Below are 57671 nucleotides of genomic sequence, written 5' to 3'. Positions count from 1 at the left end.
CCTACTAGCCAGTCCTGCTCGGCAAGGTTGGGTCGGCCCTTGCAGGGATTAGCGCAGCGTCTTGAGGTACCAGGTTGTGGCGTTCGAGTTGTCGTTGTAGGGCTCGCACGGCTCGAAGCCGCTTGAACGGTAGAGCCCACCAGCCGCGGCGAGGCTTTCGTTGGTGTCGAGTACGAGTTCCGTAGCGCCCCAGGCGCGTGCGCGTCGTTCGAGTTCGCTGAGAAGCTGGCGGCCAAGACCCTTACCGCGACCATCAGGGCGCACCCACAGGTGCTTCACCTCGAACCTGCCGGGCTCAAGTTGGCGGATGCCGCCACAGCCGAGTGCGGTCGCCTTCGACTGAGCATCAACGGCAGATGCTTCCGATGCAACGGTGGGCTTCGCATCACGTCCGGGGCCAGCAGCAGGCTCGGGGGCCGTCTCGATGACCAGGAAAACCCCGCGCGGCTCAGTGAACTGTTCCGGCGTGGGAAACGTAGTGACATAGCCAGAGGGCGTCGGGAAGGTCTCAGCACGGTAGCTGAAGTATTCCGTCAGAAGTTCGTGGGCGAGGGCATCCGTCACGGGAAGAGAGCGAAACTGTGGCACAGCACCAGAGTACTCGCGGCGCAGCGGGGGAGTAGTCGGTGAGCCCGCTCAGGATTGGTAGATTTGAACAATGACAACGAAAGTAGCGGTAGTCGGCGCAACCGGTCGCATGGGCAAATACATCAGTGGCGTCGTAGAGGCTGCTGCTGATTTCTCGCTCGTCGCCGCCCTCAACTCACGGTCTGAACTCAGCGAGATGCTCGCGGCAGACATCGTGGTGGATGTCACGGAGCCGAGTGTCTCACCCTCGGTTGTCGATTTCGCGATCAGCAATGGCAAGAGCGTGCTCGTTGGCACGTCGGGCTGGAGTGAGGACCGCGTTCAGGGCTTGCGCTCAACCTTGACGGAGACTCCCGAGGTTGGCGTCGTTATCATTCCCAACTTTTCTGTCGGATCGGCCCTCGCGACGTCCTTTGCGACCGCTGCCGCTCGCTATTTCGACTCGATCGAAATCATCGAGAGCCATCACGCCGCCAAGGTCGATTCTCCGTCGGGAACCGCAGTGCGCACCGCCGAGCTCATGGCGGATGCTCGCTCAGAGCGTGGCCCGGCGTTGGCCCCGCACGTCGATCAGCGCGCCCGGGGCGAGCAGGTGGCTGGCATTCCCGTGCACAGCCTGCGGATGACGGGAGTGATCGCGCACCAGCAGGTCATTTTCGGTGGTCCCGGCGAAGTGCTCACCATCGACCACCGCACAATGTCGCAAGATTCCTACGAGGCTGGAATCCTGTTGGGGCTCCGTGCCGTGGTCAGCGCTACCGGCGTGACGGTTGGTCTCGACCAACTCATAGACCTCTCACCAGCATCGGGCGCACCCTCCGCATGAAAACACGCATAGCCGCACTGGTCATGGTGGCGCTTCTCGCGCTCTACATGATCTTCGTGATCAACTATTCGATCGTGCTCATCCGCATCGATCAGCCCATTGCCAACGTCATGGGCTGGGCTTTGCTCGTGCTGCCGCTGATCGGTTTTTGGGCGCTCGCCGCAGAACTGTTTTTCATTTTCCGGGCCGAGCGACTGCTCACCACTCTTGAGGAGGAAGGTGCGCTGCCGGATGAGGTGGTTGAGCTCTTGCCGAGCGGCCGCCCCGATCCCGCGACGGCAGATCGCGCCTTCGACCGCTATCGTACCGAGGCTGAGGCCGCACCAGAATCATGGCGTGCCTGGCTGCGCTTGGGGCTCGCGTATGACGCCAGCGGCGACCGCAAGCGGGCTCGTTGGGCTACCCGACGGGCAATCGCGCTCTCGCGCGCGAAGCCGACGCCCACCGCCTAGCTAGCTTCGTTGGTCGGCGAGAGTACCTCTACTCGACGAACGCGTCGATGGCCTGTTCGATGGTGGTGTGGCGGAACGTGAATCCCGTGTTGGCTAGCGTGGGCGATTGAACGTTCTCATCGACCAAAATGAGGTCCTTACCGGCGTCGCCCAGCATCCGGAATGCGAAACTCGGAACCACAAACCAGTGTGGCCGTTTCATTTTCTGGGCCAGTGTTTTTGTGATGGTTTCAGCGGTTGCTGGAGTGGGGCCGACGAGCGAAACGGCGCCGGCAAAATCGCTGCGTAGAAGATGGACGATAGCCGCGGCTTCATCGTGCAGGCTGATCCATGGCCAGTATTGGGCACCGCTGCCGAGCCGGCTTCCGACCCCAAACCGCGTCAAGAGGTTGAGCGGCGTGAATGCTCCGCCCCGGCCGACCACAATTCCGGTGCGGAACATGACGAGCCGAGTGGTGCTCGGCGTTAGTCGCGCCGCTTGCTCCCACGCGTAGACGACATCGCTCAGAAATCCTGTTCCCTTGCTTGACTCATCAGTGAGCACTTCACCGGGGCGGCTGCCAAAGTAACCAACGGCCGACCCGCTGAGAAACACGACGGGCGGATTCGAGGCGCGCCGAATCGCTTCGGCCAGCGCGCGTGTGCCGTCTACGCGCGACCGCAAAATCTCGCGCTTATAGCTGGGCGTCCACGGGAGCTTGCCTGTGGACGCACCAGCGAGGTTGATGACGGCGTCAGCGCGCTCGATGGCCCGTTCATCCACCGTGCCCGATCGTGGATCCCACTCGTATTCGCCCTCGGCGGTCGGTTCGCGACGCACAAGCTGCATCACTTCGAATCCCGCAGCGGTAAGTTGGGCTACCAGCTCTGTTCCGATGTAGCCAGACGCGCCGGCAACAAGGACTCGTGAAATCGGGGGACGGGGAGCGGACTCGTTCATGGCTAGGCCAAGCTCGCTTCGAGGGTGATGGGGATGCCGGTCAGCGCTCGTGAGACGGGGCAGCCTTCTTTGGCTTCGGTTGCCAGTCGCTGAAAGTCGTCATCGCTGAGGTCCGCCACTTTGGCGCTCACGAGCAGGTGGCTCCCGGTGATGCCCTCGGCGGGATCGAACGTCACGGCGGCAGTGACTTGAAGACTTTCTGCCGGGGTGCCGTTCTCGGCTAGACCGTTCGAGAATGCCATTGCAAAGCATGCGGAGTGGGCGGCACCCAAAAGTTCTTCGGGGTTTGTCGTCGCTTCTTGACCTTCGGATCGTGCGGCCCACGTCACGGGGAATTCTGCGGCATCAGAGGAATCCAACGAGGTGGTTCCTTTGCCACTGAAGAGGTCGCCGAACCAGAGAGTTGTTGCTTCGCTCGTAACAGGCATTGCTGTCCTTTCGTCGATCTCAACACTATGCGTTGGCTATGTAGCGCGCATGAGAAAGCCGTGTGAAACCGATGCCGGTCGCCGCGCTGCTGAGCCGTGGCGCCGCGGGCGGTGCACTCAGTACTATTGGTTCGATGGCATCCACGATTGCAACCCCATATGAAGACTTGCTGCGCGACACTCTCGCGAACGGCGTAGCTAAGGGCGACCGCACCGGCACAGGCACCCGTAGTGTGTTCGGGCGCCAGTTGCGGTTCAATCTCGCCGAGGGGTTTCCCCTCATCACGACCAAACGGGTGCATTTCAAGTCGATCGCCTACGAACTCTTGTGGTTCTTGCGCGGCGAAAGCAACGTGTCGTGGTTGCGAGACAACGGTGTCAGCATTTGGAACGAATGGGCGGATGCCGACGGCGAGCTTGGCCCTGTCTACGGCGTTCAGTGGCGCTCCTGGCCGACACCGTCTGGTGAGCAGATCGACCAGATCTCCGAGGTCATCGAGCAGATCAAGACCAACCCCGATTCACGGCGTCTGATCGTGACGGCCTGGAATCCTGCAGACATCCCGAAGATGGCTCTCGCGCCGTGTCACGCGTTCTTCCAGTTTTATGTCGCCGACGGCAAGCTGTCTTGCCAGCTCTACCAGCGCAGTGCTGACCTGTTCTTGGGCGTGCCCTTCAACATTGCGAGCTACGCGCTGCTCACCCACCTCGTAGCAGAGCAGACCGGCCTCGAGGTCGGTGACTTCGTCTGGACGGGCGGCGACTGCCACATCTACGACAACCACGTTGAGCAAGTGACAGAACAGTTGTCTCGCGAGCCGTTTGCGGCACCGCAGCTGGCGATCACTGCGAAGCCAGCGAGCATCTTCGACTACAACTTTGAAGACTTTGAGATTGTCGGCTACGAGCACCACCCGGCCATCAAAGCCCCGGTCGCCGTGTGAGCGGCAACGGTCGCACCTTCTCCGTCGCCCTGATCTGGGCACAATCCGCCGGCGGAATCATCGGTCACGACGGCTCGATGCCGTGGCATTTGCCCGAAGACCTCAAACACTTCAAAGAACTCACCCTCGGCAGCCCCGTCATCATGGGGCGCAAGACGTGGGATTCCCTGAATCCACGGTTTCGCCCGCTGCCAGGGCGACGCAATATCGTTGTCACTCGCCAAGAAACGTGGGCCGCGAGCGGAGCCGAAGTCGCGCACAGCGTTGACGCGGCGATTGAGCTGGCTGCGGCATCCGCTGAACAGGGCGAAGCTGAGCAACCCGACACCGTGTGGGTTATTGGCGGAGCGGAAATTTTCGCTGCGGTTCTCAGTCACGCTAGTCGGGTAGAAGTCACCGAGATCGCGGCGACCTACGCTGGCGACACCGTGGCGCCAGAATTCGGTGACGAGTGGATGCTCGCCGCCTCCGATCCGGTCGACGGCTGGCACACGTCAGCCACTGATCTTCGCTACCGATTTCTGCGTTACGAGAACCAAGAGCCTCAGCAGCGGTAGCCTAGAGGGGTGACTAAAGAGAATCCCTTCGGCCAAGTCCTTGTTGCGCTCATTACGCCCTTCACCTCTGAGGGTGAAGTCGATTGGGCCGATGTAGAGAAGCACATCGATAGCGTGATCAGTTCTGGCGCCGACGGCATCGTCGTCACGGGCACCACGGGGGAGACGAGCACGCTCACTGACCCCGAGAAGATCAAGCTCGTTGAGGTTGCTAAGTCGGTCTCTGGCGGTCGTGCCAAGATCATCACGGGCGGCGGATCTAACGAGACTGCGCACGCGATCGAACTCTACAAAGCGAGTGAGAAGGCGGGCGCTGACGGCGTCATGATCGTCACGCCGTACTACAACAAGCCGACTCAGTCCGGTGTGCTCACTCACTTCCGCATGATCGCGGACGCGACCGATTTGCCGGTGATCTTGTATGACATTCCCGGCCGCACAGGAATCCCGATTACCTACGAAACTATTCTTCGCGCCGCCAAGCACCCCAACATCCTGGCCGTCAAAGACGCGAAGGGCGACTTTAGTGAGGTAAGCCGTGTGCTCAACCAAACTGATCTCATGTACTTCTCGGGTGACGACTCCAACGTCTTGCCGCACTTGTCGATCGGTGCCTCTGGCCTCATCGGTGTGACCGTCAACATTGCGCCAGCGCCGTACCGCGTGATCGTGGATGCCGTCAATGCTGGCGACCTTGCAACCGCAACGGCCGCCCACCAAGCTCTCGAGCCGCTCGTGCGTGCAGCGATGGCTCACGTACCTGGCACGGTCGCCGCCAAGTACATCCTTCACGGTCTCGGCCGTATCTCGAGCCCGCGCGTGCGCTTGCCGCTCGTGGGCCCCGAAGATGCTGAGGCAGCCCTCATCGAAGACGAGTTGGCTCTCGTCTCGGGTATCGAGGGGCTCGATCTGTCCAACTTTCGCCCTGACCGCAATGCCGCGGCTGGGGGAGCCCTGCCCAAGATTGCCGGGGCAACCCGCTAGCTTCACCCACGCGGGGTAGGCTCTGCCACGGGCATGGCCCACATTTTTCGCACGGGGGCTGACGGCCCCACACATCTATCTGCAAGGTACTGAATGCCAGTTTCTATTTTTGATCCGCCCGCGCTTGAGTCGGGAACGCTCCGTGTCACCCCGATCGGTGGTCTTGGCGAAATCGGTCGCAACATGACCACCTTCGAAATTGATGGCAAGATTCTCATCGTCGACTGTGGCGTCCTGTTCCCTGAGGAGCACCAGCCCGGAGTCGACCTGATCCTGCCCGACTTCAGCTCGATTCGTGATCGTCTCGATGACATCCTCGGCATTGTGCTCACGCACGGCCACGAAGACCACATCGGTGCTGTTCCTTATCTCTTGCGTTTGCGCCAGGACATCCCGCTGATCGGATCGACTCTCACGCTCGCGTTGATTGAGGCGAAGCTCAAAGAGCACCGAATCAAGCCATACACGCTCAATGTCACCGAGGGCCAGAAAGAGAAGATCGGTCCCTTCGACCTCGAGTTCGTTGCCGTGAATCACTCGATTCCGGATGCACTCGCTGTCGCCATCACCACTGTGGCGGGCACCGTCCTGCACACGGGTGACTTCAAGATGGACCAGTTGCCTCTCGACAACCGCATCACCGACCTTCGTGCGTTCGCACGACTCGGCGAAGCGGGAATTGACCTCTTCCTCTCCGATTCCACGAACGCAGACGTTCCCGGTTTCACGCCCAACGAGCGTGACATCGGCCCAGTACTCGAAGCGGTCATCGCCAAGGCTCCGCGGCGCGTCATCGTGGCCAGCTTCTCGAGTCACGTCCATCGCGTGCAGCAGGTGTTGGATGCCGCGATCGCCAACAACCGCAAGGTTGTTCTGATGGGGCGTTCTATGGTGCGCAACATGGGCATCGCGTCAGACCTCGGATTCCTCAAGGTGCCCGACGGGGTTCTGTTAGACGCCAAGAAGGCCGTCAACTACCCCGACAACCAGCTCGTGTACATGTCCACCGGCAGTCAAGGCGAGCCGATGGCTGTTCTGGCTCGCATGGCCAACATGGAACACCAGATTGAGGTCGGTCAGGGTGACACGGTCATCCTCGCATCGAGCCTCATCCCCGGCAACGAGAACGCGGTTTACCGTGTCATCAATGGCCTCACCAAGTTGGGTGCCAATGTCGTGCACAAGGCCAACGCCAAGGTGCACGTCTCAGGTCACGCTGCTGCAGGCGAATTGCTCTACTGCTACAACATCTTGCGACCCAAGAACGTTCTTCCCGTTCACGGTGAGTACCGCCACCTGGTCGCCAACGCGAATCTCGCCATTCAGTCGGGCGTGCCCGCTGAGAACACGATCATTGCCGAGGATGGCACCGTCATCGACCTCAAGGACGGCCATGCGGCTGTCGTGGGCCAGCTTGATCTCGGTTTCGTCTACGTCGACGGGTCGAGTGTCGGAGAGATCACGGAGGCGGATCTCAAGGATCGCCGCATCCTCGCCGAAGAGGGATTCATCTCCATCTTCGTTGCGGTGGATGCTCAAACCGGCAAGGTCATCGTCGGGCCCGAGATTCAGTCGCGAGGCTTCGCAGAAGACGAGGGCGTCTTCGACGCCGTGCTTCCGCAGGTTGTCAAGGCACTGACGGATGCCGCCGAGAACGGAACGCGCGATACTCACGCGTTCGCTCAGGTGGTTCGTCGCACGGTGGGGCGTTGGGTGAATACTCAGCACCGTCGCCGTCCGATGATCGTTCCAGTCATCATCGAGGCGTAACTTTTATGAATGGCGCGGGGGCTTCGGCTTCCGCGCCATTTGTGTGCCCGGAGTCTTTCCTTTGTGATCTCGTCTCGTTGGGATTTTAGACGTCTGCGCGAGGGCACACGGTGGGCTTGTTTTTCTGTGCTCGAGATGGTGTGATGTGAAGATTGCTCGGCTGTGTCGGCTGAGCGTCTTCAGAGTCGGGATGTCACATGAGTGTTGCGCGCAGGTGGGTCTTTCCCATCATCTGGATGATCATTTTTGCCATTATCGCGGCGGCGCTCGTGAAGTTCGCCTTCTTTGGCGATGCACTCACCGCCGACAGCCTCGAATACCCGACGGTCGCGATCGAAGAACAGCACTACGAAGTGGTGACAGGCACCATCGCCAATGACGTCGAGCTGGCAGGAAGTATTGCCGCTGCGGCTGCGGTGCCTATTCCTGCAACCCTCTCGGGGGAAGTACGCGAAGTTGCCGTATCTGCCGGTCAATCAGTGAAGAAGGGGCAGGAGATCCTGAAGTTGCGGGCTGACGTTGTCAACCCCGACGGAACATCTGGAACACAATGGAAAATTGTTGAGGCGCCGGCAACAGGCAAGCTCACTGATTTCACCGCGCTTGTGGGGTCATCGTTTCAGGTGGGCTCCCCGGTCGGGAACGTTGCGCCACCCTCCTACATCGTGAGCGGAACCGTGCCGTCTGAGCAGTTGTATCGCCTCGTAGATCGTCCGAAAGAGGCGAGCGTTGCGATCAACGGTGGTCCAGCGCCTTTCACGTGCACGGGGCTCAGCATCACGTTCGCCTCGACGAGCGATGGGGGCGCGGAGGCAGCATCCGGGCCAATGGTGTCGTGCACAGTGCCGAGCGACGTCGTGGTCTTTCCCGGGCTCACCGCCGACATCACGATTGCGGGAGGGATTGCCGAAGACGTCATGGTCGTTCCGATCACGGCGGTGGAAGGCACTGCCCTTTCCGGCATCGTTCACCTCGTGATGCCCGATGGCACGACGGAGGAGCGGGAAGTCGTTCTGGGGCTCAACGACGGCATTAGCGTCGAAGTTGTCTCGGGGATTGAGGTTGGAGATACCATCTTGCAGTTCGTTCCTGGCGCTGAGGCCACCGGCGACGAAGCTTTGCCCGACAACTGTTTCTACGAAGGCACTGAAGTGGTGTGCTACTGATGCCATTGCTCTCGCTTGATGACGTCACGCGCTCGGTCGAGTTGCCTGATTTCTCGACGCTGGAGATTCTCAAGGGAATCACTCTCAATGTCGAGGTGGGTGACCACATCAGCATTGTGGGGCGTTCGGGTTCCGGAAAGTCCACTCTGCTCAATCTTCTCGGTCTCATCGACAACCCCACCACTGGTCGCATCGTGTTCGACGGTGAGCCGCTCGAGAAGCTCGCGGGCAGTAAACGCGACCGCAAGCGCGGCAGCGATGTGGGTTTCATCTTTCAGCAGTTCAATCTCTTGGCCGGTCGCACCGCTCTCGAAAATGTCATGACCCCTTTGCTCTATGCCTCGGGGCGCCAATTTTGGCGACGGAAAGCTATCGCCGCAGAGATGCTCGACCGCGTCGGGCTCGGCGACCGGATGGCTTCGATGCCGGAGAAGCTCTCGGGCGGTGAACAGCAACGTGTTGCTATCGCGCGTGCCCTTGTTCGCAGCCCCCGCTTGATCCTTGCCGACGAACCGACGGGTGCTCTGGATGTCGAAACGGGCAAAACGGTGATGGCCTTGCTGGATGACGTTGCTGAGCAATCAGGCGCGGCTCTCATCACCATCACCCACGACCCGAATGTCGCAGCACTGGCCCGCAGACACTACCGCCTCGACGGTGGTGTGTTGGAAGCTATTGATGTGCGCAAAATGCTTGCCGCGAGCCTGCCGGAGGCTGCGCTATGAGCTGGTGGCGCAAGAAAAAACCTGCGGATTCACCGGCTGAGCCTGTGGAGACACCGAGCGAGCCCGCGGAACCACCGAGCGAGCCTGCGGGCCCGTCGGCCGGGCCCGCGGCATCCGCTGAACTCGTTGCACGCCCGAATTCGGAGCTTGCCGTAATTCGTCAGGAGCCTCGCGGTGCCGTGGTCAGCGGTGTCGTCGGTGCCGTGGTTGAAGCGTGGGATGAGGTGCGCATCAATCGCACCCGTGTCTTGTTGAGCCTGATCGGGATCGGTGTTGCGGTGTGTGCGCTCGCCACTGTCGTGGGGGCGGGCACCGTGTTCGGCCAAGCCCAGACGGAACAGTTTGAGCGGGGCAGCGGTCGCCCCGCAACGCTTGCCGTGTATCCGCCGTACCAAGCAAGCGGAACGCAGAATCCTGACACGTCCACGTTCGTTGCCAGCATGGAAAGCATCATCGAGCGCTACCAGATCAGTCACGCGACCCCACTATTGCGGGGGAGCATCACCGCCAACCTCGTCAACGGCACCCAGTTCACGGCGGTGCAGGGAGTGAGTGCTGCCTATGGCGTTATGCATCGCGTTGAGCTGGGCGAGGGGCGTTGGCTCACTGAGGAGGATGGGAACCGCCTTGCTACTGCCGTTGTAATCAACGACGAGTTTTATGACGCGCTCGGCCGCCCCGATCTGCGCACGCATCCGACCATCGAGTTGGAAGGGGAAAGCACTACCACTGCCGTGGTGGTCGGAGTCTTTCTCCCCGAACCGTTTTCGACCGGGCTCACCCTATCGATGCTGGAGGAGCCATTCCGGGCTCTGCTCGGGTCCTCAGCAGGACAACAATCAGACGTCAGCTACGAGTTGTGGGTGCCCGAAGAACAATCCGCGCAACTGCAAGACATCATCACGCGTGACATGGCCGGCGACTTTGGGGAAGGGTGGACGGCGAACGTCACCCGAAATGACTATCTCGCCTGGGGTGGGCCCAGCCCGCTTGAGCCCCTGCAATGGGTCATCGGTGGCATCGCTGGCCTGATTCTGCTGCTTGGCGGTCTCGGCCTAGTCAATATCTCGCTCGTGACCGTCAAATACCGCGTACGGGAAATTGGCGTTCGCCGCGCTTTCGGGGCCACCGCCGGCCGCGTGTTCTTTGCGGTGATGATGGAGAGCGTCGTCGCGACGGTTGCCGCCGGTGTCATCGGCGTCGCCCTCGCGATTGTGATCGTTCAGAATCCGTCGGTGCAAGGACTCATCGCGCCCGGGGTTCAAGATCTTCCCCCGTTCCCGCTGGAGGCAGCGTTGATCGCGCTCGCGGCATCCGCGGCGGTCGGAGCGTTGGCAGGCCTCATGCCTGCTCTCGTCGCTGTTCGAGTGAAAGTTATCGACGCTATCCGCTATTAGGGCTGCTGGGGCAGAGCGGGCGCGATGAGTGTCGCTGCATTGCTCTGACAGAGGCCACCGGTAGCGTTGAATTATGGCTACGCGTACATCGTCGACCTCGCGCTCGGGTGCGTCGAAACCGCGCGCCAGAAACACCACGAATAAGACTCAAGCGACCAAACGGATGCCGCGAGGCACGAAGCCTCCGGTCGAGCCGGAGGGTCCTCTCACCAAGCTGTGGCTCGCGCTCGCGCACATGGTCGGTGGAGCGTTCCGCGTTTTCGGCCGTGAAGAGCTCACGAAAGATGAGCGTCGCGACGGTGTTCCTTTCCTCTTCTTCCTGCTGGCGATCGTCGGCGCCGTCGTCGAGTGGTTCAACCCCACCGACTCGGTAGCGATCGCCCTCGACGCGTACACCTTCGGCGGTCTCGTCGGCCGTGTGGCCTTCGCGCTTCCGGTCATTCTGCTGCTTCTTGCCGTGTGGATGTTCCGGCATCCGTCGAGCGTTCACGACAACGGCCGCATCGGTATCGGTCTCAGCATCCTGATCGTTACTGTCGCAGCGCTCTGCCACGTCTACAGCGGTCAGCCCCATCCCTCCGATGGTGCCGAGGTAATCGCTCGCGCCGGGGGAGTCTTCGGGTGGTTGCTAGCCAATCCGCTGCTGTGGCTTGGCGGCATGTGGCTTGCCGTGCCGTTGATCGTGATCTTGCTCGTCCTTTCGCTTTTCATCGTCACCAAAACCCCGCCCAATCGGCTCCCGTCGCGACTGCGCGAGCTCTACGCGTACCTCTTTGGGGCGCAATTGCAGAGCGATGAAGAACGTGCTGCGGCGAAGAATCAGACTGGTGCGCATAAGAACGATTCCGTTCAGTTCGGTTCGTTGACCGACATCGGGCTTGGTGATGTCAACGACACCGGCTCGTTGCCATGGTGGCGCCGCAACAAGTCACAACAGACTGAAGACAAGGCGTTCGATAGTCCTGTGATTTCGCGTGATCAGTCGACCGAGATTGTTGCTCCGGCTCCGACCTCGGCGCCGTCAGTGGCTCCGGTTAAACCGCCGGCGGCCAAAGATCTCACGAAGAAAGAAGATGAGTTCGGCGTCGAGCTGCTCGAGGATCTCCTCAAGGCAGAAGACGCCGTCAAGAAGTACGCGACCGGAGAAGTGGATGCCGCAGCCACCGGTGTGCGCGACGACGGCCCCGGCATCCTGCCCGGTTTCACCACCAAGGCCAGCGAAAAGGGCAATGCGGGAGAGTTCGATGGTCCGCACGAGACTACCCCGCAGTCCACCGCGGTGTATCGCCTTCCGCGGGCCGCCATGCTCTCGGCGGGAACGCCACCGAAGTCGCGCTCAGCCGCGAACGACGAAGTAGTCGCCGCGATTACCGAAGTGCTCAAGCAGTTCAGCGTGGATGCGACGGTCACTGGTTTCAGTCGCGGTCCTTCCGTTACGCGCTATGAACTCGAACTCGGCCCCGGCGTGAAGGTGGAACGCGTTACCGCGCTCGCCCGCAACATCAGCTACGCGGTCGCGAGCAACGAGGTCAACATCCTGTCGCCCATTCCGGGCAAGAGCGCTATCGGTGTCGAAATCCCCAACAAGGACCGCGAGATTGTGTCGCTCGGCGATGTGCTGCGCTCGAGCGCCAGCACAAAGAGCGAACACCCGATGACTATTGGGCTCGGCAAAGATGTCGAGGGTGGATTTGTCGTTGCTAACTTGGCGAAAATGCCCCACCTTTTGGTTGCCGGTTCGACCGGTTCGGGTAAGTCAAGCTTCGTGAACTCGATGATCACTTCAGTGCTGATGCGGGCCACGCCTGCCGAAGTGCGCATGGTTCTCATCGACCCTAAGCGGGTCGAGCTCTCGATCTACGCTGGCGTGCCTCACCTCATCACTCCCATCATCACGAACCCCAAGAAGGCTGCTGAAGCCCTCGCCTGGGTCGTGAAAGAGATGGACATGCGCTACGACGATCTTGCAAGTTTCGGGTTTCGTCACATCGATGACTTCAATCGCGCGGTGATTGCCGATGAGATCAAACTTCCTGAGGGTAGCCAGCGCAAGCTCAAGCCCTACCCGTACCTGCTTATCGTTGTCGATGAGCTCGCCGACCTCATGATGGTCGCGCCACGAGATGTCGAAGACTCCATCGTGCGCATCACCCAGCTGGCACGTGCCTCTGGAATCCACCTCGTGCTTGCGACCCAGCGACCCAGCGTCGATGTCGTCACCGGCCTCATCAAGGCCAACGTGCCGTCGCGACTCGCTTTCGCGGTGTCGAGCATGACGGACTCTCGCGTGATCCTCGACCAGCCGGGCGCAGACAAACTCATCGGTCAGGGAGACGCACTCTTCCTCCCGATGGGCGCTTCCAAAGCCATCCGCGTTCAAGGCGCGTGGGTTCCTGAGAGCGAAGTTGCCGAGATCGTGAAGCATGTTATTGCTCAAGCGCAGCCGGAGTACCGCAACGATGTCGCGGCTGTCGCCGAGAAGAAGCAGATTGATGCTGACATCGGGGATGACCTCGATGTGCTCCTCGCAGCTACCGAACTCATCGTTAGTACGCAATTTGGTTCCACTTCGATGCTTCAGCGCAAGTTGCGCGTCGGGTTCGCCAAGGCCGGCCGTCTCATGGACCTGCTTGAGTCGCGGGAAATCGTTGGTCCCTCCGAAGGGTCCAAGGCGCGCGACGTGCTGGTGTCCGCTGAACAGCTGCCTGCAGTGCTCGCTCGACTGCGGGGAGAAGACGAGCCGGGTCCGGTCGACGCGGTAGCTGAGTCTCTCAGCGGATACGATGAAGTAGAAAGCGCCTCAGATGAGGACGCCTGGAATTTGACCGATCGGGAGTGATCGCGTGGGCGACCAACCAGTTTCTGAATCCGCTCCGCCCCACCGCACGAGCTCATTTCGTGGTCGGATGGTTCGCAAGGGTGATACGCCGGCGTCGAATGCCAACATCGCCAACATCATTACAGTGGTGCGCATCTTCCTCGCTCCGCTCTTCATCTGGATGCTGCTCTTCGATGACGGCGAGATGGGGCTCATCCGTTACTTGGCGGCTGCGCTCTTCATCTTTGCGATCGTCACTGACACCGTTGATGGCCACCTAGCTCGGGGGCGAAACCTCATCACGAACGTCGGGATCATCCTTGATCCCATTGCCGACAAGATTCTGACCGGTGGCGCTCTCGTTGCCCTGTCGATTTTGGGTGAGCTTCCTTGGTGGATCACGATTCTTATTCTGGTGCGCGAGTTCGGCATCACGATCTACCGTTTTGCGGTGCTGTCGAAGGTCGTTGTCCCGGCCTCCCGCGGGGGCAAACTGAAGACCGTTCTGCAGGCCGTCGCCATTTCTCTCTTCCTGGTTCCGTTGTTTACCGTGCTCGGCCCGTGGGTCCTTTGGGTGAACTGGTTCGTGATGGCTATCGCTTTCATCTTGACGATGTACACCGGCATCGAATATCTGTGGCGTGCATGGCGTCACACCCGCAAATCCAACTCAGGAGCGTGACCCTTCACCAGTGACTACTGAAGAACTCGCCACGAAGATCGTGGCGATTCTCACCGAACAACGACAAACCCTTGCTCTAGCCGAGTCTTTGACGGGCGGTCTGTTGTGCGCGTCGCTCGTGGCAGTGCCTGGTGCCTCCGCTGTGCTCAATGGGGCAGTGGTGGCGTACAACACCGCCATCAAGCATCAGGTTCTGGGCGTCGATGCGAGTCTTCTCGCCATCCACGGCACGGTGCATCCTGATGTCGCAGCTCACATGGCCACGGGAGCGCGCGACGTTCTCGGCGTAGGCGAGCAACAGGCCTACTACGGCTTGGCGACGACGGGAGTCGCGGGGCCTGGCTCCCACGAGGGAAAGCCACCTGGAACGGTATTCATCGGTTTCGCTGCCACTGGCTTTGTCGAAACTCGTGATTTTGAGTTCTCGGGAGACCGTCACGAGATTCGCGCGCAGGCCGTTCACGAGGCGCTGCAGTGTTTGTACGACTATCTGACGTCGGAAGACTAGCTCTCGCGGGTGGTTCGTTTGTCCCCAAAACTGGTGTCAGTTCGTGGCAGGAGCCGGGAATATTCCATGTTTCGGCTCGGTTACAGTAAGCGAACTCACAAGGCTTCTCCAGTGTGGAGCGGTTAGAGTTCAGAACATAAATTGGCTGTAGTCTTAGCTATCCAGAATTGTCTGGTCGCACGATTCAGTCAGAAAGGGAGTGTCCAATGGTTCTAGTTCGTCAAGAAATCGGTGACGTTCTCCGCGACTTCCGCTTGCAAAAGGGACGCACCCTTCGACAGGTAGCAAGTAAGGCGAGCGTTGCTCTCGGATACCTCAGTGAGGTTGAACGTGGTCAGAAAGAGGCGAGTTCTGAAATTCTTGCCTCGGTAGCTGAAGCTCTCGATACGCCCATCTCCGTGATCATGCGCGAGGTCGGCGACCGTCTTGCGGTCATCGAAGGTGCAACCACGATTCCCGATACTCTGCCTGACGAGCTCGTCGCAGAGTTCGATTCGAACTTGGTTTCGCGCTAACCCCATCACGTCAGCCCCATCACGTCAGTGCCCCGTTCCGGTGTGGAGCGGGGCATTCGTGCGTTCGGGGTGCTGTTGTCGCGTTTAGGGTGGAGTAATGCGATTGAGTGAGTTCTGGATGGCTGTCTCCGATGAGTTCGGTGAGCCCTACGGCCGCGTTCTCGTCAACGATCAAGTGCTTGGTCCGGTCGGCGGCGTTACCGCCGCTCAAGCGCTGTCGCGTGGTGTTCCCGCGAAACAGGTGTGGGCTGCCCTGTGTGACGCCATGGATGTCCCTATGGATCGCCGCTATGGCGTTGGCCAGCGCGAGCCTAAGAAGTAATCTTTTCGATTCTGCGTGGCATGTTCGAACATCTATTCGATATTGGTAGTCTTCTCCCTAACATCCTTTCGAATATTGAGTTTGGATGAGTTGCGCACGTCGCTTCTCTGGAATGTCAGAGCATGCCCGTAGCGTGGCATTAGCAATACAGCCTTTGTCGGGAGGTTGCGGGCCTTGCATCATCGGTCCACGCCAATCACGACAGCCTATGGGCAGCAACCTACAACCACTGGAGAAGAAGTAATGCCATCAGTAGCAGACCGCGAGAAGTCCCTTGAGACCGCTCTAGCGCAAATTGACCGTCAGTTCGGCAAAGGCTCCGTCATGCGCCTCGGCAGCGATGAGCGCGCTCCGGTTGAGGTTATTCCCACCGGCTCGATCGCTTTGGATGTCGCACTCGGCATAGGCGGGCTTCCCCGCGGCCGTATCGTCGAGATCTACGGCCCGGAATCTTCGGGTAAGACCACGCTCACCTTGCACGCCATCGCCAATGCCCAGCGCAATGGCGGAATCGCAGCCTTCATCGACGCCGAGCACGCGCTCGACCCGGAATACGCAGCAAAGCTTGGCGTCGACATCGATGCGCTTCTCGTTTCCCAGCCCGACACCGGTGAGCAGGCGCTTGAAATCGCCGACATGCTGGTGCGAAGTGGTTCTATCGACCTGATCGTCATTGACTCGGTTGCTGCGCTGGTTCCGCGCGCAGAAATCGAAGGCGAGATGGGCGACACGCACGTTGGTCTGCAAGCTCGACTCATGTCGCAGGCGCTGCGCAAGCTCACCGGTGGCCTGAGCCAGACCAACACCACCATGATCTTTATTAACCAACTGCGCGAAAAGATTGGTGTCTTCTTCGGAAGCCCCGAAACCACCGCCGGTGGTAAGGCGCTTAAGTTCTACGCGTCAGTTCGCCTCGACATCCGTCGTATCGAAACGCTAAAAGACGGCACGGATGCGGTGGGAAACCGCACGCGCGTCAAGGTCGTGAAGAACAAGATGGCTCCGCCCTTCAAGCAGGCGGAGTTCGACATTCTCTACGGCATTGGCATCTCCCGCGAAGGTAGCCTCATCGACTTCGGGGTCGACCACGAAATCGTCCGTAAGTCGGGCGCGTGGTACACCTACGACGGCGACCAGCTCGGCCAGGGCAAGGAGAAGTCTCGTGCTTTCCTGCTCCAAAATCCTGCGATCGCGCTTGAGATTGAGCAAAAGATCATGCGCAAGCTCGGTGTCGGTGCAGAAGCTAAGGCCGCCAATGCCAGCGAAGCGAAAGCGCTTGCTGACGCTGAGGCCGTTGCGGAGAAGGCAGCTAAGGCCAGTGCTAAGGCTGAGGCCAAAGCTGACGGCCCTACGTTGCCCGTGGCGGCTAAGGCGCCTGCCGCGCCCCTCAAGAAGGCTTCTGGGCAGTAGGTAGTACTGGTGAATTCCTCCGACGACGATTACATCGCCCCCGTCATCAACCTCTTTGCTGACAGGTCTAGCGCTGCGCGCGCTGATGTGGTGGAGTCGTCGCCGGAGGAATCCTCCGCAGAAGAACAATGGGCCGCTGAGGCCGTTGAAGAACCGCAGGCGGTGCTCCGCGCACTGCCCACAATGCGTGACTTCAGTCCGGCCAGCGAAAAAGAAGAAGAATCGCAGCCAGCAACACGTCGTGAGCCACGATTCGTCCCTGAACCGGTTGCTTCAGAAGTAACGATTTCGGCCGATCATCCCACTAACGGATCAGCAACGGTGGAGCCGGAAGATGGTTCGTCGCGCAAAGCACGAAAGCAAGCCCGCGACGGCTTCTCCGAGATCAGCCGAGTCAGCATGCGGGCGCTTGCTCGCCGCGGGATGTCCTCGCACGAGATGACCCAGTTCCTCGCCACCCGTGAATTCGAGTCCGACGAGGTCGAGGCAGAGATCGAGCGTCTTGAAGGATCCGCGCTCCTCGACGATGCGGCCCTCGCCGAAACGCTCACCCGCACATTGCGCGAACGTAAAGGCCTCGGCTCCGGCGGAATCATTGCGGAACTTCGTCGTCGAAAGATCGACCAAGAGCACATTGACGCCGTCGTCGACTTCGAGCGTGATGAAGAACAAGAACGCGCAAATGAAGTCGCACTCAAACGCGCACCACAACTCCGCTCACTCGACAACGAAACGGCCAAGCGCCGCCTCAGCGGATTCCTGCTTCGCAGAGGATATTCGGGCTCTGTGGTGTCATCGGCAGTCAACACCGCGCTGGCGCCCGGTGTCGGCGGATCATCGCACGGTCCCCGCTTTCGCTAGAAGCTCGGCCAGCTTCGCGCCTGTCAACCCTCCTCAACGTTGAGGCTTAAGGTGGAACACATGATTGACGAAAAACTGGCGACCCCGCGCAGCTACGAAGTGCGCACCTACGGGTGCCAGATGAACGTGCACGATTCAGAACGACTGAGCGGCTCGCTCGAAGCCGCCGGCTACGTGCGAGCGACTGAAGGCCAAGCGGACGTCGTCGTCATCAACACGTGTGCCGTCCGCGAGAACGCCGACAACAAGCTGTACGGCAACCTCGGCATGTTGGCGAGCGTTAAGAAAGAGCACGACGGCATGCAAATTGCTGTCGGAGGCTGTCTCGCTCAAAAGGATCAGGGCGTCATCCTCGAGAAAGCTCCGTGGGTTGACGTCGTCTTCGGCACCCACAACATGGGCTCACTGCCCACGTTGCTCGAACGGGCCCGCCACAACGAAGAAGCCCAACTCGAGATCCTCGAATCGCTCGACGTTTTTCCCTCCACTCTGCCCACGCGCCGCGAATCAACCCACAGCGCCTGGGTGTCGATCTCTGTCGGCTGCAACAACACCTGCACTTTTTGCATCGTTCCCACGCTGCGCGGTAAAGAGAAAGACCGTCGCCCCGGCGAGATTCTTGCCGAAGTGCAAGCGGTGGTCGATGACGGCGCTACCGAAATCACGCTCCTGGGTCAAAACGTGAACTCCTACGGCGTCGAATTTGGCGACCGCCAAGCGTTCAGCAAACTGCTGCGCGCCATGGGCTCCATCGAAGGCCTTGAACGCGTCAGGTTCACTAGCCCCCACCCGGCCGCATTCACCGACGACGTTATCGACGCGATGGCGGAAACCCCGAATGTGATGCCGCAGCTTCACATGCCACTCCAATCAGGCTCCGACCGCATCCTCAAAGCCATGCGCCGCAGTTACCGTTCGACCAAATTCCTCGGCATCCTTGAGCGAGTCCGTGCGCAAATGCCTCACGCCGCGATCACGACCGACATCATTGTGGGATTCCCCGGTGAGACCGAAGAAGACTTCCAAGACACCCTGCGTGTGGTCGAAGAATCACGTTTCGCCTCGGCCTACACGTTCCAGTACTCCATCCGTCCCGGAACGCCGGCGGCCACCATGGAAGACCAGATTCCTAAAGAGGTCGTACAAGAGCGCTACGAGCGACTCGCGGCGCTTCAGGACCGCATCTCGCGAGAAGAGAATGATAAGCAAATCGGCCGCACTCTCGAGGTGATGGTGACAGCAACGGAAGGCCGCAAGCAGGCTGAAACCGCGCGACTCTCTGGCCGCGCCGAAGACTCTCGACTCGTGCACTTCAACATCCCCGAGGGCAGCGCTACGCCCCGCCCCGGTGACGTCGTGACTCTCACGATCACTGAAGCTGCGGCGTTCCATCTCGTTGCCGACACCCAACCCGGGGGAGTGCTCAACATCCGTCGCACCCGTGCGGGAGACGCCTGGGACCGTGCCGAGGCAGCATCGTGTGGAGTCCCCACGGGCACCGGCACAAGTACTGACGCTGGCGCAGCAGACGCGAGTTCACGCGTATCGCTCGGTCTGCCCACGATCCGTGTCGCCACGACACCGATCTATGACCCCAGCGATTCCCTGCGCTAAGTAAGAAATGGCACAACCACCGCATGCCCAGCGCGAGCAGTCTCAACTGACCACGTCGGTGCCCGTGTCTGCCCGCTCTGACCACCCCGGCCCCGAGCCCGACCCGACACTTGCCAGCGACAGCGCTGCTGCGTTTCCGCTGGTAGTGGTCGTCGGCGCGACCGGCACAGGTAAGTCTGAACTCTCGTTGAACACAGCGGATGGTCTTGCGCGTCAGGGCATCTCATCCGAGATCATCAACGCGGATGCCATGCAGCTGTATCGAGGCATGGATATTGGCACAGCCAAGCTGCCTCTCGACCAGCGCCGCGGCATCCCACACCATCTGCTTGATGCGCTCGACCCCACCGACGACGCCAGCGTTGCTCAGTACCAGACGGATGCGCGGCGAATCATTCGGCAAATTCAGAGCGCCGGGCGCGTGCCGATCATGGTTGGCGGCTCGGGACTCTACGTTTCGAGCGTGATCCACGACTTCCAATTTCCTGCCCGAGACCCGGATGTTCGCGCGCGTCTTGAAGCCGAACTCGACGAGCTGGGTGTTGGTCTTCTTTTTCAGCGCCTTCAACAGCTCGACGCGGCAGCCGCGCACTCGATCGGCGCGAGCAATGGGCGGCGTATCGTTCGGGCCCTCGAGGTGATTGAGATTACGGGCGAGCCGTTCGGCGCCGGGCTTCCCGAAGAGAAAAAACTATGGACTCCCGCGCATATTTTTGGTGTAGCTGCGCCTCGAGATGAACTTGTTCCAAGGCTCAACGCCCGCGTGCAGCAGATGTGGGACTCCGGGTTGCTCGATGAGGTTCGTGAGCTTCGTCCGCGCGGGCTGGGCGTCACCGCCGCTCGCGCTATCGGTTATGCCCAGGCGATCGAGCAGTTGGACGGCACGCTCACTGAGGCAGACGCGATCGAGCAGACGGCCGCCCTCACGCGCCGCTATGCGCGTCGTCAGGTGGGCTGGTTCAAGCGTTACGACCAATGTCATTGGCTGCAGTATGACGATCCCGAGCGGGCAGAGCGCGCTCTGTCGATCGTCATGGGGGAGAATGGAACGCATGGCAACGCTTAACTTCACTAAAGGTCAGGGAACTGGCAACGACTTCGTGCTGTTTTCTGATCCGGATGGTGAGATTGACCTCACCCCGAAGCAGGTTGCGGCCATTTGCGATCGTCACTTTGGTGTGGGCGCCGATGGAATCATCCGCGCTGTTCGGTCCCGCAGTCTTGACGCGGGCGCTGCGGCGCTTGCCGAAGATGCCGACGCGGAGTGGTTCATGGACTACCGCAATGCTGACGGCAGTATCTCCGAGATGTGTGGCAACGGCATCCGTGTCTACGCGGAGTACCTCGCTAATGAGGGTTTTGTTGACTTCGAGCCAGGCGACACCTTGCCGATCGGTACTCGTGGCGGCGTGCGCGATGTTCAGCGCAACATGGCCGGCTATCAAGTCGACATGGGGCGTTGGGCGCTCGACGGCGGAGAGCCGCTCGTGCGGGCGAAAGAACTTGAGGTCGCCCGTCCGGGCCTCGGTATCAATGTCGGAAACCCTCACGTGGTCGTAGCCCTCGCCGAAGAAGCAGAACTCGATGGTGTTGACCTCGGCTACATCCCCGTGATTGATCCGCTGCCCGAGCACGGCGCGAATGTTGAATTCGTGGTGCCGGCCGAGCCGCTCGTCAAAGATGGCGTTGGTTCGATTCGGATGCGCGTGCATGAGCGCGGCAGCGGCGAAACGTTGTCGTGTGGAACGGGTGCTGTCGCCGCAGCTTTAGCTATTCGTCATTACGCCGGAGCGAGCGCTCCCCACCAGTGGCGGGTCACCGTTCCCGGCGGAACCGTTGTCGTTCGCATGTTCCCGACCGAGGATGGCGAACACGTGTCGCTGAGCGGTCCGGCCGAACTCGTTTACACCGGCAGCCTCGAACTCGCGTAGCGCGCCTCTGAGGGCCGTTGACGGCCCTTCGCTGCCGCCTAGGCGTCAGCGTCGTCGAGCGTTGCAGCGTGGTGTCTCGCGCGCAGTAGCCGGTAGCCCTTGTTGGTTGCGGCGCGAGTGAAACTGAAGTCGTCGGGGAAGGTTGCTTCCATCCAGCGGTGGAGGGAATCCGATCCGAGGTTCTTTTGTACAACCAGCCAGGCGTCGGCGTCTTCTTCGAGACGGGGTAGCCAAGTCTGGAGAATGTTGTGCAGCTCGTTCTTGCCGACGCGGATGGGCGGGTTCGACCAAATAGACATAAACGTTATGTCTTCGGGAACATCTGCGGGCAAAACCGCGTTAATGTTGGGTATGGACAATTTTTCGGCGTTTGCGCGCACAAGATCCAGTGCGCGCTCGTTGACGTCCACCGCCCACACCGTTGCATGAGGTGACTCGAGGGCAAGGGTGAGCGCCATCGGTCCCCAGCCGCAACCGAGGTCAAGCAGGTTTCCTCCCGGGGGAGGAGCGGGCACGTTCGCCAGTAGAACCTTGGTTCCAGCGTCGATCCGTTCCGGACTGAAGATCCCATTTGACGTGACAAGTTCGCGTTCGAGACCAGCAATGGTCGCGTGAATCGTCCGCAATTTGAGATCACTCTCGGGTGATGACGAGAAGTAATGCTCGTTAGCCATGCACAGAACTTACCGAAAACTAGAGAAGTAGGGTTAACCCAATGACGCGAAACACGACAGAAACCAGTATCGAGGCCAATGATGGCGACGACGCCGAGCGTTCCGTCGACCGTGTTCTGGCCGCAGAAAGCTCTGACCATGCGGCAGTGACGCGCTTCGGTTCCGAGGGAGCAGGCAAATCCGGCGCTCAAGCGCTGCAATCGGATGCTCACTATGAATCTGATCGCGACGGTGATCAGTTCGATCGCGAGGATCGTCACGCCCTGAAGCGCGTGGCAGGTCTATCGACCGAACTTGATGACGTCACGGAGGTCGAGTACCGCCAGCTGCGCATCGAGAACGTGGTGCTCATCGGCATCTACGGCCAAGGAAACCTGCGCGAGGCCGAGAACTCGCTTCGAGAGCTTTCTGCGCTAGCCGAGACTGCGGGCGCCGTCGTGCTTGACGGCCTCCTGCAGCGCCGTAGCCACCCCGACCCGAGTACGTACCTGGGCAAGGGCAAGGCGCGTGAGCTGAAGGATGTGGTGGCGGCAACTGGTGCCGATACCGTGATTGCCGATACCGAACTTGCCCCAAGCCAGCGACGCGCTCTTGAAGACGTTGTGGGAGTCAAGGTCATCGACCGCACTGCGGTGATTCTTGATATCTTCAGCCAGCACGCGACGAGCCGCGAGGGCAAGGCCCAGGTTGAGCTCGCTCAAATGGAGTACTTGCTTCCCCGTCTGCGTGGTTGGGGTGAATCGATGTCCCGCCAGGCCGGTGGCCAGGTGGGCGGTGCGGGTGCCGGTATGGGTAGCCGTGGCCCCGGTGAGACCAAGATTGAGCTCGATCGTCGCCGTATTCATACACGGATGGCGCGCCTGCGTAAGCAGATCAAGGGCTTTGCGCCGGCGCGTGAAGCGAAGCGGGCAAACCGTGATCGCTTTGAGGTTCCGAGTGTTGCTATCGCGGGCTATACGAACGCGGGCAAGTCAAGCCTGTTGAACCGCCTGACGCGCGCTGGTGTGCTCGTGGAGAACGCCCTGTTCGCGACCCTCGACGCTACCGTGCGTAAGTCGGCAACTGCCGACGGTCGGCTGTACACGTTGAGTGACACGGTGGGTTTCGTGCGTAACCTGCCTCATCAGCTGGTGGAAGCTTTCCGTTCGACGCTCGAAGAGATCGGTCAGTCCGATGTCATCGTGCACGTTGTCGACGCGTCGCATCCTGACCCTGGAGCTCAGCTCGCCACGGTGCGCGATGTTATTGGCGAACTCGGTGCGCGTGACATTCCCGAGATCGTTGTCTTCAACAAGAGCGATCTTGCGGATGACGATCAGCGTCTACTAATTCGTGGTCTGGAGCCGACGGGCATTTTTGTCTCGGCGCGCTCCGGTGAGGGCATTGACGAGCTCAATGCGCGCATCGCAGAACTCTTGCCTTCTCCTGAGATTGAGGTGACTCTGCTCGTGCCGTACGACCGCGGCGAGGTCATTTCACGCCTCCACGTGCAGGGCCGAGTGATCTCTACCGATTACCGCGAAGAGGGCACGTTGGTTACCGCGTTAGTTCACCCGGCGCGAGTTCCCGAGATTGAAGAGTTCGTTTCGCAGCAGGCCTAGAAGATTTAGCTGCAGCGACGGTGTTGTGCGTGCTCTAGAGCGCGCGCAACACCGTTACTACTTTGCCGAGCACTTGGGCGTAGTCACCCAGGATCGGCTCGAAGTTTGAGTTACGCGGCAATAGCCACGTGTGGCCATCTCGTTGACGAAAGACCTTCACTGTTGCTTCTTCGTCGAGCATGGCGGCGACGATATCGCCGTTCTCAGCCGTCTGCTGTTGACGCACGACGACCCAGTCGCCGTCACAGATGGCGGCATCGATCATGGAATCTCCCACGACCTTCAGCATGAAGAGTTCACCCTTGCCCACGAGTTGACGGGGGAGCGGGAACACTTCTTCAACATGCTGCTCGGCGGTGATCGGGATTCCGGCGGCGATGCGACCGACAAGTGGCACCATTGCTGCGTCGCCCATTGACGGGCTGATCGTGCTGGATTCGTCGACGGCGTTGGGCAGGTCGATAAGAACTTCGATGGCGCGCGGGCGATTGGGGTCGCGGCGCAGGTAGCCACTGAGCTCGAGCTGGTTGAGCTGGTGGGTAACGCTTGACAGTGAGGAGAGGCCGACGGCATCGCCGATCTCGCGCATGCTCGGCGGGTACCCCTGGGTGGCGACTGCTCGCTGAATCATTTCGAGGATTGCCTGCTGCTTCGCACTCAGGCTGGTGCGCCGCCGTGTTCCGCGCTCAGAAGCGTCGTCTCGGGGTGCTGTTGCGTCAGTCACGGAGTCCTCTATTTCTGCCACTCACGATTCCAATGTCAGTGGCTCATTCGAAACTGTATCCGCAGAAGGGGTCAAAAACAAACATTTGTTCGAGTGTCGGGAGCAAATGTCAGTGGCTTCTTCGAATATGTACTTGATATTCGAACTATTCGAATGTATGTTCGGAACACAACTTCGCATCCGGTTCTCCCGGCCGAGAACCGGATGCGATACCACCCCATGAGGAGCGAATGATGTCTACTGCTGTGATTGCACCTAACGCGGCTGTCCGTGCACGGCAGTCCGCACCGCGTCTTCGCCTCACCACGCGTGGTCGCGTCGTCCTTATGACTCTCGCGGCCACGCCGTTGGTTATCGCGGCCCTTCTCATCTCGCTCAACAGCGGCGGCGCTGCTGCGACTCTTGAGTCCAACGAGAACGCCTTCGTCTATGTCGATGTGGCGGCGGGGCAGTCCCTGTGGAACATTGCCGAGCAGCACGCCCCGGGTCATGACCCGCGCGAGGTTGTTGCCCAGTTGATCGAAGTGAACCAGATGTCGTCAGCAGACATCTTCGCGGGTCAAGAGCTCGCGATCCCCGCCAGCTTTTCCAACTAGCCTGCCCCGCTCCGCCGGCGTCGTCACTGGCCCCGGCATCCGGTCACAGCCAGTTCCTCTACGATTGGTGGAGTGACTTCGCTATCAGATCTCCCTATTCGTGATGACCTCAGGGGCCTTACGCCCTACGGTGCACCAACCGATCCGGTTCGCATCCAGCTGAATGTCAACGAGAACACGCATCCGATTCCGGAGGCGGTTGCCACTGACATTGTCATGGCTCTCGCCGGCGCTGTTATGAATGCCAACCGCTACCCCGACCGCGAATTCACTGAACTCCGTGAATCACTTGCGGCCTACCTCGGTCACGGCCTTACTGCCGACAACATCTGGGCGGCCAATGGTTCCAACGAAGTGCTTCAGCAGACGCTGCAGGCGTTCGGCGGGCCAGGGCGCCGCGTGCTTGGCTTCCCGCCCACCTACTCGATGCACTCCATCATCGCCTCAGGCACCGGCACCGAGTGGGTCACGGCACCGCGCGATCCTGCCTACGACATCACGCCAGAGAGCGTCGTTGCCGCAATCGCTGAGCACACGCCCGATGTTGTTTTTCTCTGTTCCCCTAACAATCCCACCGGCACCCCCGTCAGCAACGACACGATCGTGGCCGCCTACGACGCTACCGACGGCATCGTGCTCGTCGACGAAGCGTATGCCGAGTTCTCTGATCGCGAATCGGCTCTGTCGCTCCTTGAGGGTCGCCCGAGACTTCTCGTGTCCCGCACGATGAGTAAGGCCTTCGCCTTCGCCGGCGCGCGAGTCGGTTACCTCGCCGCGGATCCGGCGATCGCGGACGCCTTGCGTTTGGTGCGACTCCCGTACCACCTATCGGCGCTCACGCAGGCGGCGGCCGTAGCGGCACTGGCCCACGCGCCGCAAATGCTTGCCATGGTCGACGAGATCAAGGCGCAGCGTGATCGCATGAGCGCTGGACTTGAAGCATTGGGATTCACCCCCGTACCCAGTGAGTCCAATTTCGTCTTGTTCGGCAACGTCGCTGACCCTCAAGAACTGTTCCACAAGCTCCTCATTCAGGACATCCTGATCCGCGACGTCGGCATCCCGCACCACTTGCGAGTCACTGCTGGCACCGAAGAGGAAACCACTGCGTTCTTGGATGCGATGGCCGACCTCCAGACGCTCGGTAGAGTTGAACAATGACCTCACAGCGCACCGCGACAATTACGCGCGAAACTAGCGAGTCGAGCATCGAACTTTCGATCAATCTCGACGGCACCGGCACCTCATCTATTGACACGAGCGTGCCCTTCTACGACCACATGCTTACGGCGTTCTCGAAGCACTCGCTCATCGATCTCACCGTCAAGGCCAGCGGAGATACGCACATTGATGTGCACCACACGGTCGAAGACATTGGCATTGCGCTCGGGATGGCCATCAGGCAAGCGCTCGGCACCAAGGCAGGCATCTCGCGCTACGGTGACGCGCTTGTTCCGCTTGATGAGGCGCTCGTGCGTGCTGTTGTTGACGTCTCCGGTCGTCCTTATCTCGTCCACACGGGCGAGCCCGCGGGCTTCGAGATGCACCTTATCGGTGGTCACTTCACCGGCTCGATGGTGCGTCACGTCTTTGAGGCAATCAGTTACAACGCGGGTATCACCGTTCACGTGACCGTTCTGGGTGGTCGCGACCCGCACCACATTGCCGAGGCAGAGTTCAAGGCCTTCGCTCGCGCGATGCGTGCTGCGGTTGAGCCGGATGCTCGCGTCACGGGAATCCCCTCTACGAAGGGTGCGCTCTAGAGTGGCTGCTCCTTCGGTTGTCATCCTCGACTACGGCTCCGGCAACATTCACTCGGCAGCGAAGGCTCTCGAGGCTGCAGGCGCGAACGTTCGCCTGAGTGCGGATCGTTCGGTCGCTGAGGCGGCTGACGGGCTCCTCGTGCCCGGCGTTGGCGCTTTCGCTGCTGTGATGTCGGCGCTCGAATCAGTTCGCGGGGGCGCAATCATCGAGAAGCGCCTCACCGGAAGTCGCCCAGTCATGGGCATCTGTGTGGGCATGCAGGTGCTCTTCGCCTCGGGCGACGAACACGGTATTCAGACCGAAGGCCTCAACGAGTGGCCTGGTGTTGTAGAAAAGTTACCCGCCCCGGTTTTGCCTCACATGGGGTGGAATACTGTCGAGACTCCTGACGACACGACGCTGTTTGATTCGGTGCGAGACGAACGTTTCTATTTCGTGCACTCCTACGCTGCACAACAGTGGACGCTTGATGTTCAGCCGCCTTTTCCGCAGCCAAAGCTCACGTGGGCAGACCACGGCGGCCGATTCTTAGCCGCGGTCGAAAACGGGCCATTGACTGCCACTCAATTTCACCCCGAGAAGTCGGGCGAAGCTGGAATCCGACTACTAAGCAACTGGTTGAAGACCTTCTGATTTTGCTGAGGTTCTACGTGCACTAGTATCGGATGCTTGTGCGCGGCGTTCCGCGGTCAGGTCTTTAGAGAGCGTATCTATGAGCGAGTTCAACAAAACCCCCGGTCTAACCCTGCTGCCGGCAGTGGATGTAGCCGACGGCAAGGCAGTGCGTCTCACACAAGGCGAGGCAGGAACCGAGAAGAGTTACGGCGATCCGTGCGCTGCAGCTCACGACTGGGCCGACCAGGGCGCCGAGTGGATTCACCTCGTTGACCTCGATGCTGCATTCGGTCGTGGCGACAACCACGCGATGATCAAGAAGGTCATCAAGTCGACGCCGAGGCGCGTCAACATCGAACTTTCGGGTGGTATCCGCGACGACGAGTCGCTGGAATCTGCTCTTGCGACTGGCGCGAAGCGCATCAACCTCGGCACTGCCGCGTTGGAAAACCCCGAGTGGGCTGCTCACGTTATCGCCGAATATGGCGAGGCCATTGCTGTTGGTCTTGATGTTCGCGGCACGACGCTGGCCGCTCGCGGCTGGACGCAAGAGGGTGGCGACATTTGGACGGTTCTCGACCGTCTCGAATCTGCCGGATGCTGCCGCTACGTCGTTACTGACGTCACTAAGGATGGCACGCTGCAGGGCCCGAACATTGAGCTGCTTCGCCAGGTCATGGAGCGCACACACCGCCCGGTAATTGCCTCTGGCGGAATCTCGAGCTTGGACGACCTTATTGAGCTGCGCGAACTTGTTCCGCAGGGTCTTGAGGGCGCCATTGTGGGCAAGGCTCTCTATGCGAAGGCGTTCACGCTGGCTGAAGCGCTCGACGTCTCCTCGCACTAGGCGAATCACTTCGCGGGCGCGGAAACCGGAACTGACCTAGCACTGACACAGGAGCTGACATGGGCGCAGAAGTGAACGCAACGGATTCCGCAGGCGTACCGTGGGAGGGGCGTTCCTTTGAGCCCAACGCAGCACCCGATGACGATGGCAGCGCTCCTCAAGCGCTCATGGCCACTATCACCCGCTTTCATGCTGGCGATGCCACCGAAGCTGAGGTTGTCGATCAGGTTCGCGAGTCCCGCCTTCTGATCCCGCTGCTTGCCAAGGCAGGGGAGACCGGCACCACCGCCGAGGGGCTCACTGTCGATAAGACGCAAGAGCTCTCAATCGTCACGGTTACGGGGCCAGATGGCCGTGCCGTGTTGCCCGTATTCAGTTCTGTCGAGGCGATGAAGGTGTGGAATCCGGATGCTCGGCCAGTGCCAGCGGCAGGCACCCGTGTGGCGCTTGCGGCCGCCAGCGAAAACACTGACCTCGTTATCATCGATCCGCTCAGCGACAGCGAGTTCATCCTTCGTCGCCCGGCAGTGTGGGCGATCGCGCAGTCTGCTCCGTGGACGCCGAGCTTCTTGCGTGCCGATGTGCGGGACGAGTTCGCAGCATCCGCTGAGAGCGAAGAATGCGTCGCTGATATCCAGCTATTGGCCGGCGACCCCGGTGCACGGCTGCATGGCCCCGAGTTGGTCGTTCAGATCGCGATGCGCGAGGGGCTTGACCGCGAGACCTTAGATGCGGTCATGGAGCGGATGCGCGAACGCTGGAGTGCCTCTGAACTCATCGCTCAGTCGGTCGATTCGCTCGCAGTCCAAGTCATTCGCGCACCAGCCGCTGACCTGCCCACTAGCTGACAGCAACTAGCGGGCGCCGTCTTAGTTGACGGGGCCGGTGTACTTTTCGCCTGGGCCCTTGCCGGGGGCATCGGGGAACCGCGACTCTTCGCGGAACGCGAGCTGAACCGAGCGGAGTCCGTCACGCAGCGGGCGCGCATGGTGGTCACCGATCTCGGGGGCGGCGGCGGTCACGAGGCCGGCAAGAGCGGTAATCAGTTTGCGGGCTTCGTCGAGGTCCTTCTCTGACTCTGCATCCGGGCCATCAGAAAGGCCGAGTTTCACCGCAGCAGCGCTGAGCATGTGTACGGCGACGGTGTTGATTACCTCGACTGCGGGCACTTCTGAGATGTCTCGTGCTTCATTTGTCTCGTCTGGGGTGGGCTCGCTCATGATGTCCTTCGCTTATTGGGGTTCGCTCTGCTATTCTTATGCAGGCCCGGGGCTCGCCCCGGTTACGAAAGTGGAGATTCTCCCACCTGTCAACCGCATATAAGGTTACCGGGTAGTTACACCCCGCACAGTTCGCTGGCGTTGCAGTACGCATGATTCGTGTTTGAATCAGCGCATTGTTCCGGATGTGGACTGCGCAGCTTTAAAGGGTGATGCAGCATTCGCTGCGTTTGATCCTCTTTCGTGCCACGGCATCCGCCGAACTGCGTTTACCAGACGACTACCGTTTGGCTGCGCATCACGAAATGTAAGGAGAACACGCATCAGCGATCCCCGTACCAACGACCGAATCCGAGTCCCTGAGGTCCGTCTTGTCGGACCCGGTGGCGAACAAGTCGGTGTCGTCTCTATTGACGTCGCCCTCAAGCTCGCCCAAGAGGCAGATCTTGATTTGGTCGAGGTAGCTCCCAGCTCTAAGCCTCCCGTTGCCAAGATTATGGATTACGGCAAGTTCAAGTACGAAGAGGCGCAGAAGGCGAAAGAAGCTCGTCGCAACCAGACGAACACGATTCTCAAAGAGGTTCGTTTCCGTCTCAAGATCGACAAGCACGACTACGAAACCAAGCGCAAGCGCGCCGAGGGATTCCTCGCTGGCGGCGACAAGGTCAAAGCGATGATCTTGTTCCGTGGCCGTGAGCAGTCTCGCCCCGATCAGGGTGTGCGTTTGCTTCAGAAGTTTGCCGAAGATGTCTCCGAGTTCGGTTCTATTGAATCGACACCGACTATTGACGGTCGCAACATGGTCATGATTATTGGCCCACACAAGACCAAGGCAACAGCTAAGGCTGAAGCCGAGGCCCGCAAGGCAGCTAACAAGAAGCCTCGTGAGGCAGAAGTTCCAGAGAAAGAGGAGAAAGATGCCTAAGCAGAAGACGCACTCAGGCACCAAGAAGCGTTTCAAGGTCACCGGTAGCGGCAAGGTCATGAAGCAGCAGGCGGGTATGCGACACAACCTCGAGGTTAAGAGCAGCAAGCGTAAGCGCGCACTCAACCAGGATCAGGTCATTGCGCCGCAGGACGCCAAGACAATCAAGAAGCTTCTCGGTAAGTAAAGGGTTTAGGAATACATCATGGCAAGAGTAAAAAGGGCGGTTAACGCTCACAAGAAGCGTCGGGTAATCCTCGAACGCGCTAAGGGTTACCGCGGCCAGCGTTCGCGTCTCTACCGCAAGGCCAAGGAGCAGGTCACTCACTCCCTCGTCTACGCATACCGCGACCGTCGCGCCCGCAAGGGTGAATTCCGTCGTCTGTGGATTCAGCGCATCAACGCTGCGTCGCGTGCGAACGGCCTCACCTACAACCGTCTCATCCAGGGTCTGAACCTTGCTGGTGTGCAGGTTGACCGTCGTATCCTCGCTGACCTCGCGGTCACCGAGCCCGCCACGTTCGCGTCGCTGGTTGCAACCGCTAAGGCTGCACTTCCTGCTGACACGTCGGCACCCCGTTCGGCTGCGTAACTAGCCGCACAACTATTCGTGCAATCGGCACGCTGTAGCGACCAATTTGGTCCCTACAGCGTGCCGATTCTCGTATGTGCAGGGCGCGAGCTTAGGGTTAGTGGCGTGATTGATAACCCGCGCTCGCCACGTGTACGAGCAGTGGCCAAACTTGCAAAGAAGAGTGCCCGGTCTGAGACCGGGCTTTTTCTCTTGGAAGGCCCCCAATCCGTAGCTGAAGCTCTTGAGTTTCGCCCGGATCTCTTGGTTGAGCTCTACGCCACTCCTACCGCTCTCGAGCGCCACAGCGATCTCGCTCGTGCCGCCGAAGCTGTGGAGATCGAAATTGAATTCGTTTCTGAGCAGGTGCTCGAGACGATGGCTGACACTGTCACTCCTCAGGGCATTCTGGCTGTCTGCCGCCAGTTCCCGACGTCGGTTAAAGACCTTCTTTCTGGCGGGCCGAAACTGATCGCAATTCTTGAAGAGGTTCGTGATCCTGGCAACGCCGGCACGATCATTCGTGCAGCGGATGCCGCTGGTGCCGACGGCGTGATTCTTACGGGTCGCAGTGTTGACCTTTACAACCCCAAGGTTGTGCGCGCCACGACGGGATCTCTGTTCCACCTTCCTGTTGCTGTCGGTGCCGAGCTCGAAGCGGTGCTGGAGCGCGTCAAGGGGGAGGACATGCGTGTTCTTGCCGCCGATATCAAGGGTGGCGATTTGTTGGCGGCTCGCAATGAGGGCGTTCTCGATAAGCCCTCGGCGTGGCTGTTTGGCAATGAAGCTCGTGGCCTGACGGACGAGCATTATGCCTTGGCCGACTGGGTGATTTCGGTGCCGATTTATGGCCATGCTGAGTCGATGAACCTCGCCACTGCGGCATCCGTCTGCCTGTATGAGAGTGCTTTCGCGCAGCGCAGCAACTGATCGTGACCGGTACTCGTGATTTAGTGTCACGACCGTGTTACAACTAGGCGCGTTGATTGACCCCCGTTGCAGGCGTGTGTTTATCTTGGTGAATGGCAGCGCAGAGCGGTGAACCTCTGGTCGTTATCGACCACGTCAACAAACATTACGGTGAGCTTCACGTGCTCAAAGACATCTCCACCACGATTAAACGTGGCGAGGTAGTTGTCGTTATCGGGCCGAGTGGTTCGGGAAAGTCCACGCTCTGCCGTGCGATCAATCGCCTTGAGACGATCGACGATGGCACCATCACGATTGATGGCAAGTTGCTGCCCGAAGAAGGCGCTGGTCTGGCCAAGTTGCGCGCAGACGTCGGCATGGTGTTCCAGTCTTTCAACCTCTTCGCTCACAAGACGATTCTTGAGAACGTCACTCTCGGCCCGCGCCGCGTGCGCAAGATGTCCAAGGCAGAGGCCGACAAGAAGGCGATGGAGCTTCTCGATCGCGTTGGTATCGGCAACCAGGCATCCAAGATGCCGGCTCAGCTTTCCGGTGGCCAGCAGCAGCGTGTAGCGATCGCTCGATCGCTCGCGATGGATCCCAAGATCATCCTTCTCGACGAGCCCACATCGGCTCTCGACCCTGAGATGATCAATGAAGTTCTCGATGTCATGGTGCAGCTCGCCAAAGACGGAATGACCATGCTCGTGGTCACCCACGAGATGGGCTTCGCCCGCAAGGCTGCCGACCGCGTGATCTTCATGGCGGACGGCGAAATCGTTGAAGAGGCCGAGCCCGAGCAATTCTTCACCAACCCTCAATCTCCGAGAGCGCAAGACTTCCTCTCGAAAATTCTTACCCACTAACTCAGCGGGTAATCCCCACAGCAGCAAGGAGAAACACATGAGACTCAAAAAAGGTCTGATGATTTCTGCCATCGCCGCCGTAGGCCTTCTTGGCCTCAGCGCGTGTGCAGCAGACACTTCGTCTACTACCGACACCGACATGGTCGTTCCCGAGTTTGAAGCAGGCACCACGATGGCTGACCTCGCTGAGGCAGGCACGATCACCATCGGCACCAAGTTCGACCAGCCGCTGTTCGGCCTCAAGGGTCCGTCGGGCGACCCCGTCGGATTTGACGTCGAGATTGGTAAGCTCGTTGCCGCTTCGCTCGGCATTAGCGAAGACAACATCGAGTGGGTAGAAACGGTTTCTGCCAACCGTGAAACTTTCATCGAGAATGGCACCGTAGACATCGTGATCGCGACGTACACGATCAACGACACTCGCAAGGAAGTTATTTCCTTCGCTGGTCCTTACTACAACGCAGGCCAGGACATCCTCGTCCTCGATGGTAACCCCGAGGGCATCACTGGCCCCGAGGACCTCGCAGGCAAGGACGTCTGCAGCGTTGCCGGTTCCACTTCAGAGAAGAACATCGCTGAGTACGACGTCAACCTCATCACTACTGACGCTTACTCAGCATGCCTCGAGCCGCTTCGCAGCGGTAACGTGATCGCTGTCACCACTGACAACGTGATCTTGGCCGGCCTTGCCGACCAGAACCCGGGTGAGTTCGAAGTTCTGAGCAACCCGTTCACTGAGGAGCCTTACGGTATCGGTCTCGGTCATGATGACGACGAGTTCCGCGACTTCATCAATGACGTTCTCGAGACCTCGTACTCCGATGGTTCATGGGATGCGGCTTGGGAATCGACTGCAGGCCAGGTCCTGAAGCTTCCGACCCCTCCTGCTGTAGACCGCTACAGCAACTAGTGTGCTCGGTGCCCGCCTGCGACTAACGCAGGCGGGCACCATTCACGCCCTATTCACTTACTTTCCAGGAGGCCCGGATGGACGTCATCTCTAACGCGATCGACGCCCTTGTCGACATAACGCCGCTCTACATGCAGGGCTTTCTTTTGACACTGGCCCTGTTGGGCATTGCTGGTGTTGGGGCGTTTATTCTCGGGGTACTCATTGCGGCGATGCGCATTTCGCCGGTTCCTTCCTTGCGTGTTTTTGCAACGGTGTACACGGAGATCCTTCGTAACATTCCGCTCCTTCTGGTGCTTTTCTTTTGCGCCTTTGTGCTCCCCATCCTTGGTGTCGATCTTGACTACTTCCTCCTAGCCGCTCTTGGCTTGACTCTGTACACCTCACCTTTCGTCGCTGAAGCGGTGCGTTCAGGGTTCAATGGTGTTCCCGTCGGCCAAGCCGAAGCCGCTCGTAGTATTGGCATGGGATTCACCCAGACGGTTGGCCTCGTAATTCTTCCTCAGGCAAGCCGCATGGTCGTTCCGCCACTTATCAACGTCTTCATTGCTTTGACCAAGAACACTTCGGTTGCCGGGGCTTTCTTTGTGAACGAACTATTCAAGGCGACCGGCGCTGCGTCCCGCGACCACGGCGACCTCGTGTTGCTCACCCTGGTGTACGCGGCAGCGCTTTATCTGGCCATTACTATTCCGCTTGGGCTCATAGCCGGAGCGATCGAGAAGAAGGTTATGGTGCTGCGATGAGTGCGAGCGTGCTGTACGACGCCCCGGGTCCGAAGACTCGGCGCAATTCCGCCATCGCCTCCGTGGTCGGTGCGATGCTCATCATCGCGCTTATCGTCTGGGCGTACTTCATCTTGGCTGCGCCGCGTGTGAGCGCTAACGGCGCTGAGCAGCCGGGGCTTTTTGACCCGTCGAGAACCGACATTCTGGCTGACCCTGAAGTCTGGGGCGCGTTCGGGCGAGGCGTTGTAAACACTTTGCGGATGGCGGGAGTCGCGGCAGTGCTGGCGATCATCGTCGGAATTCTGTTTTCTTTCGGGCGCACTGCTGCCTCTAAATGGATCCGCATTCCTACGTCGATCTTGCTTGAGATTTTCCGCGGTATGCCGTTGCTGTTGCTTATTTTCTTCGTTTTCTTGATGTTCTCTACCGGTGGCTACTGGGCCGGTGTGCTTGGTCTCGGAATCTACAATGGTGCGATCATCGGCGAAGCTCTCCGTGCCGGCATCAGTTCTTTGCCCAAGGGACAGCGTGAAGGTGGGCTGTCGATCGGCCTCACCTCGCTGCAGACCCGCTTTATCGTGGAGTTCCCGCAGGCCTTCCGCCAGATGTTGCCGATCATTTTGGCGCAGCTTGTCGTGCTGTTGAAAGACACGTCGCTGGCGTACGTCGTGGCGTACCCCGAGCTCTCGCGCACGATCAAGGAGCTGCAGAACTTTTACGGCAGCCGCTACGTCTTCACGCTGTTTGCCATCGGTCTGGTCATTTACCTCGTCATGAACGTGAGCCTCTCGTACATCGCCCGCTATATCGCGAAGAAGAGCGGTCCGAAGGATGGCGCGACCACTCCGAACACACCCAAGCAACCTGGCGTAGATGGCACTCGTGCCATCACGATGCCGCCGCGCGGTCACGCCAGCTACGGCGTCGACAATGGCAGCACTGGCGGCGGCGGGTACTAGCTCTGCAATGAGGGCGGCCCGCCACAGCGGTGTCCGCTAAACTCGGTTCTTGTGTCTGAACCCACCCCGATCACAGAACCAGCGGTAACCGCGGCGGTCGAAGCAGCTCTTGCTGCCATCGAATCCGCCGCGACAATGGCCGACCTCAAAACGGTGCGCGGCGCCCATCTTGGCGAAGGGTCACCGCTTGCGGCGCTCAACGCCCAGATGAAAAACGTGGACCCGGCAGACCGAGCGGCCAGCGGCAAGCTCATCGGTGGCGCACGCGGCCGCGTCAACGGCGCGTTTAGCGCCCGTGAGGCCGAGCTGGCCGTCGCCGAAGAGCAAGCGAAGCTCGCGGCAGAAGCCGTGGATGTCACGGCCGTCGCCACTCGCTACGTGAAGGGCGCCCGGCATCCGCTGAGCCTGCTCATGGAGCACATGAGCGACATCTTCGTCGGCATGGGATGGGAGGTCGCAGAAGGCCCCGAGCTCGAGAACGAGTGGTTCAACTTTGACGCGCTCAACTTCGACGAAGATCACCCGGCCCGCGCCATGCAAGACACGTTCTTCATTGACCCCATCGACTCGCACTTGCTGTTGCGCACGCACACGAGCCCGGTTCAGATCCGCTCCCTTCTTGAGCGCCCACTGCCGGTATATGTCGTCGCGCCCGGACGCGTGTTCCGCACGGACGAACTCGATGCCACCCACACTCCCGTCTTCCACCAGCTGGAGGGTATCGCGATCGACAAGGGCCTCACCATGGCGAACCTGCGGGGCACGCTTGAGCACCTCGCGCGCGCCATGTTCGGCGAGGGCGCCCAGATTCGTCTGCGCCCCAACTACTTCCCGTTCACCGAGCCCAGCGCCGAAATGGACGTGTGGCAGCCCAACGCCAAGGGGGGCGCCCGCTGGGTTGAATGGGGCGGCTGCGGAATGGTCAACCCCAACGTGCTTCGTGCCGCCGGGATAGACCCCGACGAATACCAAGGCTTCGCCTTCGGAATGGGAATTGAGCGCACGCTGCAGTTCCGCAACGAAATGAATGACATGCGAGACATGGTCGAGGGCGATATTCGCTTCTCCCAGCAGTTCGGAATGGTGGTCTAATGAAAATTCCCATGAGTTGGTTGCGGGAATTCGTTGAGATCCCAACAGATATCACCCACGAACAGGTTCACGCTGCGCTCGTGAAGGTTGGCTTCGAAGAAGAAGACGTCCACGGTTTCGATATCTCTGGTCCGGTCGTCGTTGGCCAGGTTATTGAGTTCGTCGGCGAGCCCCAATCCAACGGCAAAACCATCAACTGGTGCCAAATCGATGTTGGCGAAGCCGAGCCTCGCGGCATCGTGTGTGGCGCCCACAACTTTGTGGTCGGCGACAAGGTCGTTGTCACGCTTCCCGGCTCGGTTCTTCCCGGCCCGTTCCCGATCGCTGCACGCAAGACTTACGGTCACGTCTCCGATGGAATGATCGCGTCTACTCGCGAACTTGGTCTCGGAGATGAGCACGACGGCATCCTCGTGTTGTCTACGTTGGGTCTCGACCCCGAGGTCGGAACGAGCGCGATCGAGCTGCTCGGTCTCGATGACTTCGCGGTAGAGATCAATGTCACGCCCGACCGTGGGTATGCCATGTCGTTGCGCGGTGTTGCGCGTGAATACGCCCTCTCGACGGGGGCAACGTTCACCGATCCTGCCGACGCTCCCACGATCACCGAGGCGAGCGGCTTCCCCGTCGTTATCGCCGACGACGCGCCGATTCGCGGTCGCGCCGGAGTGCGCGCCTTCGTCACGCGCGTCGTACGGAACGTGGATGTCACCAAGCCAACGCCGTCGTGGATGATCACGCGCCTGACGCTCGCCGGCATCCGCTCGATCTCGCTCACGGTAGACATCACGAACTACGTCATGCTCGAACTCGGGCAGCCGATTCACGCCTATGACCTCGACCGAGTGTCGGGCGGATTGACGGTTCGTCGCGCTAAAGCGGGGGAGACGCTCACCACCCTCGACGACAAGTCGCGCACGCTCAACCCTGAAGACCTGCTCATCACCGACGAGTCCGGCCCCATCGGCTTGGCTGGCGTCATGGGTGGGGCAAGCACTGAAATCACGGATGCCTCCACCAACGTTCTGATCGAGGCAGCCAACTTCGAACCGATCTCGATCGCGCGCACTGCTCGCCGCCACAAGCTCGGCAGCGAAGCATCACGTCGTTTCGAGCGCGGAGTCGACCCGCTAGTGGCTTCTGCGGCGGCTGCGCGCGTCGTTGAACTTCTCGTGGAGCTGGGCGGCGGCACCGTCGATGCTCTCGGCAGCGACCTACTAGCCGAGCACACCCCAGATGCTGTTGATCTGCCTGAGGGCTATGCCGAAGGCCTGATCGGCGTTCATTACTCCGCCGATGAGATCACCGACTCTCTGCAGGCTATTGGCGCCGAGGTCACTGTGACTGACACTGGCTGGAGCGTGACACCACCGAGCTGGCGTCCCGACCTCGGTGACAAGACCACGCTCGTTGAAGAAGTTGCCCGCATCGTGGGTTACGACCGTATTCCGGCTGTGCTCCCCGTCGCTCCTCCGGGCCGCGGGCTCACTCGCGCCCAGCGCCTGCGTCGCACCGTCTCTAACAGCCTCGCGGCATCCGGCCTCACCGAGGTCTTGGCCTACCCGTTCATCTCTCAGCAGTCGAACGACCTTTTTGGCTCGCCTGAAGCTGGGGGAGCGACCACGATCAAACTCGCAAACGCCTTGGACCCGGATGCCGCAACCCTGCGTCGTTCGTTACTGCCGGGCCTCGCGGCGATCGCGCACCGCAATGTCTCTCGTGGACTCACGGACCTCGCTCTCTTCGAGGTCGGAACGGTGTTCCTGCCCGAAGCGGGCCACCGTTACGGAAGCACCTCGTTGCCGCTCGGCTATGAGTTGCCCAGTGACGCCGCTCTCGCCGAACTGCGTTCGAGCATCCCGGAACAACCGTGGCACGTTGCCGCGCTGTTCCTCGGTGATGCCGTTACGCGCCAGCCGGGTCAGCAACCACTCTCTCGCGGGCTCGCGGATGCTCTCGCCACGGTTCAGCAGCTGGCGGCGACGCTGTCCGTCGACATCGACGTCGTGACGGGAACCCATCAGGCGATGCACCCCGGTCGCACCGCCGAGCTTCGCGTGGGCGACCACACTGTTGGCTACGCCGGCGAGTTGCTGCCGGCCCTGGCGCTTGAACTCGATTTGCCGCGTGTTGTTGCGGTGCTTGAGCTCGACCTCACCGTGCTGATCACGAGTGCTGCTGTAGATATCGCTGCGACTCCCATCGTGTCGTACCCGGCCGCTACGCAAGACCTGTCTCTCGTAGTACCGGTGGCTGTTCAGGCTGGCGAGTTGTTGGCCATCATCCGCGAGGGTGCAAGCGAACTCTTGGAGAACGTGCGGCTCGTCGATGACTACCGTGGCACCGGCATCCCGGAATCGCACAAGTCGCTGACTTTTGCGCTGAGGTTCCGTGCCAGTGACCGCACGCTCACGCAGGCAGAAGCGACCGACGCGAAGAACGCTGCGGTTGCCCTTGCTGGCGAACGAGTGGGCGCTGAACTGCGCGAGTAACCACTAATTGGTGCGAAAGCCGGTTGTCTCTCGCAGAGTGGCAACCGGCTTTCTGCGTTTGTCGATTAGCCTGCCGCGCGCTCTGGGCACTACTCTAGAAATGTGACCGACTTCCGCACTTGCAGCCAGCGTTTCTCGCTGAGCTTTGTGGTGCCGTCTTCGCCGGTTCTCCGCGGGGCTGACGAGCGACGATAGGCGGAGTTTCGCCACAACCCACGAGGTCGTGTGTGATTCGCCGCCGCAAGTGTTCTCGATTCCGAACCCACTGAAGGTAATTCCATGTCAATTTCGGTCGCTGTGGCCGGTGCCAGCGGTTATGCCGGTGGCGAGCTTCTTCGCCTGCTGTCCACCCATCCTGAGTTCGATGTCACGACGGTGACCGCGTTTAGTAACGCCGGTCAGCGCCTCATCGATGTGCAACCGCATTTGCGGTCTCTGGCACACCTAGTTTTTCAGCCGACGGAGCCCGAAGTGCTCGCCGGTCACGATGTTGTTTTCTTTGCGTTGCCACACGGCAAGTCGGGAGCGTTAACGGCTGAGCTCAGCCCCGACACTCTCGTCGTTGACTGTGGTGCCGATCACCGCCTCACCAGTGAAGACGACTGGGCTGCCTTCTACGGCGGCGAGTTCTACGGTGCCTGGGACTACGGGATGCCCGAACTGCTGCACGCCGCCGGGGGCACGCAACGTCAAGTCCTTGCCGGTTCGAAGCGTATTGCGGTGCCCGGCTGCAACGTGACAGCAATTACGCTGGGGCTCGCTCCCGGCATCCGTTCCTCGTTGATCGAGTCAGAAGACATCGTGGCGGTGCTTGCGGTCGGCCCTTCGGGCGCGGGTAAGAGCCTGAAGGTTAACCTGCTCGCGAGCGAAATGATGGGCTCTGCTTCGGCGTATGCCGTTGGCGGCACTCATCGTCACACTCCGGAGATCGCGCAGAATTTGAAAGTCGCTGGCGCTTCATCGGTGACGGTGTCGTTCACTCCCGTCCTCGTGCCCATGTCACGCGGCATTCTCGCGACCTCCACTGCGAAGCTCGCTGATGGGGTCACCGCGGCCCAAATTCGGGAAGCGTGGGAGACCGCCTATGCCGACGAGCCGTTCATTCACGTCTTGCCTGAGGGACAGTTCCCGCGCACCGCTGATACGTTGGGCGCCAACACCGCCCTGATTGGGCTTGCCGTTGACGAAGCAGCGCGTCGCGTGGTTGTCGTCAGCGCAATCGACAATCTTGTAAAGGGCACCGCAGGCGCCGCCATTCAATCGACAAATATTGCGTTAGGCCTTGAGGAAACCCTCGGTCTGGCGCTGGACGGAGTAGCACCATGAGTGTCACAGCAGCCGCAGGATTCGAAGCAGCCGGGGTCGAAGCGGGGCTCAAGGCCAGCGGTGGTCTCGATGTCGCCCTCGTCGTCAACCGCGGCCCACGCTTCGATGCAGCCGCCGTGTTCACGAGCAATCGTGCGCAGGCTCACCCCATCATCTGGTCCAAGCAGGTCATCGACGATGGCGTTGTCACAGCGATCGCCCTCAACTCGGGTGGAGCCAACTGTTTCACAGGCCCCCAGGGTTTTCAGGTAACGCACGCCACAGCGGAGCACGTTGCTGAAGCGCTCGGGTCATCGGCCGGCGACATCCTCGTCTGTTCGACCGGTCTTATTGGAGAACCGCTTCCGCAAGACAAGGTTCTCGCCGGGATGTCGGCAGCAATCGGAGCGCTCAGCACCGACGGGGGCACCGATGCGTCGCTCGCCATCATGACCACCGACAGCAAGCCCAAAACTACTGTCGCGACCGGCACCGGCTACACCGTTGGCGGCATGGCCAAGGGGGCAGGGATGCTCGCGCCGGGCCTTGCGACAATGCTCGTGGTCATCACCACTGACGCCGCTGTCGCCGCAGCCGACCTCGATGCGGCGCTGCGGGAAGCCACTCGCGTGAGTTTCGACCGTCTTGACTCAGACGGCTGCATGTCGACCAACGACCAGGTAACGCTGATGGCGTCGGGCGCCTCAGGCGTGACTCCGGATGCAGCCGAGTTTGCCGCACTTGTCACGAGCGTGTGCAACGACCTGGCCGAACAACTGCAGGGCGATGCCGAAGGCGCAAGCCACGACATCCGCATCGAAGTTGTGCGCGCGCTCAGCGAAGACGACGCTGTCGTGGTCGGCCGTTCGGTTGCTCGCAATAATCTCTTCAAGGCCGCGATCTTCGGCAACGATCCCAACTGGGGCCGGGTGCTCGCCGCGATCGGAACCACGGATGCTGCCTTTGACCCCTATGCGGTCGATGTGTCGATGAACGGTGTGCGGGTCTGCCACGCGGGCGCCCCCGATCGTTCACGTGACGAGGTAGATCTCACGGGCCGTGCTGTGCACGTGCTGATCGATCTGGCTACGGGCGATGCCGAAGCGACCATTCTGACCAACGACCTCACGCACGATTACGTGCATGAGAACAGCGCGTACTCCAGCTGATGCCGGCCTACACCCACGGCGCTGAACACGAGCAGGCCATGACGAAGGCGGGAGTGCTTATTGAGGCGCTTCCGTGGTTGAAGAGATTCCGTAACCGCATCATTGTGGTGAAATTCGGCGGCAACGCCATGATCAACGACGAACTCAAGCGCGCCTTTGTGCAGGACATGGTTTATCTGCGTCTTGCTGGTGTTCGCCCAGTGATTGTTCACGGTGGCGGCCCCCAGATCACCAAGGAACTCAAGATTCGCGGTATCGAATCGGAGTTCCGTGCTGGCTATCGTGTGACGACAGAAGAGTCGATCGACGTGGTGCGCGATGTGCTCACCGATCAGGTCGGCGCTGAGCTGGTTGATCTCATCAACGAGCACGGAGATCTTGCTAACGGCATTGCCGGGCACGAACATTCGCTGTTTATCGGTGAACGAATGATCAAAGAGATCGAGGGCAAGCGTGTTGATCTCGGGTTGGTCGGTAATGTCACTGAGGTTGATCCTCAGCGAGTGCTTGACGTCTTAGCGAGCGACAACATCCCTGTGGTGTCGACACTGGCCCAGGAAGCGGGAGAGATCGCTGAAGACGCCTCTGGCTTGCTCAATGTCAACGCGGATTCTGCGGCGGCAGCGCTAGCTATTGCGCTCGACGCGGCCAAGCTCGTCATCCTCACCGATGTTGCCGGTCTCTACAGCGATTGGCCGAACCGGGAGTCGCTCGTCTCGATCATCAACACCGACGAGCTGCGTGAGCTGCTGCCGAGTCTGGAATCGGGCATGATTCCGAAGATGACAGCCTGCCTTGAAGCGGTGGATGCTGGCGTTCCGAAGGCCGCGATCATCGACGGTCGAGCCCCACACTCAATCCTGCTCGAAGTATTCACGCAAGATGGAATTGGCACCGAGGTGGTACCCGCATGACCTGGAAAGACGACTACGCCCACCGGATGATGAACACCTTCGGTGTACCGAAGGTGGAGTTCGTGCGTGGCGAAGGCTGCACGGTCTTCGATTCCGAGGGCAAGCGTTACCTCGACTTCTTGGCTGGCATTGCGGTCAATTCGCTTGGGCATAATCACCCCGCGATTGTGGGCGCGCTCAGCCGCCAAGCCAACCTCCTGCACGTGTCCAACTTCTTCGCGACCGAACCGCAACTCGCGCTCGCGGCACGACTGCTGCGCATTTCGGGTGCCGGTGACGAGGGGCGCGTGTTCTTTGCGAACTCGGGCACTGAGGCGAACGAAGCTGCCGTCAAGCTCGCTCGCCTCACCGGGCGCCCGCGCATCCTGTCGTTGATGGATTCCTTCCATGGTCGGTCTATGGGGGCTCTCTCGATCACCGGCAAGGCATCGCTGCGCGAGCCTTTTGAGCCGTTGCTTCCCAACGTCGAGCACATTGATTCCACTATCGAGGCCCTCGAAGCTGCGATTGGACCGGATGTCTCGGCCCTCATCGTCGAGCCGATCAAGGGTGAGGCTGGGGTGCACTCGCTGCCCGCCGGCTACCTCGAAACGGCTCGTGAATTGACGACTCAGCACGGTGTGCTGCTCATTATTGACGAGATCCAGACCGGAGCCGGACGCACAGGAGACTGGTTTGGCTTCCAAGAGAGCGGAATCGTTCCTGACGCCATCACTATGGCTAAGGGAATGGGAGGGGGAGTGCCGATCGGTGCGCTCGTGACGTTCGGGAAGGCATCCTCGCTGATGCATCCCGGTCAGCACGGCACTACTTTCGGTGGCAACCCACTCGTCTGTGCCGTTTCGGAAGCGGTCTTGGGCCAGATTGAGTCTGACGACCTCGTGGCGAATGCCGCTCAGCGCGGTGCCGAACTGCGCACCGCACTGGCCCGCATCGATTCCTCGTTGATCGTGGAGCTTCGCGGGCGCGGACTCCTGATCGGCATCGGACTTGCCGAGCCTGTCGCGCAAGAGATCGTGGCGGTTGCGCTTAAGCACGGGCTGATTATCAATGCGCCCAATGCGTCAACTGTTCGCCTGGCTCCGCCCCTCATCATTGGCGATGCCGAAATCGCCGAATTCATTGACACGTTCAGCACGGTGCTGAACGAAGTGACCAACACAGCATCTACGGAGGCATCATGACCAGGCATTTTCTTCGCGACGATGACCTCAGCCCGGCCGAGCAACTCGAGATTCTCGATCTCGCCGAAAAAGTAAAAGCTGATCGGTGGGGGCGAAAGCCGCTCGAGGGTCCGCAGACCGTTGCTGTGATCTTTGACAAGTCATCAACTCGCACTCGCGTCTCGTTCGCTGTGGGCATCGCAGACCTTGGCGGTTCGCCGCTCATCATCTCGACCGCCAACAGTCAGCTCGGCGGTAAGGAGACAGCCTCAGACACGGCTCGCGTTCTTGAACGCCAGGTCGCCGCCATTGTCTGGCGCACCTACGGCCAGCAGGGTCTTATTGAGATGGCCCATGGAACCCAAGTTCCCGTGATCAACGCTCTCAGCGACGAGTTCCACCCCTGCCAGTTGCTCGCTGACCTGCTCACGATTCGCGAGCACAAGGGTGAGCTTAAGGGCTTGACCGTCACGTTCCTCGGTGATGGTGCAGACAACATGGTGCACTCGTATCTCCTCGCTGGCGCGACCGCGGGAATGCACGTGCGCATCGCGTGCCCCGAAGATTACCTACCGTTGGCGGATGTCGTCGCTGACGCGGAGAAGATTGCGGCATCCACGGGTGGTTCGATTTCAATTCTCACCGACGCGGCTGAAGCCGTGACGGGTGCGGATGTTGTTGTCACAGACACGTGGGTGTCGATGGGCAAAGAAGACGAGAAGGCCGCTCGCGTGGCTTCTCTTGGTGCCTACAAGGTCGACACTGCGCTAATGGCGCTCGCAAAGCCTGACGCGATCTTCTTGCACTGCTTGCCTGCTGACCGCGGGTATGAGGTTGAGGCCGACGTGATCGATGGCCCGCAGAGTGTCATCTGGGATGAGGCGGAGAACCGCCTGCACGCCCAGAAGGCTCTCATGATTTGGTTGCTCGAACAGGCTGCCTAGTTTTTGGCGGCATGAAGCCGCCGTTGTAGTTCCCTAAACTGATTCACGACGTCAAGGAGAAAAACATATGTCAGAACGCGTAGTTCTCGCCTACTCGGGCGGACTCGACACTTCGGTAGGTATCGGCTGGCTCAAGGACGCCACAGGCAAAGAGGTCGTCGCGCTCGCGATTGACGTCGGCCAGGGCGGCGAAAACATGGATGACATCCGTCAGCGCGCACTTGACTGTGGTGCTGTTGAGTCGATCGTTATCGATGCGAAGGATGAGTTCGCTGACGACTTCCTGATGCCAGCACTCAAGGCAAACGCGTTGTACCAAAAGCGCTACCCGCTGGTTTCGGCTCTCAGCCGTCCCGTGATTTCTCGTCACCTCGCACTCACCGCCAAGGCGCTGGGTGCGGACAGCGTTGCTCACGGTTGCACCGGCAAAGGAAACGACCAGGTTCGCTTTGAGGCAGCTGTTGCGGCTCTCGCCCCCGACCTCACGAGCATCGCTCCCGTGCGTGACCTTGCGCTCACCCGCGACAAGGCGATCATCTACGCCGAAAAGCACAATCTTCCGATCCGCCAGTCAGCAGCGAGCCCTTACTCGATCGACAAGAACGTCTGGGGTCGCGCGGTCGAGACCGGATTCCTCGAGGACCCGTGGAATGCTCCGATTGAAGAGCTTTACGAGTACACCGCTGATCCTGCCGCTGGTCTGCCCGCCGACGAAGTGACCATCACTTTCGAAGCCGGAATCCCTGTCGCCATCGACGGCGTCGCGATGTCGGCTCTCGCCATCGTTGAGCACATGAATGCGCTCGCCGGCAAGCACGGCATCGGCCGCATCGACGTGGTCGAAGACCGCCTCATTGGTATCAAGAGCCGTGAGGTTTACGAAGCTCCCGGCGCGATGGCTCTTATCGCCGCCCACGAAGAGCTTGAGTCACTCACGATCGAGCGTGACCTTTCCCGTTACAAGCGTGGAGTTGAGGCCGAATGGTCGAACCTCGTGTACGACGGACTCTGGTATTCAGGTCTCAAGCGTTCACTCGACGCGTTCATCGACGACACCCAGCGCTACGTCAGCGGAGAGATCCGCATGACACTCCACGCTGGCCGTGCCGTACCGACTGGCCGCAAGTCAGAGCAGAGCCTCTACGACTTCAGCCTTGCCACCTACGACACCGGTGACACGTTCGACCAGTCGCTCGCTAAGGGCTTCATCGAACTCTGGTCATTGCCGAGCAAGATCTCGGCTCGTCGCGACGCAAAGCAGGGCTAATCATGGCGCAATCTGCCGAAACTGGTGAGGGACAACTCTGGGGAGCCCGCTTCGCAAGTGGCCCTTCACCTGAGCTTGCCCGGTTGAGCAAATCAACTCACTTCGACTGGCAGCTTGCGCAGTATGACCTCGCCGGTTCGCGAGCGCACGCTGTTGCGCTCGCGGCCGCGGGGTACCTCGACGACGTTGAACTCGAAACGATGACGGATGCCCTGACATCGTTGAGTGCAGCCGTTGCCGATGGCAGTTTTACAGCCCTTGAGTCCGAGGAAGACGTTCACGCCGCTCTCGAGCGTGGGCTCATCGAGCGTGCGGGTGCTGAGGTCGGAGGCAAACTCCGTGCCGGACGTAGCCGCAACGACCAAATCGCCACGCTCGTGCGCCTGTACCTTCTCGACCATGCGGGCGCGATAGCGGCCATGGTCGTCGACCTCATTGACGCCATTGTGGCGCAGGCTGAGAAGCACGCTGCGGCCATCATGCCGGGTCGTACCCACCTCCAGCATGCGCAGCCAGTGCTGCTCGCGCATCATTTGCTCGCGCATGCGTGGCCTCTGGTGCGCACGCTCGAGCGCTTGCGGGACTGGAAGGTTCGCGCATCCACATCGCCGTATGGTTCTGGTGCGCTTGCGGGCAGCACGTTGGGGCTCGACCCCGCGCTTGTTGCTCGGGAGCTGGGGCTTGCTCGCCCCACCGAAAACTCAATTGATGCGACTGCGAGCCGGGATGTCGTGGCAGAGTTCGCGTTCATTACCGCGCAGCTGGGTATCGACATTTCGCGTCTCAGCGAAGAGATCATTCTGTGGAATACGCGCGAGTTCGATTTCGTGCAGCTTGATGACGCCTATTCAACCGGATCGTCGATCATGCCCCAGAAGAAGAACCCCGACATCGCTGAGCTTGCTCGAGGCAAGTCTGGTCGCCTTATTGGTAACCTCACGGGCCTGCTGGCCACGCTCAAGGCCCTGCCCCTCGCCTACAACCGCGATCTTCAGGAAGACAAAGAGCCCGTGTTCGACTCCGTCGAGACTCTCGAAGTGCTCTTGCCTGCGTTCACTGGCATGGTGGCAACGCTGCGCTTCAACACGGAGCGCATGGCCGAGCTTGCGCCTCAGGGGTTCTCCTTGGCGACGGATGTTGCTGACTGGCTCGTGCGCCAGCATGTGCCGTTCCGTGAGGCTCACGAAATCAGCGGTTCGCTCGTGCGTTTCTGTGAAGACAACTCGCTTGAACTTCACGAACCGACCGATGACGACTACGCCGCCATTTCACCTCACCTCACGGGTGATGTGCGCGCGGTTCTTACGGTGGAGGGTTCTGTATCGAGCCGTGCCGGCGTCGGTGGAACTGCTCCGGTGCGCGTTGCCGAGCAGCGTGCCGAGCTCACCGAGCGTGTTCGCTTGCTCGCGGCCGCTCTCGACCCGCAGGTTATCCGCTAGACGTGTTCGAACTGCTCAGCAGGCCGGCAACTGAGGTTGCTCCGCTGTTGCTGGGGGCTGTCGTGCGCGTCGGCGAGGTAGCGGTGCGGCTCACCGAGGTCGAGGCGTACCTGGGCGAAGTCGATCCTGGCTCGCACGCGTTTCGCGGCCCCGGCAAACGTAACGCTGTGATGTACGGCCCGCCCGGCCATCTCTATACCTATTTCACCTATGGCATGCACACGTGCGCGAATGTCGTGTGCATGCCTGAGGGCGTCGCCTCAGGAATCCTTTTACGCGCCGGCGAAGTGATCGAGGGGATGGATGTCGCGGCCGAACGGCGCGCAACATCCAAGAAACCGGCCGACCTCGCTAGGGGGCCCGCCCGCCTCGCGGTGGCGCTCGGCATCCGGCTGGATGACGCGGGAACCAACTTAGAGTCAGGTCGTGTTCGTCTGGAACTGCCTCAGTCGCAGTCTCCGTTCAGCGTTGGTCCGCGCACGGGCGTCGCGGGTGCTGGCGGCACCGACGAGTATCCGTGGCGCTTCTGGATTCCGGGGGAGCCGAGCGTTTCCCCGTATCGCCCCGCAGTGAAGCGCAAGCGCAGCTAGTGGCCCGCTTCACACCGCTAGAGCAGCGGATTGATGAGTGGGCGCACGGGCGTCTTGACCGCGTTCGCGATGGCGGTCCGCAGCATCCGCACGGTAGCGGTCGGGTCCAACCACAGCGTTGGCGCACGTGGGCTATCGAGTTCACCGTGTTCGTGCTCAAGCAAGCTTGGGCGTGCGTCTTTGGGGGAGCGCTGTTGACGGTTCTCGTGCTCACGCGCCTCTGGTATCCAGAGTCGGCGGCCCTCGCCCGCAACGACTTTCTGGTGTTGGCTGCTCTCGCCATCCAAGTTCTCATGGTGGTCTTCAAGCTGGAGACGCTGCGCGAGCTGCGGGTGATCATCCTGTTCCACATCGTGGGCACGGTGATGGAGATTTTCAAGACCGATGCTGGGTCGTGGAGCTATGAGGGCGACGGCGTGCTGCACATCTTCGGCGTCCCGCTCTATAGCGGTTTCATGTATGCCGCGGTCGGTTCGTACATGGTGCGCGTGTTTCGTCTCTTCGAGCTTCGTTTTGATCGCTATCCGCGACGCTGGATCACGGCCATTCTGGCCACGCTGATCTACGTCAATTTCTTCAGTCACCATTTCATTGTCGATGCTCGCTGGTTCCTCTTCGCGGCAATCGTGGTGGTCTGGTGGCGCACGGTGATGCACGTCAGAGTCTCGCGGGCACGATTCCGGATGCCGATTTTGGTCTCTTTCGTGCTGGTCGCAGTATTCATTTGGATTGCAGAGAATGTGGCGACGTGGTCGAACGCGTGGGTATATCCCAATCAGTCGGAGGGGTGGGAGTTGGTCTCGATCGCCAAGCTTGGTTCGTGGCTGCTGCTCATGATCGTCTCGGTGGTCTTGGTGACGTGGGTCGAGAAACCACAGCCGCCGGAAGCGATCGCCGAGAACGCCACCGCGCAGCCGTAACGCTAGGCCCACGCAGAGCAAGTGCCGACTGACGACCTAGCGTCCGACAAGCAGGGCTGCGGTGCAGAGCCCGGCCCAGACGAGGCTCACGAGCGTGCCAATGATGAATCGTTCGCGGGCAGCGGCGTTCTCGAGTTCGGAGAAGCGGCCAAGTCCTTTGATGGCAACGATGACGGCGATCGCTCCGGGCTGCCACACCATGAAGGATGCGATGAACGCGAAGCGTTCGAGGTAGCCGATCGTGGTTCCGCCGCGCAGAATTTCACGTTCGGGCAGGGGAGAATCGGCGTCGATCACGAGGATGCCGCCATGTTCGCCGCGCGGTGCCGGATACGAGGCGAGCGAGAGCACGAGCGCCACGAGTGGGCTGCCGGCGAGAGTGGCCAGTGCGACGAGGGCGGCGCTGAGCAAAATAATTAGCCCAGAAGCATCACCGGGCAGAGGGTTTCCAGTGGAACCCAAGATGAGGGCGATACCGACAGGCAGTAGCGAGACGGTGGCGAGCCAATACTTTTCGGTGCGCGCGGCAATCATGGATGCGCCGATCGCTCCGATTGTGAGAACGAGTACCGCGATCCACCAGCCGGTCATGACGTGCCTTTCTCTGCGCTGAGCGCGTTGTCGGTTGCTACTCCACTGTGTGCTCTGTCGAGCAGGTTTGCAAGGGCGCGAACGGCCTCTTCTTCTGTGCGCAGCCCCGCGACTAGAGCGCGCTGGCTGGCAGATTGCGGGGAGATGCCGAGGCGCTCGGCCGCGTCGGCCTGAGTGATTCCGGTGCTGAGCAAGTCGTAGAGTTCCCAACCGTTGTCAGTGCGACGGTTGCGAAGCAGAATCAACAGCTCAAGAAGTGGCTCGATGTCGCGGGCCAGCTCGCTCTCGGGGTCGGACTCGACGGCGCATTTGGCTGGACTCTTCTTGGCGCGGTCGATGGCGTCTCTGGCGGCGAGAAAGGCGGGACCGCTGGTTGCGCGCACGCTTGTTCCGAACGGCAGGGGCACTGCGCCGATACCGATTCCCACGCTCCACTGTTCGGTGCGGGTCAGTTCGAGGGTGATGTCGAGAGCAGCCTGTGCCGACGTAAGCAGCATTTGTGCCTCGTCTCCGGCAGTGCGCTCGGCGGGCAGGGCGAGGTCATCCGCGCGCTCGGTATTGATGCGCTGCAGAGTCTGGGCTACGGCATCCGCGCTGCTGCGGCTGTTTCTTTGGTCCGCTGTGATCACAAACATAACTAAAGGCTACAGCATTGATTCTCCAATATCAGGCCCACAAGCCTGATTTCTTCAGATCAGTGCCTCAGCATTGCGGATAACGCGCGGCAGGCTGCTCTCAGCACCCCGCCGATAGGCACTACGGTTAATGACGTGTCAGCGACAGCATCAGAATCTCTCAGTACCCAAAGCAACGACAGCTCTTTCGAGAGCTTGTGGCAAGAGCTCACGTGGCGCGGTCTCGTGCATGTCTCTACCGATGCGGTTGCCCTTGAGAAGCTTCTCGACGGTGACCCCATCACCTACTACTGCGGATTCGACCCCACCGCTCCCAGCCTCCACTTGGGTAACCTCGTGCAGCTGCTGCTGCTGCGCCGTCTTCAGCTGGCTGGCCACAAACCTCTCGGACTCGTCGGGGGAGCGACCGGCCTTATTGGAGATCCGCGCCCCACAGCAGAGCGCACGCTCAACGACAACGAAACCGTTGCCGAATGGGTCAGCTACTTGCAGGCCCAAGTCTCCAAGTTCTTGAGCACCGAGGGCGACAATGCTGTGCGCATGGTCAATAACCTCGACTGGACAGCGCCGATGAGCGCGATCGATTTCTTACGCGATATCGGCAAGTACTTCCGTGTCGGCACGATGCTCAAAAAGGATGCGGTGAGCGCGCGTCTCAATAGCGACGCCGGCATCAGCTACACCGAGTTCAGCTACCAAGTCATGCAGGGCATGGACTTCTTGGAGCTCTACCGCAACTACGACTGCGTCTTGCAAACCGGTGGCAGTGACCAGTGGGGCAATCTCATCAGCGGCAGCGACCTCATCCATAAGGCTGAGAGCGCGAGCGTTCACGCTATTGGTACCCCGCTCATCACCAACTCGGATGGCACCAAGTTCGGCAAGAGCGAGGGCAACGCCATTTGGCTCGACTCGAAGATGACGAGCCCCTACGCGTTTTACCAGTTCTGGCTCAATACCGATGATGCGGATGTCATTGAGCGCGTGAAGATCTTCACGTTCCTGTCGCGGGAACAGGTCACTGCTCTCGAGACCGCTGTTGCTGAGGCACCGTTCCGTCGCGAAGCACAGAAGACTCTCGCGTTCGAGGTCACTTCTCTCGTGCACGGCCGCACTGCAACGGAAGCGGCAATCGCAGCATCCGCAGCGCTGTTCGGCCAAGGGGAGTTGGCGTCATTGGATGCGGACACTCTTGCCGCAGCTCTGCGCGAGCTCGCCCACGTCGAAACCTCAGCGGACGCGACCGTTGTGCAATTGCTCGTCGACACGAAACTGGTGTCGAGCGCAAGTGAAGCACGTCGCGCAATCTCGCAGGGTGGCGTCTACCTCAACAATGTTGCCGTTGCGGATGACCAGGCCACGGTGGGCAGTGACCTTCTGCCGGGAAACGTGGCCGTTCTCCGTCGCGGCAAAAAGACGCTCGCGGGAATCTTCGTCACCTCCTAGCGCGAGCAGCACCCGCAGAAGTGGGCCGACTACTTTGGTGACCAGCCAACGTTCGACGTCACTACACGCGACCTTCCTGTTCCCGAAGGCGCCGATGTCCGCTTTGTTCGCGGAGCGGTAGCGGATGCTCTGCCCGCGATTCGCGAGGCTGCGGGTCACGACGACATCTGGATTATGGGCGGGGGAGCGTTGGCGTCGCAGTTCTTGGATGCCGGCGCTCTCGATGAGATTTCGATCTCGTTCGCGCTCGCGATGCTGACGGGAGGTGCTCCACTATTTCCTCCTGAGGCGGGCGGCAATCGCCCGCGCTTGAAGTCGGCCACGGCGGTAGGTCAATTCGCCCGTCTGGTTGACGAAGTCGTACCGCCGAACTGGTCGTCGCTCTGCCGCCGGTTGTCGGCTCATTGCCGCCATTAACTCTTAAGTTTCACCGCACGGTTCGAGCACTACACAGTGTTTTGGGGCCCTCATTTTTGCGACACGCCCGGGATGTTGTCGGTGTTGGCGAGGGGGGCAAAATGCACGTAATGTTTCCTCTTGTCACCCCAAAGGTGCGGAAGTCCCGGGCAGTTCTGCTGCTAGGTTTCCGGCCTCAAGTGGGGGCCACCATTCGCTAAATCTGTTATAGTTTTAGTCCGGTCGGGTCACCGAATTCCTCTCGCAGGTTTCGCTGTCTGGCCGTCGGATGTCTTCCCGCTTCATGCGTGTGTTGGTCAGTTGTTGTGTGCCGTTCTGGTGCAGTTCTGCTGGTTTGACAAGCGCGGTGAAGCTGGTAAGTTAGACAGGTTGCCTTTCGCTTTCGGCGGGGGTTGCCAACACAGGTTTTGAAAGCCCTGGGGTGAAGCCGTTTTCGGTGGAGGTCAGGAGCGTCCGATCCTTGAGAACTCAACAGCGTGCACAATGTCAAATGCCAAAAACCCGACTGTGTTTATGGGAATTGTTCTAATCAGAACGGTTGTCGTTTATGCAGCGGATTCCTTTGGAAAAAGATATAAACAAACAAAGCAAGTCAGTATTGATTTGTTCTGTCAGTTTCAAACTTGTTGCCTCGACACCCTATTCCGGGTGCGGGTAACGCAAGATGTGCATTGAGGAGCTTGCTTCTTGGTGCAATCAAACATTTATGGAGAGTTTGATCCTGGCTCAGGATGAACGCTGGCGGCGTGCTTAACACATGCAAGTCGAACGATGAAGCCGGAGCTTGCTCTGGTGGATTAGTGGCGAACGGGTGAGTAACACGTGAGTAACCTGCCCTTGACTCTGGAATAAGCGTTGGAAACGACGTCTAATACCGGATACGAGCTTCAGCCGCATGGCTAGGAGCTGGAAAGAATTTCGGTCAAGGATGGACTCGCGGCCTATCAGGTAGTTGGTGAGGTAATGGCTCACCAAGCCTACGACGGGTAGCCGGCCTGAGAGGGTGACCGGCCACACTGGAACTGAGACACGGTCCAGACTCCTACGGGAGGCAGCAGTGGGGAATATTGCACAATGGGCGCAAGCCTGATGCAGCAACGCCGCGTGAGGGACGACGGCCTTCGGGTTGTAAACCTCTTTTAGTAGGGAAGAAGCGAAAGTGACGGTACCTGCAGAAAAAGCACCGGCTAACTACGTGCCAGCAGCCGCGGTAATACGTAGGGTGCAAGCGTTATCCGGAATTATTGGGCGTAAAGAGCTCGTAGGCGGTTTGTCGCGTCTGCTGTGAAAACTGGGGGCTCAACCCCCAGCCTGCAGTGGGTACGGGCAGACTAGAGTGCGGTAGGGGAGATTGGAATTCCTGGTGTAGCGGTGGAATGCGCAGATATCAGGAGGAACACCAATGGCGAAGGCAGATCTCTGGGCCGTTACTGACGCTGAGGAGCGAAAGCATGGGGAGCGAACAGGATTAGATACCCTGGTAGTCCATGCCGTAAACGTTGGGAACTAGATGTAGGGGCCATTCCACGGTTTCTGTGTCGCAGCTAACGCATTAAGTTCCCCGCCTGGGGAGTACGGCCGCAAGGCTAAAACTCAAAGGAATTGACGGGGGCCCGCACAAGCGGCGGAGCATGCGGATTAATTCGATGCAACGCGAAGAACCTTACCAAGACTTGACATATACGAGAACGGGCTAGAAATAGTTCACTCTTTGGACACTCGTAAACAGGTGGTGCATGGTTGTCGTCAGCTCGTGTCGTGAGATGTTGGGTTAAGTCCCGCAACGAGCGCAACCCTCGTTCTTTGTTGCCAGCACGTAATGGTGGGAACTCAAAGGAGACTGCCGGGGTCAACTCGGAGGAAGGTGGGGATGACGTCAAATCATCATGCCCCTTATGTCTTGGGCTTCACGCATGCTACAATGGCCGATACAAAGGGCTGCAATACCGCGAGGTGGAGCGAATCCCAAAAAGTCGGTCTCAGTTCGGATTGAGGTCTGCAACTCGACCTCATGAAGTCGGAGTCGCTAGTAATCGCAGATCAGCAACGCTGCGGTGAATACGTTCCCGGGCCTTGTACACACCGCCCGTCAAGTCATGAAAGTCGGTAACACCCGAAGCCAGTGGCCCAACCGCAAGGAGGGAGCTGTCGAAGGTGGGATTGGTAATTAGGACTAAGTCGTAACAAGGTAGCCGTACCGGAAGGTGCGGCTGGATCACCTCCTTTCTAAGGAGCATGGCAGCTCGTTTTTCCGTCTCTGCGGTATACACAGAGTTAGTGGGAAACGAAATTTATGTTGCCGAGTCGTACCAGCCTGTTCGGGTTGGACGGCGCTCATGGGTGGAACATTGACATTGTGATCAGAGGAACTGTTGTTTCTTTAGTACGCCAGCTTGCTGGTTGGAACGAGGGGTTTCAGGGGTGCTGGTCTTTGCACGTTGTTGGGTCCTGAGGGACCGGCCACGGATCGGAAGATTTGTGTTCGTACCTTAGGACTGAAATACCCGTAAGGGTGTTTGGGTCAACGGATCCTGGTATCACTNCCGTAAGGGTGTTTGGGTCAACGGATCCTGGTATCACTTCCTTTCGAGGGGGTGGTGGAGGATACCGCCCGTATTTTGAGAACTACACAGTGGACGCGAGCATCTTAGATCTGACCGAAAGGTCGGATCACAAGAAATAAACGATGACCCTCACAGCTTTGGTTGTGGGGAATAATTCATTGGTCAATCTCAACACTTTGGTGTTGCGATCGATTCTTATACTCATGTGATATCAATTTTCTAAGAGCAAACGGTGGATGCCTTGGCATCTGGAGCCGAAGAAGGACGTATAAATCTGCGATAAGCCTCGGGGAGCTGATAATAGAGCTTTGATCCGAGGATTTCCGAATGGGGAAACCCCGCTGGGCGTTGCAAGACGACTCAGTGACTCCCGCCTGAATATATAGGGCGGGTAGAGGGAACGTGGGGAAGTGAAACATCTCAGTACCCACAGGAAGAGAAAACAACCGTGATTCCGTTAGTAGTGGCGAGCGAAACCGGAAGAGGCCAAACCGATCATGTGTGATAGCCGGCAGGCGTTGCATGGTCGGGGTAGTGGGACTTTTCAGCTGTTACTGCCGTACAGCAAGGATTACAAAGTGATATAGACGAATGGGATTGAAAGCCCAGCCATAGACGGTGCCAGCCCGGTAGTCGAAATGTTGCAATGGTCCGAAGAGTATCCCAAGTAGCACGGGGCCCGAGAAATCCCGTGTGAATCTGTCAGGACCACCTGATAAGCCTAAATACTTCCAGATGACCGATAGCGGACAAGTACCGTGAGGGAAAGGTGAAAAGTACCCCGGGAGGGGAGTGAAATAGTACCTGAAACCGTTTGCTTACAAACCGTTGGAGCAGCCTTAGTAGCTGTGACAGCGTGCCTTTTGAAGAATGAGCCTGCGAGTTAGTGATCAGTGGCGAGGTTAACCCGTGTGGGGCAGCCGTAGCGAAAGCGAGTCTTAATAGGGCGTTTTAGTCGCTGGTTCTAGACCCGAAGCGAAGTGATCTATCCATGGCCAGGTTGAAGCGTGTGTAAGAGCACGTGGAGGACCGAACCCACTTAGGTTGAAAACTGAGGGGATGAGCTGTGGATAGGGGTGAAAGGCCAATCAAACTTCGTGATAGCTGGTTCTCTCCGAAATGCATTTAGGTGCAGCGTTGCGTGTTTCTTGCCGGAGGTAGAGCTACTGGATAGCTGATGGGCCCTAAAAGGTTACTGACGTTAGCCAAACTCCGAATGCCGGTAAGTGAGAGCGCAGCAGTGAGACGGTGGGGGATAAGCTTCATCGTCGAGAGGGTAACAGCCCAGACTACCAACTAAGGTCCCCAAGCGTGTGCTAAGTGGGAAAGGATGTGGAGTTGCATAGACAACCAGGAGGTTGGCTTAGAAGCAGCCACCCTTGAAAGAGTGCGTAATAGCTCACTGGTCAAGTGATTCCGCGCCGACAATGTAACGGGGCTCAAGCACACCACCGAAGTTGTAGATTTCGTATTTTAGGTAAGCCTTCGTGGTTCAGCCGTACGGAGTGGTAGGAGAGCGTCGTGTGGGCAGTGAAGCGGCGGTGTAAACCAGCCGTGGAGCCTACACGAGTGAGAATGCAGGCATGAGTAGCGAAAGACGGGCGAGAAACCCGTCCTCCGAATGATCAAGGGTTCCAGGGCCAGGCTAATCCGCCCTGGGTAAGTCGGGACCTAAGGCGAGGCCGACAGGCGTAGTCGATGGACAACGGGTTGATATTCCCGTACTGACGAAGAACCGCCCAAACTAATCCAGTGATGCTAAGAGTCTGAATCCTCTAGATGGATCCCTTCGGGGTGAAGCGTGAGGCCTAGCACTCGACCCTATGCTGGTGCGGTTAGCGTATTAACAGGTGTGACGCAGGAAGGTAGCTGAGCCGGGCGATGGTTGTCCCGGTCTAAGAATGTAGGCCGAGAGATAGGCAAATCCGTCTCTCATTACGGCTGAGACTCGATGGGTAGTCCTCACGGACGAAATCAGTGATCCTATGCTGCCAAGAAAAGCATCGACGCGAGGTTCAAGTTACCCGTACCCCAAACCGACTCAGGTGATCAGGTAGAGAATACTAAGGAGATCGAGAGAATCGTGGTTAAGGAACTCGGCAAAATGCCCCCGTAACTTCGGGATAAGGGGGGCCTAAGGCGTGAACGGATTTACTCCGGGAGCGCTGCAGGGCCGCAGAGACCAGTGGGAAGCGACTGTTTACTAAAAACACAGGTCCGTGCTAAGTCGCAAGACGATGTATACGGACTGACGCCTGCCCGGTGCTGGAAGGTTAAGAGGAACGGTTAGCCGTAAGGCGAAGCTGTGAATTTAAGCCCCAGTAAACGGCGGTGGTAACTATAACCATCCTAAGGTAGCGAAATTCCTTGTCGGGTAAGTTCCGACCTGCACGAATGGCGTAACGACTTCCCAGCTGTCTCAACCGCGAACTCGGCGAAATTGCACTACGAGTAAAGATGCTCGTTACGCGCAGAAGGACGGAAAGACCCCGTGACCTTTACTATAGCTTTGTATTGGTGTTCGGTGTGGCCTGTGTAGGATAGGTGGGAGACTGTGAAGCTTGGACGCTAGTTCAGGTGGAGTCATTGTTGAAATACCACTCTGGTCATATTGGATATCTAACTTCGGACCGTAATCCGGTTCAGGGACAGTGCATGGTGGGTAGTTTAACTGGGGCGGTTGCCTCCCAAAAAGTAACGGAGGCGCCCAAAGGTTCCCTCAACCTGGTTGGTAATCAGGTGTCGAGTGTAAGTGCACAAGGGAGCTTGACTGTGAGACTGACAAGTCGAGCAGGGACGAAAGTCGGGACTAGTGATCCGGCAGTGGCTTGTGGAAGCGCTGTCGCTCAACGGATAAAAGGTACCTCGGGGATAACAGGCTGATCTTGCCCAAGAGTCCATATCGACGGCATGGTTTGGCACCTCGATGTCGGCTCGTCGCATCCTGGGGCTGGAGTAGGTCCCAAGGGTTGGGCTGTTCGCCCATTAAAGCGGTACGCGAGCTGGGTTTAGAACGTCGTGAGACAGTTCGGTCCCTATCCTCTGCGCGCGCAGGAAATTTGAGAAGATCTATCCCTAGTACGAGAGGACCGGGATGGACGAACCTCTGGTGTGTCAGTTGTTCCGCCAGGAGCACCGCTGATTAGCTACGTTCGGAATGGATAACCGCTGAAAGCATCTAAGCGGGAAGCCAGCTTCGAGATGAGATTTCCATGGCTTAGGCCGAGAGACTCGCAGCTAGACTACTGCGTTGATAGGCTGGATGTGGAAGCAGGGACTAAAGACCTGTGGAGCTGACCAGTACTAATAAGTCGATAAATTGATAACACCCCACCTCACTGGGCAACCCTCGGGTTGTCGAATGGTGACTGAGAAG

At 59.8% G+C, this 57671-nt stretch carries 55 protein-coding genes, 2 rRNA genes and 2 pseudogenes (1 of these 59 running past the window's edge); 51 read left to right on the top strand and 8 right to left on the bottom strand.

Annotation, left to right across the window (positions count from 1 at the left end; translation table 11 throughout):
* On the top strand, positions 1-8 hold the final stretch of the coding sequence (locus I6E60_RS13405) for a histidine phosphatase family protein (protein WP_197126633.1). 595 nt of this gene lie to the left of the window's left edge; the window shows 8 of its 603 coding nt (coding positions 596-603); its start codon lies beyond the left edge, outside the window; it ends in the stop codon at positions 6-8.
* 40 nt (positions 9-48) lie between these two features.
* On the opposite strand, the gene I6E60_RS13400 is transcribed toward I6E60_RS13405, so the two are convergent.
* Positions 49-588 (bottom strand): GNAT family N-acetyltransferase, encoded by a 540-nt coding sequence (locus I6E60_RS13400; RefSeq protein ID WP_197126571.1) that lies wholly within the window; start codon positions 586-588, stop codon positions 49-51.
* A gap of 70 nt (positions 589-658) precedes the next feature.
* Between I6E60_RS13400 and dapB the strand changes: the two genes are divergently transcribed.
* Together dapB and I6E60_RS13390 are read left to right on the top strand one after the other, a co-directional pair.
* On the top strand, positions 659-1414 hold the full coding sequence (gene dapB / locus I6E60_RS13395; RefSeq protein WP_197126572.1) for a 4-hydroxy-tetrahydrodipicolinate reductase: 756 nt from the start codon (positions 659-661) through the stop codon (positions 1412-1414).
* A complete protein-coding gene (locus I6E60_RS13390) occupies positions 1411-1866 on the top strand; it encodes a hypothetical protein (protein ID WP_197126573.1) in 456 nt (151 codons plus the stop codon). Before dapB ends, I6E60_RS13390 begins: the two co-directional genes overlap by 4 nt.
* A 28-nt stretch (positions 1867-1894) precedes the next feature.
* Here the strand turns inward: I6E60_RS13390 and I6E60_RS13385 are convergent, their stop codons facing one another.
* Together I6E60_RS13385 and I6E60_RS13380 are read right to left on the bottom strand one after the other, a co-directional pair.
* Positions 1895-2806 carry a TIGR01777 family oxidoreductase gene (locus I6E60_RS13385; protein WP_197180847.1) on the bottom strand — a complete coding sequence of 304 codons (912 nt, stop codon included), beginning with the start codon at positions 2804-2806 and terminating at the stop codon, positions 1895-1897.
* A gap of 2 nt (positions 2807-2808) precedes the next feature.
* Entirely contained in the window at positions 2809-3234 is a 426-nt protein-coding gene (locus I6E60_RS13380) for an OsmC family peroxiredoxin (RefSeq protein WP_197158349.1), read from the bottom strand.
* Between the two features lie 134 nt (positions 3235-3368).
* Here I6E60_RS13380 and I6E60_RS13375 point away from each other — a divergent pair, with 134 nt between their 5' ends.
* The 17 genes from I6E60_RS13375 to dapF all read left to right on the top strand — a co-directional run bounded on the left by I6E60_RS13375 (position 3369) and on the right by dapF (position 21438).
* On the top strand, positions 3369-4178 hold the full coding sequence (locus I6E60_RS13375) for a thymidylate synthase (protein ID WP_197126765.1): 810 nt from the start codon (positions 3369-3371) through the stop codon (positions 4176-4178).
* Positions 4175-4735, top strand: a complete 561-nt coding sequence (locus I6E60_RS13370; RefSeq protein ID WP_197180845.1) for a dihydrofolate reductase — start codon at positions 4175-4177, stop codon at positions 4733-4735. The genes I6E60_RS13375 and I6E60_RS13370 overlap by 4 nt, the downstream gene beginning before the upstream one ends.
* Positions 4736-4744: 9 nt before the next feature.
* Complete coding sequence (gene dapA, locus I6E60_RS13365; protein WP_197180843.1) at positions 4745-5719, top strand: 4-hydroxy-tetrahydrodipicolinate synthase; 975 nt, start codon at positions 4745-4747, stop codon at positions 5717-5719.
* Between the two features lie 93 nt (positions 5720-5812).
* Positions 5813-7489, top strand: a complete 1677-nt coding sequence (locus I6E60_RS13360) for a ribonuclease J (protein WP_197126716.1) — start codon at positions 5813-5815, stop codon at positions 7487-7489.
* 197 nt (positions 7490-7686) lie between these two features.
* On the top strand, positions 7687-8655 hold the full coding sequence (locus I6E60_RS13355) for a hypothetical protein (protein WP_197126717.1): 969 nt from the start codon (positions 7687-7689) through the stop codon (positions 8653-8655).
* Complete coding sequence (locus I6E60_RS13350) at positions 8655-9380, top strand: ABC transporter ATP-binding protein (RefSeq protein ID WP_197126718.1); 726 nt, start codon at positions 8655-8657, stop codon at positions 9378-9380. The genes I6E60_RS13355 and I6E60_RS13350 overlap by 1 nt, the downstream gene beginning before the upstream one ends.
* The gene (locus tag I6E60_RS13345; protein ID WP_197180841.1) at positions 9377-10777 is read left to right on the top strand and encodes an ABC transporter permease; all 1401 of its coding nucleotides are present in this window, start codon (positions 9377-9379) and stop codon (positions 10775-10777) included. The genes I6E60_RS13350 and I6E60_RS13345 overlap by 4 nt, the downstream gene beginning before the upstream one ends.
* 73 nt (positions 10778-10850) lie before the next feature.
* Positions 10851-13616: a DNA translocase FtsK gene (locus I6E60_RS13340; RefSeq protein WP_231601655.1), complete on the top strand. Its 2766-nt coding sequence runs from the start codon at positions 10851-10853 to the stop codon at positions 13614-13616.
* A gap of 67 nt (positions 13617-13683) precedes the next feature.
* The gene (gene pgsA / locus I6E60_RS13335; protein ID WP_197126720.1) at positions 13684-14277 is read left to right on the top strand and encodes a CDP-diacylglycerol--glycerol-3-phosphate 3-phosphatidyltransferase; all 594 of its coding nucleotides are present in this window, start codon (positions 13684-13686) and stop codon (positions 14275-14277) included.
* Positions 14278-14287: 10 nt separating this feature from the next.
* The gene (locus tag I6E60_RS13330; protein WP_197126721.1) at positions 14288-14785 is read left to right on the top strand and encodes a CinA family protein; all 498 of its coding nucleotides are present in this window, start codon (positions 14288-14290) and stop codon (positions 14783-14785) included.
* A 206-nt stretch (positions 14786-14991) separates the two neighbouring features.
* Positions 14992-15300: a helix-turn-helix domain-containing protein gene (locus tag I6E60_RS13325; RefSeq protein ID WP_197108707.1), complete on the top strand. Its 309-nt coding sequence runs from the start codon at positions 14992-14994 to the stop codon at positions 15298-15300.
* Between the two features lie 97 nt (positions 15301-15397).
* On the top strand, positions 15398-15622 hold the full coding sequence (locus tag I6E60_RS13320; RefSeq protein ID WP_197126722.1) for a DUF3046 domain-containing protein: 225 nt from the start codon (positions 15398-15400) through the stop codon (positions 15620-15622).
* A gap of 243 nt (positions 15623-15865) precedes the next feature.
* Positions 15866-17032, top strand: a complete 1167-nt coding sequence (gene recA, locus I6E60_RS13315) for a recombinase RecA (protein ID WP_197126723.1) — start codon at positions 15866-15868, stop codon at positions 17030-17032.
* 9 nt (positions 17033-17041) lie between these two features.
* Positions 17042-17893 carry a regulatory protein RecX gene (locus tag I6E60_RS14710; protein ID WP_307841857.1) on the top strand — a complete coding sequence of 284 codons (852 nt, stop codon included), beginning with the start codon at positions 17042-17044 and terminating at the stop codon, positions 17891-17893.
* 60 nt (positions 17894-17953) lie between these two features.
* On the top strand, positions 17954-19507 hold the full coding sequence (miaB, locus tag I6E60_RS13305; protein WP_197126724.1) for a tRNA (N6-isopentenyl adenosine(37)-C2)-methylthiotransferase MiaB: 1554 nt from the start codon (positions 17954-17956) through the stop codon (positions 19505-19507).
* Between the two features lie 7 nt (positions 19508-19514).
* Entirely contained in the window at positions 19515-20573 is a 1059-nt protein-coding gene (miaA, locus tag I6E60_RS13300) for a tRNA (adenosine(37)-N6)-dimethylallyltransferase MiaA (RefSeq protein ID WP_197126725.1), read from the top strand.
* On the top strand, positions 20560-21438 hold the full coding sequence (gene dapF / locus I6E60_RS13295; protein WP_197180839.1) for a diaminopimelate epimerase: 879 nt from the start codon (positions 20560-20562) through the stop codon (positions 21436-21438). The genes miaA and dapF overlap by 14 nt, the downstream gene beginning before the upstream one ends.
* Before the next feature lie 38 nt (positions 21439-21476).
* On the opposite strand, the gene I6E60_RS13290 is transcribed toward dapF, so the two are convergent.
* Entirely contained in the window at positions 21477-22112 is a 636-nt protein-coding gene (locus tag I6E60_RS13290) for a class I SAM-dependent methyltransferase (protein WP_197108695.1), read from the bottom strand.
* 41 nt (positions 22113-22153) lie between these two features.
* Here I6E60_RS13290 and hflX point away from each other — a divergent pair, with 41 nt between their 5' ends.
* Positions 22154-23713 (top strand): GTPase HflX, encoded by a 1560-nt coding sequence (hflX, locus tag I6E60_RS13285; RefSeq protein ID WP_197180837.1) that lies wholly within the window; start codon positions 22154-22156, stop codon positions 23711-23713.
* 34 nt (positions 23714-23747) lie between these two features.
* On the opposite strand, the gene lexA is transcribed toward hflX, so the two are convergent.
* Positions 23748-24437 carry a transcriptional repressor LexA gene (gene lexA / locus I6E60_RS13280; RefSeq protein ID WP_197180835.1) on the bottom strand — a complete coding sequence of 230 codons (690 nt, stop codon included), beginning with the start codon at positions 24435-24437 and terminating at the stop codon, positions 23748-23750.
* Between the two features lie 230 nt (positions 24438-24667).
* Between lexA and I6E60_RS13275 the strand changes: the two genes are divergently transcribed.
* From I6E60_RS13275 to I6E60_RS13250, 6 genes are all read left to right on the top strand, one after another.
* The gene (locus tag I6E60_RS13275) at positions 24668-25033 is read left to right on the top strand and encodes a LysM peptidoglycan-binding domain-containing protein (RefSeq protein WP_231601034.1); all 366 of its coding nucleotides are present in this window, start codon (positions 24668-24670) and stop codon (positions 25031-25033) included.
* Positions 25034-25105: 72 nt separating this feature from the next.
* The gene (locus I6E60_RS13270) at positions 25106-26194 is read left to right on the top strand and encodes a histidinol-phosphate transaminase (protein WP_197126730.1); all 1089 of its coding nucleotides are present in this window, start codon (positions 25106-25108) and stop codon (positions 26192-26194) included.
* Positions 26191-26796, top strand: a complete 606-nt coding sequence (gene hisB / locus I6E60_RS13265; RefSeq protein ID WP_197126731.1) for an imidazoleglycerol-phosphate dehydratase HisB — start codon at positions 26191-26193, stop codon at positions 26794-26796. The genes I6E60_RS13270 and hisB overlap by 4 nt, the downstream gene beginning before the upstream one ends.
* Entirely contained in the window at positions 26753-27430 is a 678-nt protein-coding gene (gene hisH / locus I6E60_RS13260) for an imidazole glycerol phosphate synthase subunit HisH (RefSeq protein WP_197126732.1), read from the top strand. The genes hisB and hisH overlap by 44 nt, the downstream gene beginning before the upstream one ends.
* Positions 27431-27509: 79 nt before the next feature.
* On the top strand, positions 27510-28259 hold the full coding sequence (gene priA / locus I6E60_RS13255) for a bifunctional 1-(5-phosphoribosyl)-5-((5-phosphoribosylamino)methylideneamino)imidazole-4-carboxamide isomerase/phosphoribosylanthranilate isomerase PriA (RefSeq protein ID WP_197126733.1): 750 nt from the start codon (positions 27510-27512) through the stop codon (positions 28257-28259).
* Between the two features lie 59 nt (positions 28260-28318).
* Positions 28319-29107 (top strand): SseB family protein, encoded by a 789-nt coding sequence (locus I6E60_RS13250; RefSeq protein ID WP_197180833.1) that lies wholly within the window; start codon positions 28319-28321, stop codon positions 29105-29107.
* Positions 29108-29128: 21 nt separating this feature from the next.
* Here the strand turns inward: I6E60_RS13250 and I6E60_RS13245 are convergent, their stop codons facing one another.
* Positions 29129-29479 (bottom strand): DUF1844 domain-containing protein, encoded by a 351-nt coding sequence (locus I6E60_RS13245; protein WP_197126597.1) that lies wholly within the window; start codon positions 29477-29479, stop codon positions 29129-29131.
* 322 nt (positions 29480-29801) lie between these two features.
* Between I6E60_RS13245 and infC the strand changes: the two genes are divergently transcribed.
* The 19 genes from infC (at position 29802) to I6E60_RS13150 (ending at position 48642) form a co-directional block, all read left to right on the top strand.
* Positions 29802-30404 (top strand): translation initiation factor IF-3, encoded by a 603-nt coding sequence (gene infC, locus I6E60_RS13240; RefSeq protein WP_197126768.1) that lies wholly within the window; start codon positions 29802-29804, stop codon positions 30402-30404.
* Positions 30397-30591: a 50S ribosomal protein L35 gene (gene rpmI / locus I6E60_RS13235; RefSeq protein ID WP_197108656.1), complete on the top strand. Its 195-nt coding sequence runs from the start codon at positions 30397-30399 to the stop codon at positions 30589-30591. The genes infC and rpmI overlap by 8 nt, the downstream gene beginning before the upstream one ends.
* Positions 30592-30609: 18 nt before the next feature.
* On the top strand, positions 30610-30996 hold the full coding sequence (rplT, locus tag I6E60_RS13230) for a 50S ribosomal protein L20 (protein WP_009771944.1): 387 nt from the start codon (positions 30610-30612) through the stop codon (positions 30994-30996).
* A 105-nt stretch (positions 30997-31101) separates the two neighbouring features.
* Positions 31102-31905, top strand: a complete 804-nt coding sequence (locus tag I6E60_RS13225) for an RNA methyltransferase (protein ID WP_197180831.1) — start codon at positions 31102-31104, stop codon at positions 31903-31905.
* A gap of 92 nt (positions 31906-31997) precedes the next feature.
* On the top strand, positions 31998-32750 hold the full coding sequence (locus tag I6E60_RS13220) for an amino acid ABC transporter ATP-binding protein (RefSeq protein ID WP_197126736.1): 753 nt from the start codon (positions 31998-32000) through the stop codon (positions 32748-32750).
* Between the two features lie 37 nt (positions 32751-32787).
* On the top strand, positions 32788-33660 hold the full coding sequence (locus I6E60_RS13215; protein WP_197180829.1) for a glutamate ABC transporter substrate-binding protein: 873 nt from the start codon (positions 32788-32790) through the stop codon (positions 33658-33660).
* 77 nt (positions 33661-33737) lie between these two features.
* Positions 33738-34406: an amino acid ABC transporter permease gene (locus I6E60_RS13210; protein WP_197126738.1), complete on the top strand. Its 669-nt coding sequence runs from the start codon at positions 33738-33740 to the stop codon at positions 34404-34406.
* Positions 34403-35347 (top strand): amino acid ABC transporter permease, encoded by a 945-nt coding sequence (locus tag I6E60_RS13205; RefSeq protein ID WP_197126739.1) that lies wholly within the window; start codon positions 34403-34405, stop codon positions 35345-35347. The genes I6E60_RS13210 and I6E60_RS13205 overlap by 4 nt, the downstream gene beginning before the upstream one ends.
* A gap of 51 nt (positions 35348-35398) precedes the next feature.
* A complete protein-coding gene (gene pheS / locus I6E60_RS13200; RefSeq protein WP_197180827.1) occupies positions 35399-36439 on the top strand; it encodes a phenylalanine--tRNA ligase subunit alpha in 1041 nt (346 codons plus the stop codon).
* Positions 36439-38931, top strand: a complete 2493-nt coding sequence (gene pheT / locus I6E60_RS13195) for a phenylalanine--tRNA ligase subunit beta (protein ID WP_197180826.1) — start codon at positions 36439-36441, stop codon at positions 38929-38931. The genes pheS and pheT overlap by 1 nt, the downstream gene beginning before the upstream one ends.
* Before the next feature lie 279 nt (positions 38932-39210).
* Positions 39211-40257, top strand: a complete 1047-nt coding sequence (argC, locus tag I6E60_RS13190; RefSeq protein WP_197126742.1) for an N-acetyl-gamma-glutamyl-phosphate reductase — start codon at positions 39211-39213, stop codon at positions 40255-40257.
* Positions 40254-41405 carry a bifunctional glutamate N-acetyltransferase/amino-acid acetyltransferase ArgJ gene (gene argJ, locus I6E60_RS13185; protein WP_197126743.1) on the top strand — a complete coding sequence of 384 codons (1152 nt, stop codon included), beginning with the start codon at positions 40254-40256 and terminating at the stop codon, positions 41403-41405. The genes argC and argJ overlap by 4 nt, the downstream gene beginning before the upstream one ends.
* On the top strand, positions 41405-42319 hold the full coding sequence (gene argB / locus I6E60_RS13180) for an acetylglutamate kinase (RefSeq protein ID WP_197126744.1): 915 nt from the start codon (positions 41405-41407) through the stop codon (positions 42317-42319). Before argJ ends, argB begins: the two co-directional genes overlap by 1 nt.
* Positions 42316-43503, top strand: a complete 1188-nt coding sequence (locus tag I6E60_RS13175) for an acetylornithine transaminase (protein WP_197180824.1) — start codon at positions 42316-42318, stop codon at positions 43501-43503. Before argB ends, I6E60_RS13175 begins: the two co-directional genes overlap by 4 nt.
* A complete protein-coding gene (argF, locus tag I6E60_RS13170) occupies positions 43500-44426 on the top strand; it encodes an ornithine carbamoyltransferase (protein ID WP_197126746.1) in 927 nt (308 codons plus the stop codon). Before I6E60_RS13175 ends, argF begins: the two co-directional genes overlap by 4 nt.
* Positions 44427-44493: 67 nt before the next feature.
* On the top strand, positions 44494-45693 hold the full coding sequence (locus tag I6E60_RS13165; protein WP_010205232.1) for an argininosuccinate synthase: 1200 nt from the start codon (positions 44494-44496) through the stop codon (positions 45691-45693).
* A 2-nt stretch (positions 45694-45695) separates the two neighbouring features.
* Positions 45696-47132 (top strand): argininosuccinate lyase, encoded by a 1437-nt coding sequence (gene argH, locus I6E60_RS13160; RefSeq protein ID WP_197180822.1) that lies wholly within the window; start codon positions 45696-45698, stop codon positions 47130-47132.
* Between the two features lie 2 nt (positions 47133-47134).
* Positions 47135-47722: a DNA-3-methyladenine glycosylase gene (locus I6E60_RS13155; RefSeq protein WP_197180820.1), complete on the top strand. Its 588-nt coding sequence runs from the start codon at positions 47135-47137 to the stop codon at positions 47720-47722.
* Positions 47722-48642, top strand: coding sequence for a DUF817 domain-containing protein (locus I6E60_RS13150; RefSeq protein ID WP_197180818.1), 921 nt, complete (start codon positions 47722-47724; stop codon positions 48640-48642). Before I6E60_RS13155 ends, I6E60_RS13150 begins: the two co-directional genes overlap by 1 nt.
* A 36-nt stretch (positions 48643-48678) precedes the next feature.
* On the opposite strand, the gene I6E60_RS13145 is transcribed toward I6E60_RS13150, so the two are convergent.
* A complete protein-coding gene (locus I6E60_RS13145) occupies positions 48679-49233 on the bottom strand; it encodes a hypothetical protein (protein WP_197158422.1) in 555 nt (184 codons plus the stop codon).
* Positions 49230-49868 (bottom strand): SatD family protein, encoded by a 639-nt coding sequence (locus I6E60_RS13140; protein WP_231601653.1) that lies wholly within the window; start codon positions 49866-49868, stop codon positions 49230-49232. Before I6E60_RS13140 ends, I6E60_RS13145 begins: the two co-directional genes overlap by 4 nt.
* Before the next feature lie 135 nt (positions 49869-50003).
* Here I6E60_RS13140 and tyrS point away from each other — a divergent pair, with 135 nt between their 5' ends.
* From tyrS to I6E60_RS13120, 5 genes and pseudogenes are all read left to right on the top strand, one after another.
* A complete protein-coding gene (tyrS, locus tag I6E60_RS13135; protein ID WP_307784491.1) occupies positions 50004-51314 on the top strand; it encodes a tyrosine--tRNA ligase in 1311 nt (436 codons plus the stop codon).
* A gap of 126 nt (positions 51315-51440) precedes the next feature.
* Positions 51441-51731: pseudogene (locus I6E60_RS13130) on the top strand (dihydrofolate reductase family protein); the annotation flags it as partial.
* A 703-nt stretch (positions 51732-52434) separates the two neighbouring features.
* Positions 52435-53957 (top strand): 16S ribosomal RNA (locus tag I6E60_RS13125).
* 327 nt (positions 53958-54284) lie between these two features.
* Positions 54285-54353, top strand: a pseudogene (locus tag I6E60_RS14735) (hypothetical protein); the annotation flags it as partial.
* Between the two features lie 151 nt (positions 54354-54504).
* A 23S ribosomal RNA gene (locus I6E60_RS13120) occupies positions 54505-57622 on the top strand.
* Together the 16S and 23S rRNA genes form the textbook arrangement of a ribosomal RNA operon.
* Positions 57623-57671 lie beyond the last annotated feature (49 nt).

It is taken from the genome of Salinibacterium sp. SWN167, from assembly GCF_015864665.1.
Classification (GTDB): domain Bacteria; phylum Actinomycetota; class Actinomycetes; order Actinomycetales; family Microbacteriaceae; genus Rhodoglobus.
The sequence above is the reverse complement of the archived record's forward strand: the minus strand, read 5'-3'. Positions and strand labels throughout refer to the sequence as shown.

Bases quoted from the DNA above. Each gene is read 5' to 3' on its own strand.
- dapB (WP_197126572.1), top strand. From the start codon at position 659: ATGACAACGAAAGTAGCGGTAGTCGGCGCAACCGGTCGCATGGGCAAA.
- I6E60_RS13390 (WP_197126573.1), top strand. From the start codon at position 1,411: ATGAAAACACGCATAGCCGCACTGGTCATGGTGGCGCTTCTCGCGCTC.
- I6E60_RS13385 (WP_197180847.1), bottom strand. From the start codon at position 2,806: ATGAACGAGTCCGCTCCCCGTCCCCCGATTTCACGAGTCCTTGTTGCC.
- I6E60_RS13380 (WP_197158349.1), bottom strand. From the start codon at position 3,234: ATGCCTGTTACGAGCGAAGCAACAACTCTCTGGTTCGGCGACCTCTTC.
- I6E60_RS13375 (WP_197126765.1), top strand. From the start codon at position 3,369: ATGGCATCCACGATTGCAACCCCATATGAAGACTTGCTGCGCGACACT.
- I6E60_RS13360 (WP_197126716.1), top strand. From the start codon at position 5,813: ATGCCAGTTTCTATTTTTGATCCGCCCGCGCTTGAGTCGGGAACGCTC.
- I6E60_RS13355 (WP_197126717.1), top strand. From the start codon at position 7,687: ATGAGTGTTGCGCGCAGGTGGGTCTTTCCCATCATCTGGATGATCATT.
- I6E60_RS13350 (WP_197126718.1), top strand. From the start codon at position 8,655: ATGCCATTGCTCTCGCTTGATGACGTCACGCGCTCGGTCGAGTTGCCT.
- I6E60_RS13345 (WP_197180841.1), top strand. From the start codon at position 9,377: ATGAGCTGGTGGCGCAAGAAAAAACCTGCGGATTCACCGGCTGAGCCT.
- I6E60_RS13340 (WP_231601655.1), top strand. From the start codon at position 10,851: ATGGCTACGCGTACATCGTCGACCTCGCGCTCGGGTGCGTCGAAACCG.
- pgsA (WP_197126720.1), top strand. From the start codon at position 13,684: ATGGTTCGCAAGGGTGATACGCCGGCGTCGAATGCCAACATCGCCAAC.
- I6E60_RS13325 (WP_197108707.1), top strand. From the start codon at position 14,992: ATGGTTCTAGTTCGTCAAGAAATCGGTGACGTTCTCCGCGACTTCCGC.
- I6E60_RS13320 (WP_197126722.1), top strand. From the start codon at position 15,398: ATGCGATTGAGTGAGTTCTGGATGGCTGTCTCCGATGAGTTCGGTGAG.
- recA (WP_197126723.1), top strand. From the start codon at position 15,866: ATGCCATCAGTAGCAGACCGCGAGAAGTCCCTTGAGACCGCTCTAGCG.
- miaB (WP_197126724.1), top strand. From the start codon at position 17,954: ATGATTGACGAAAAACTGGCGACCCCGCGCAGCTACGAAGTGCGCACC.
- miaA (WP_197126725.1), top strand. From the start codon at position 19,515: ATGGCACAACCACCGCATGCCCAGCGCGAGCAGTCTCAACTGACCACG.
- dapF (WP_197180839.1), top strand. From the start codon at position 20,560: ATGGCAACGCTTAACTTCACTAAAGGTCAGGGAACTGGCAACGACTTC.
- I6E60_RS13290 (WP_197108695.1), bottom strand. From the start codon at position 22,112: ATGGCTAACGAGCATTACTTCTCGTCATCACCCGAGAGTGATCTCAAA.
- hflX (WP_197180837.1), top strand. From the start codon at position 22,154: ATGACGCGAAACACGACAGAAACCAGTATCGAGGCCAATGATGGCGAC.
- I6E60_RS13275 (WP_231601034.1), top strand. From the start codon at position 24,668: ATGATGTCTACTGCTGTGATTGCACCTAACGCGGCTGTCCGTGCACGG.
- hisB (WP_197126731.1), top strand. From the start codon at position 26,191: ATGACCTCACAGCGCACCGCGACAATTACGCGCGAAACTAGCGAGTCG.
- hisH (WP_197126732.1), top strand. From the start codon at position 26,753: ATGCTCGCGTCACGGGAATCCCCTCTACGAAGGGTGCGCTCTAGAGTG.
- priA (WP_197126733.1), top strand. From the start codon at position 27,510: ATGAGCGAGTTCAACAAAACCCCCGGTCTAACCCTGCTGCCGGCAGTG.
- I6E60_RS13250 (WP_197180833.1), top strand. From the start codon at position 28,319: ATGGGCGCAGAAGTGAACGCAACGGATTCCGCAGGCGTACCGTGGGAG.
- I6E60_RS13245 (WP_197126597.1), bottom strand. From the start codon at position 29,479: ATGAGCGAGCCCACCCCAGACGAGACAAATGAAGCACGAGACATCTCA.
- rpmI (WP_197108656.1), top strand. From the start codon at position 30,397: ATGCCTAAGCAGAAGACGCACTCAGGCACCAAGAAGCGTTTCAAGGTC.
- rplT (WP_009771944.1), top strand. From the start codon at position 30,610: ATGGCAAGAGTAAAAAGGGCGGTTAACGCTCACAAGAAGCGTCGGGTA.
- I6E60_RS13220 (WP_197126736.1), top strand. From the start codon at position 31,998: ATGGCAGCGCAGAGCGGTGAACCTCTGGTCGTTATCGACCACGTCAAC.
- I6E60_RS13215 (WP_197180829.1), top strand. From the start codon at position 32,788: ATGAGACTCAAAAAAGGTCTGATGATTTCTGCCATCGCCGCCGTAGGC.
- I6E60_RS13210 (WP_197126738.1), top strand. From the start codon at position 33,738: ATGGACGTCATCTCTAACGCGATCGACGCCCTTGTCGACATAACGCCG.
- I6E60_RS13205 (WP_197126739.1), top strand. From the start codon at position 34,403: ATGAGTGCGAGCGTGCTGTACGACGCCCCGGGTCCGAAGACTCGGCGC.
- pheT (WP_197180826.1), top strand. From the start codon at position 36,439: ATGAAAATTCCCATGAGTTGGTTGCGGGAATTCGTTGAGATCCCAACA.
- argC (WP_197126742.1), top strand. From the start codon at position 39,211: ATGTCAATTTCGGTCGCTGTGGCCGGTGCCAGCGGTTATGCCGGTGGC.
- argJ (WP_197126743.1), top strand. From the start codon at position 40,254: ATGAGTGTCACAGCAGCCGCAGGATTCGAAGCAGCCGGGGTCGAAGCG.
- argB (WP_197126744.1), top strand. From the start codon at position 41,405: ATGCCGGCCTACACCCACGGCGCTGAACACGAGCAGGCCATGACGAAG.
- I6E60_RS13175 (WP_197180824.1), top strand. From the start codon at position 42,316: ATGACCTGGAAAGACGACTACGCCCACCGGATGATGAACACCTTCGGT.
- argF (WP_197126746.1), top strand. From the start codon at position 43,500: ATGACCAGGCATTTTCTTCGCGACGATGACCTCAGCCCGGCCGAGCAA.
- I6E60_RS13165 (WP_010205232.1), top strand. From the start codon at position 44,494: ATGTCAGAACGCGTAGTTCTCGCCTACTCGGGCGGACTCGACACTTCG.
- argH (WP_197180822.1), top strand. From the start codon at position 45,696: ATGGCGCAATCTGCCGAAACTGGTGAGGGACAACTCTGGGGAGCCCGC.
- I6E60_RS13145 (WP_197158422.1), bottom strand. From the start codon at position 49,233: ATGACCGGCTGGTGGATCGCGGTACTCGTTCTCACAATCGGAGCGATC.
- I6E60_RS13140 (WP_231601653.1), bottom strand. From the start codon at position 49,868: ATGTTTGTGATCACAGCGGACCAAAGAAACAGCCGCAGCAGCGCGGAT.